At 60.5% G+C, this 56576-nt stretch carries 54 protein-coding genes (2 of these 54 running past the window's edge); 14 read left to right on the top strand and 40 right to left on the bottom strand.

Translation table 11 applies throughout. The annotated features are described in order from the left end of the window. The 3 genes from HF257_RS15290 to HF257_RS15280 form a co-directional block, all read right to left on the bottom strand. Window positions 1-226, bottom strand: partial view of a UDP-glucose dehydrogenase family protein gene (locus HF257_RS15290; protein ID WP_185706896.1) — the beginning only. 1112 nt of this gene lie to the left of the window's left edge; the window shows 226 of its 1338 coding nt (coding positions 1-226); the start codon lies at window positions 224-226; its stop codon lies beyond the left edge, outside the window. A 70-nt stretch (window positions 227-296) separates the two neighbouring features. After that, window positions 297-2519 carry a polysaccharide biosynthesis tyrosine autokinase gene (locus HF257_RS15285; protein ID WP_185712095.1) on the bottom strand — a complete coding sequence of 741 codons (2223 nt, stop codon included), beginning with the start codon at window positions 2517-2519 and terminating at the stop codon, window positions 297-299. A gap of 151 nt (window positions 2520-2670) precedes the next feature. After that, on the bottom strand, window positions 2671-3111 hold the full coding sequence (locus tag HF257_RS15280; protein ID WP_185706892.1) for a low molecular weight protein-tyrosine-phosphatase: 441 nt from the start codon (window positions 3109-3111) through the stop codon (window positions 2671-2673). Between the two features lie 214 nt (window positions 3112-3325). On the opposite strand from HF257_RS15280, the gene HF257_RS15275 reads away from it, so the two are divergent. After that, entirely contained in the window at window positions 3326-3634 is a 309-nt protein-coding gene (locus HF257_RS15275; RefSeq protein WP_233081344.1) for a phosphomannomutase, read from the top strand. Then, window positions 3631-3963, top strand: a complete 333-nt coding sequence (locus HF257_RS15270; protein WP_185706890.1) for a hypothetical protein — start codon at window positions 3631-3633, stop codon at window positions 3961-3963. Before HF257_RS15275 ends, HF257_RS15270 begins: the two co-directional genes overlap by 4 nt. Here HF257_RS15270 and HF257_RS15265 read toward each other — a convergent pair. From HF257_RS15265 to HF257_RS15250, 4 genes are all read right to left on the bottom strand, one after another. Continuing rightward, entirely contained in the window at window positions 3915-4535 is a 621-nt protein-coding gene (locus HF257_RS15265; protein WP_185706888.1) for a hypothetical protein, read from the bottom strand. The genes HF257_RS15270 and HF257_RS15265 overlap by 49 nt on opposite strands. Window positions 4536-4650: 115 nt before the next feature. Then, entirely contained in the window at window positions 4651-5439 is a 789-nt protein-coding gene (locus HF257_RS15260; RefSeq protein ID WP_185706886.1) for an ABC transporter ATP-binding protein, read from the bottom strand. After that, a complete protein-coding gene (locus tag HF257_RS15255; protein WP_185706884.1) occupies window positions 5433-6422 on the bottom strand; it encodes an ABC transporter permease in 990 nt (329 codons plus the stop codon). The genes HF257_RS15260 and HF257_RS15255 overlap by 7 nt, the downstream gene beginning before the upstream one ends. Then, window positions 6409-7467 carry an ABC transporter substrate-binding protein gene (locus tag HF257_RS15250; RefSeq protein ID WP_185706882.1) on the bottom strand — a complete coding sequence of 353 codons (1059 nt, stop codon included), beginning with the start codon at window positions 7465-7467 and terminating at the stop codon, window positions 6409-6411. The genes HF257_RS15255 and HF257_RS15250 overlap by 14 nt, the downstream gene beginning before the upstream one ends. Before the next feature lie 195 nt (window positions 7468-7662). On the opposite strand from HF257_RS15250, the gene HF257_RS15245 reads away from it, so the two are divergent. Next, complete coding sequence (locus tag HF257_RS15245) at window positions 7663-8607, top strand: aliphatic sulfonate ABC transporter substrate-binding protein (RefSeq protein ID WP_185706880.1); 945 nt, start codon at window positions 7663-7665, stop codon at window positions 8605-8607. A gap of 153 nt (window positions 8608-8760) precedes the next feature. Here HF257_RS15245 and HF257_RS15240 read toward each other — a convergent pair whose 3' ends face one another. From HF257_RS15240 to HF257_RS15200, 9 genes are all read right to left on the bottom strand, one after another. Then, window positions 8761-9945: a sugar transporter gene (locus tag HF257_RS15240; RefSeq protein ID WP_185706878.1), complete on the bottom strand. Its 1185-nt coding sequence runs from the start codon at window positions 9943-9945 to the stop codon at window positions 8761-8763. A gap of 123 nt (window positions 9946-10068) precedes the next feature. Next, a complete protein-coding gene (locus tag HF257_RS15235; protein WP_185706876.1) occupies window positions 10069-10422 on the bottom strand; it encodes a type 1 fimbrial protein in 354 nt (117 codons plus the stop codon). A gap of 73 nt (window positions 10423-10495) precedes the next feature. Continuing rightward, window positions 10496-10699: an ANTAR domain-containing protein gene (locus tag HF257_RS15230; protein WP_185706874.1), complete on the bottom strand. Its 204-nt coding sequence runs from the start codon at window positions 10697-10699 to the stop codon at window positions 10496-10498. After that, entirely contained in the window at window positions 10696-11907 is a 1212-nt protein-coding gene (locus HF257_RS15225; protein WP_185706872.1) for an EAL domain-containing response regulator, read from the bottom strand. The genes HF257_RS15230 and HF257_RS15225 overlap by 4 nt, the downstream gene beginning before the upstream one ends. An 89-nt stretch (window positions 11908-11996) precedes the next feature. Further along, on the bottom strand, window positions 11997-14942 hold the full coding sequence (locus tag HF257_RS15220) for an autotransporter outer membrane beta-barrel domain-containing protein (protein ID WP_185706870.1): 2946 nt from the start codon (window positions 14940-14942) through the stop codon (window positions 11997-11999). A gap of 271 nt (window positions 14943-15213) precedes the next feature. Further along, window positions 15214-18840 (bottom strand): transporter substrate-binding domain-containing protein, encoded by a 3627-nt coding sequence (locus HF257_RS15215; protein ID WP_185706868.1) that lies wholly within the window; start codon window positions 18838-18840, stop codon window positions 15214-15216. Then, complete coding sequence (locus HF257_RS15210) at window positions 18841-19467, bottom strand: response regulator transcription factor (RefSeq protein WP_185706866.1); 627 nt, start codon at window positions 19465-19467, stop codon at window positions 18841-18843. A 64-nt stretch (window positions 19468-19531) separates the two neighbouring features. Next, window positions 19532-20317, bottom strand: a complete 786-nt coding sequence (locus tag HF257_RS15205; protein ID WP_185706864.1) for an EAL domain-containing protein — start codon at window positions 20315-20317, stop codon at window positions 19532-19534. Between the two features lie 106 nt (window positions 20318-20423). Next, window positions 20424-21422 carry a bile acid:sodium symporter family protein gene (locus HF257_RS15200; protein WP_012724877.1) on the bottom strand — a complete coding sequence of 333 codons (999 nt, stop codon included), beginning with the start codon at window positions 21420-21422 and terminating at the stop codon, window positions 20424-20426. A gap of 85 nt (window positions 21423-21507) precedes the next feature. Here HF257_RS15200 and HF257_RS15195 point away from each other — a divergent pair, with 85 nt between their 5' ends. Then, window positions 21508-22296 (top strand): AraC family transcriptional regulator, encoded by a 789-nt coding sequence (locus HF257_RS15195; RefSeq protein ID WP_185706862.1) that lies wholly within the window; start codon window positions 21508-21510, stop codon window positions 22294-22296. Between the two features lie 133 nt (window positions 22297-22429). Here the strand turns inward: HF257_RS15195 and HF257_RS15190 are convergent, their stop codons facing one another. The 7 genes from HF257_RS15190 to HF257_RS15160 form a co-directional block, all read right to left on the bottom strand. Further along, a complete protein-coding gene (locus HF257_RS15190; protein WP_185706860.1) occupies window positions 22430-23665 on the bottom strand; it encodes a Zn-dependent hydrolase in 1236 nt (411 codons plus the stop codon). Continuing rightward, complete coding sequence (locus HF257_RS15185; RefSeq protein WP_185706858.1) at window positions 23658-24137, bottom strand: L-2-amino-thiazoline-4-carboxylic acid hydrolase; 480 nt, start codon at window positions 24135-24137, stop codon at window positions 23658-23660. Before HF257_RS15185 ends, HF257_RS15190 begins: the two co-directional genes overlap by 8 nt. 56 nt (window positions 24138-24193) lie before the next feature. Next, window positions 24194-25333 (bottom strand): branched-chain amino acid ABC transporter substrate-binding protein, encoded by a 1140-nt coding sequence (locus HF257_RS15180; RefSeq protein WP_185706856.1) that lies wholly within the window; start codon window positions 25331-25333, stop codon window positions 24194-24196. Between the two features lie 67 nt (window positions 25334-25400). Beyond that, complete coding sequence (locus HF257_RS15175) at window positions 25401-26117, bottom strand: ABC transporter ATP-binding protein (RefSeq protein ID WP_185706854.1); 717 nt, start codon at window positions 26115-26117, stop codon at window positions 25401-25403. Continuing rightward, window positions 26110-26883, bottom strand: coding sequence for an ABC transporter ATP-binding protein (locus HF257_RS15170; protein WP_185706852.1), 774 nt, complete (start codon window positions 26881-26883; stop codon window positions 26110-26112). Before HF257_RS15170 ends, HF257_RS15175 begins: the two co-directional genes overlap by 8 nt. Beyond that, complete coding sequence (locus HF257_RS15165; RefSeq protein WP_185706850.1) at window positions 26880-27965, bottom strand: ABC transporter permease subunit; 1086 nt, start codon at window positions 27963-27965, stop codon at window positions 26880-26882. Before HF257_RS15165 ends, HF257_RS15170 begins: the two co-directional genes overlap by 4 nt. Continuing rightward, window positions 27962-28909, bottom strand: coding sequence for a branched-chain amino acid ABC transporter permease (locus HF257_RS15160; protein ID WP_185706848.1), 948 nt, complete (start codon window positions 28907-28909; stop codon window positions 27962-27964). The genes HF257_RS15165 and HF257_RS15160 overlap by 4 nt, the downstream gene beginning before the upstream one ends. Window positions 28910-29081: 172 nt before the next feature. Here HF257_RS15160 and HF257_RS15155 point away from each other — a divergent pair, with 172 nt between their 5' ends. From HF257_RS15155 to HF257_RS15135, 6 genes are all read left to right on the top strand, one after another. Further along, window positions 29082-30050, top strand: a complete 969-nt coding sequence (locus tag HF257_RS15155; RefSeq protein ID WP_233081342.1) for a LysR substrate-binding domain-containing protein — start codon at window positions 29082-29084, stop codon at window positions 30048-30050. A 247-nt stretch (window positions 30051-30297) separates the two neighbouring features. Continuing rightward, a complete protein-coding gene (locus HF257_RS15150) occupies window positions 30298-30726 on the top strand; it encodes a hypothetical protein (RefSeq protein WP_185706846.1) in 429 nt (142 codons plus the stop codon). 506 nt (window positions 30727-31232) lie between these two features. Next, window positions 31233-31355 (top strand): hypothetical protein, encoded by a 123-nt coding sequence (locus tag HF257_RS33435; protein WP_269836830.1) that lies wholly within the window; start codon window positions 31233-31235, stop codon window positions 31353-31355. A gap of 49 nt (window positions 31356-31404) precedes the next feature. Then, window positions 31405-32646, top strand: a complete 1242-nt coding sequence (locus tag HF257_RS15145) for a YcaO-like family protein (protein ID WP_185706844.1) — start codon at window positions 31405-31407, stop codon at window positions 32644-32646. Next, entirely contained in the window at window positions 32643-33539 is an 897-nt protein-coding gene (locus HF257_RS15140; RefSeq protein WP_185706840.1) for a class I SAM-dependent methyltransferase, read from the top strand. Before HF257_RS15145 ends, HF257_RS15140 begins: the two co-directional genes overlap by 4 nt. Continuing rightward, window positions 33536-34402, top strand: a complete 867-nt coding sequence (locus HF257_RS15135; RefSeq protein ID WP_185706839.1) for an alpha/beta fold hydrolase — start codon at window positions 33536-33538, stop codon at window positions 34400-34402. The genes HF257_RS15140 and HF257_RS15135 overlap by 4 nt, the downstream gene beginning before the upstream one ends. Window positions 34403-34445: 43 nt before the next feature. On the opposite strand, the gene HF257_RS15130 is transcribed toward HF257_RS15135, so the two are convergent. Genes HF257_RS15130 through HF257_RS15105 form a run of 6 tightly spaced genes read right to left on the bottom strand, consistent with a single transcriptional unit; the run spans window position 34446 to window position 40371 of the window. After that, a complete protein-coding gene (locus HF257_RS15130; RefSeq protein WP_185706837.1) occupies window positions 34446-36188 on the bottom strand; it encodes an ABC transporter substrate-binding protein in 1743 nt (580 codons plus the stop codon). 33 nt (window positions 36189-36221) lie between these two features. Then, on the bottom strand, window positions 36222-36494 hold the full coding sequence (locus tag HF257_RS15125) for a DUF2160 domain-containing protein (protein WP_185706835.1): 273 nt from the start codon (window positions 36492-36494) through the stop codon (window positions 36222-36224). Window positions 36495-36505: 11 nt separating this feature from the next. Then, window positions 36506-37306 carry a carbohydrate ABC transporter permease gene (locus HF257_RS15120; RefSeq protein WP_003174634.1) on the bottom strand — a complete coding sequence of 267 codons (801 nt, stop codon included), beginning with the start codon at window positions 37304-37306 and terminating at the stop codon, window positions 36506-36508. 10 nt (window positions 37307-37316) lie between these two features. After that, window positions 37317-38183: a carbohydrate ABC transporter permease gene (locus HF257_RS15115; RefSeq protein WP_185706833.1), complete on the bottom strand. Its 867-nt coding sequence runs from the start codon at window positions 38181-38183 to the stop codon at window positions 37317-37319. Next, the gene (locus HF257_RS15110; protein WP_185706831.1) at window positions 38180-39277 is read right to left on the bottom strand and encodes an ABC transporter ATP-binding protein; all 1098 of its coding nucleotides are present in this window, start codon (window positions 39275-39277) and stop codon (window positions 38180-38182) included. Before HF257_RS15110 ends, HF257_RS15115 begins: the two co-directional genes overlap by 4 nt. Further along, window positions 39277-40371 carry an ABC transporter ATP-binding protein gene (locus tag HF257_RS15105; RefSeq protein ID WP_185706829.1) on the bottom strand — a complete coding sequence of 365 codons (1095 nt, stop codon included), beginning with the start codon at window positions 40369-40371 and terminating at the stop codon, window positions 39277-39279. The genes HF257_RS15110 and HF257_RS15105 overlap by 1 nt, the downstream gene beginning before the upstream one ends. 355 nt (window positions 40372-40726) lie before the next feature. On the opposite strand from HF257_RS15105, the gene HF257_RS15100 reads away from it, so the two are divergent. Then, complete coding sequence (locus tag HF257_RS15100; RefSeq protein WP_185706827.1) at window positions 40727-42538, top strand: sigma-54-dependent Fis family transcriptional regulator; 1812 nt, start codon at window positions 40727-40729, stop codon at window positions 42536-42538. Here HF257_RS15100 and HF257_RS15095 read toward each other — a convergent pair. The 3 genes from HF257_RS15095 to HF257_RS15085 all read right to left on the bottom strand — a co-directional run bounded on the left by HF257_RS15095 (window position 42535) and on the right by HF257_RS15085 (window position 46336). Beyond that, complete coding sequence (locus HF257_RS15095; RefSeq protein ID WP_185706825.1) at window positions 42535-43467, bottom strand: FecR family protein; 933 nt, start codon at window positions 43465-43467, stop codon at window positions 42535-42537. The genes HF257_RS15100 and HF257_RS15095 overlap by 4 nt on opposite strands. Continuing rightward, a complete protein-coding gene (locus HF257_RS15090; protein WP_185706823.1) occupies window positions 43464-44006 on the bottom strand; it encodes a sigma-70 family RNA polymerase sigma factor in 543 nt (180 codons plus the stop codon). The genes HF257_RS15095 and HF257_RS15090 overlap by 4 nt, the downstream gene beginning before the upstream one ends. 215 nt (window positions 44007-44221) lie before the next feature. Further along, the gene (locus tag HF257_RS15085) at window positions 44222-46336 is read right to left on the bottom strand and encodes a TonB-dependent receptor family protein (protein WP_185706821.1); all 2115 of its coding nucleotides are present in this window, start codon (window positions 46334-46336) and stop codon (window positions 44222-44224) included. A 223-nt stretch (window positions 46337-46559) separates the two neighbouring features. Between HF257_RS15085 and HF257_RS15080 the strand changes: the two genes are divergently transcribed. Together HF257_RS15080 and HF257_RS15075 are read left to right on the top strand one after the other, a co-directional pair. Then, complete coding sequence (locus tag HF257_RS15080) at window positions 46560-46718, top strand: hypothetical protein (protein ID WP_185706819.1); 159 nt, start codon at window positions 46560-46562, stop codon at window positions 46716-46718. A 5-nt stretch (window positions 46719-46723) separates the two neighbouring features. Next, window positions 46724-47350, top strand: coding sequence for a helix-turn-helix domain-containing protein (locus tag HF257_RS15075; RefSeq protein ID WP_185706818.1), 627 nt, complete (start codon window positions 46724-46726; stop codon window positions 47348-47350). A gap of 50 nt (window positions 47351-47400) precedes the next feature. On the opposite strand, the gene HF257_RS33315 is transcribed toward HF257_RS15075, so the two are convergent. From HF257_RS33315 to eutH, 5 genes are all read right to left on the bottom strand, one after another. Further along, window positions 47401-47910 carry a hypothetical protein gene (locus tag HF257_RS33315; protein ID WP_233081340.1) on the bottom strand — a complete coding sequence of 170 codons (510 nt, stop codon included), beginning with the start codon at window positions 47908-47910 and terminating at the stop codon, window positions 47401-47403. A gap of 280 nt (window positions 47911-48190) precedes the next feature. Continuing rightward, a complete protein-coding gene (locus HF257_RS15065; protein ID WP_185706816.1) occupies window positions 48191-48466 on the bottom strand; it encodes a hypothetical protein in 276 nt (91 codons plus the stop codon). A gap of 163 nt (window positions 48467-48629) precedes the next feature. Beyond that, window positions 48630-49343: a hypothetical protein gene (locus HF257_RS15060; protein WP_185706814.1), complete on the bottom strand. Its 714-nt coding sequence runs from the start codon at window positions 49341-49343 to the stop codon at window positions 48630-48632. A gap of 538 nt (window positions 49344-49881) precedes the next feature. Then, the gene (locus HF257_RS15055; protein ID WP_185706812.1) at window positions 49882-50238 is read right to left on the bottom strand and encodes a DUF1937 family protein; all 357 of its coding nucleotides are present in this window, start codon (window positions 50236-50238) and stop codon (window positions 49882-49884) included. Between the two features lie 57 nt (window positions 50239-50295). Next, window positions 50296-51543: an ethanolamine utilization protein EutH gene (gene eutH / locus HF257_RS15050; protein ID WP_185706810.1), complete on the bottom strand. Its 1248-nt coding sequence runs from the start codon at window positions 51541-51543 to the stop codon at window positions 50296-50298. A 313-nt stretch (window positions 51544-51856) separates the two neighbouring features. Between eutH and HF257_RS15045 the strand changes: the two genes are divergently transcribed. Beyond that, window positions 51857-52639, top strand: coding sequence for a DeoR/GlpR family DNA-binding transcription regulator (locus HF257_RS15045; RefSeq protein WP_185706808.1), 783 nt, complete (start codon window positions 51857-51859; stop codon window positions 52637-52639). Window positions 52640-52642: 3 nt separating this feature from the next. On the opposite strand, the gene HF257_RS15040 is transcribed toward HF257_RS15045, so the two are convergent. The 3 genes in view from HF257_RS15040 to HF257_RS15030 are tightly spaced (at most 26 nt apart) and all read right to left on the bottom strand, a layout consistent with a single transcriptional unit that may run on beyond the window. After that, a complete protein-coding gene (locus HF257_RS15040) occupies window positions 52643-54058 on the bottom strand; it encodes a glycerol kinase (protein ID WP_185706806.1) in 1416 nt (471 codons plus the stop codon). A gap of 26 nt (window positions 54059-54084) precedes the next feature. Further along, on the bottom strand, window positions 54085-55323 hold the full coding sequence (locus HF257_RS15035; protein ID WP_185706804.1) for an NAD(P)/FAD-dependent oxidoreductase: 1239 nt from the start codon (window positions 55321-55323) through the stop codon (window positions 54085-54087). Further along, window positions 55310-56576 carry the 3' portion of an NAD(P)/FAD-dependent oxidoreductase gene (locus HF257_RS15030; protein ID WP_185712094.1) on the bottom strand. 143 nt of this gene lie beyond the right edge of the window, so 1267 of the gene's 1410 nt are visible here — the last part of the coding sequence; the start codon falls outside the window, past its right edge; the stop codon is at window positions 55310-55312. Before HF257_RS15030 ends, HF257_RS15035 begins: the two co-directional genes overlap by 14 nt.

Genomic DNA, 56576 nt, shown 5'->3' with positions numbered 1-56576 from the left:
GCTTGACCCCGGCCACCGCGTCGGTGGTGAAGGCCAGCCGGCCGGCGGCGTGGTTTTCCCTGACCAGCGCCTCAAGCCCTGGCTCGTAAATCGGGATGAAGCCTTCGTTGAGACGCTCCACCTTGTGGGCATCGATATCGACGCAGAGCACGTCGTGGCCCACTTCAGCCAATACCGCGCCTTGGACCAGGCCGACATAACCAATGCCAAAAACTGTCACTTTCATAACGCTTCCCTTCGATCTTGCGGCCAGTAGTAAAGATGCTGCGGTGTCGTCGATTGCCGGCAGCGCTCGATCAAACGCGGTCTGACTTGTATTCGTAGTGGTAGTAGCTGTAGGCGCCGTAGCCGTATTTGGCCGAGGCGCGCTTTTCTACGCCGTTGAAAATCGCGCCTTTGAGTTCGATGCCGTTCTGCTGGTAGCGACGGATCGTCAACTCGACCTCACGAACAGAGTTGAGCTCGAAGCGAGTCACGATCAGGTTGGTGCCGGATTGGCGACCGACAATGGTGGCGTCCGTCACAGCAAGGAACGGCGGCGTATCGAGGATCACCAGGTCGTACAGCGCGCTGGCCTCTTCAAGAAACGCCGTGAAGTTGGCGTGCATCAACAATTCGGAGGGGTTGGGCGGTATCTGGCCACGCGTGATGACATGAAGGTTATCCACGCCCGTGTGTTTGATCGCGGCCGTCAATTCACAGCGCTTGCTCAACAGGTCTGAGAGGCCATTGTCTGAGGACACGCCGAACACTTTGTGCAGGTAACCTTTGCGCATATCCACGTCGACCAGCAACACGCGTTGACCGGCATTGGCCACCACTGCCGCCAGGTTCGCCGAGACGAACGTCTTGCCGACCTGAGGGCTCGGCCCTGAGATCATCAGGCGGTTATTCCCCGCCTCCAGCATCGCGAAATGCAGGCTGGTGCGCAGGCTGCGCAGCGCTTCAACGGCCAGGTCGGTCGGGTTGCTCACGGCCAGCAACTGGGTTGCGTCAGACTTGCGGTTGCGCTCGAATTGCAGGTCCCAGGCCTTTTGCAGGGTACTGAATGGAATCGCCGCATAGACGGGCAAACCGAGCTTTTCCAAGTCGTGCGGGTTGCTTACGCCTCGGTTGAGCGCCTTGCGAAACAGCACCAGTGCGACCGCAAAAAAACCGCCCAACAGCGTGGCTATCACAACGATCAGCGCCTTTTGCGGCTTGACCGGGTTGCGCAGGTCTACGTCGGCAGTGTCGATCAAGCGCACGTTGCCCACGGTACCGGCACGCATCACATCCAGCTCCTGGTACTTGTTCAGCAACTGGGTGTAGATCTCGGTACTGACTTTAAGGTCGCGGGTCAGGCTCAGCAGTTCTTGCTGGGTGGTCGGCAGGCTCTCGACCTTCTTGGCCAAGTCGTCCTGCCGCTGGGTCAGCTCGGCCAATTGCGTGAGCAGCGCACCGTACACCGGGTGCTGCGGCGTGAATTTGCGCTCAATTTCCGCCTGCTGCATTTTCAGCTCGGAGATGCTCGCATCCAGCGCCACGATCTGGTCGAGGATCGCCTTGGCTTCCAGGCTGATGTCGATGGTTTTATTGCGGATCTGAAACTTGTTCAGCGCCGCTTCCGCCGCCTCGACATCCTTGCGCACTTGAGGCAGTTGATCCTTCAGGAACGCCAGGCTTTGCGCGGCCTCCGCCGAAGTGCGATCAATGTTTTGGCGCACGTAGATCCGTGCCACCTCATTGAGCACCTGAATGGCGTCGGCAGGTCGCGTGCTTTCCAGCGCCAACCCGATAATCCCCGACTCCTTGCCACGCTCAGCCACATCAAGCAGCTTTTGATAACGCAAAATACTGCTCAGGCGTGACGAACGGACCACGCTGAATTGTGTGCCCGGGTTGGCCTGGAGCGCTTCGATCTGGAGCTTGATGCCACCGCTCTCGTAATACCGACCCACCTGCCCTTCGAGCAAGAGATTGGCGTCCTGGTCCAACAGGGTGAAGTGGTTGCCGGTGCCTGCAACCAACGTCAGCGCCTGGCCCATCAGCTCGGGGGGCAGGCGCAGGTGAGTGAACTTCAGCGCCTCGCCACCCCACCCATAACTGTCCATGCCCAGCCATGGGGCCGCCACCGCGTGAGGCTCGGCAGGCTTGAACCGGCGGGCGATAAAGTCACCCATCAACGGGAAGCGCTTTGGGCTGACCTCAAGGTCCAGGTTCAGGTTATCGACCGCCGTACCAATGGTGGTCCTGGAACGGATGAGTTCAATTTCCGTCACCGTTGGCGACTCTTTCCCGAGCAGGCTGCCGACGTCCGAAAAACCTAGCATGTCGTTTTTTTTCGGCTCGACCTGGATCAACGCAGTCGCCTGGTACACCGGCGCTGTCAGAACGACATACGCCACGCCCAAGGCCATGCAGACGATACTGATCCCGCCGATCAACCATTTATGGTCCAGCAACGTGCCTAACAACATCATCAAATCTAAATCGGCGTCATCAGAACTCTGTGACGTTACAGCGGGTACGGATTGCATAGGTCAGTTCTTTTTAACGAAGAGTCTAGAAATGGCACAGGGTGCGAGACGCCCGGCTCCATGCACATGTAACGGCTTCACTCACTGCATCAACCTTCACTAACGCCTGACACGGCAAACCATAGATAACATTCAGCCACACTCCCTGATCTCAGTTAGTTAAACGCCGGACCCATGTTTCTACGGCCTGCTCGATTAATACATAAGCCTGTAGAAACGCCGGTTTGCCCTGGCGATAGGGGTCGCTGATTTCGCGCTCGTCCTGCCACTTCCCCAACAGGAAAACCTTGCCCCGAGCTTCGGGCGCCAGGTTAAGCACAGCCTCGATATGCCGCTGCTCCATCACCAGCACCAGATCCGCCGAATTCACTGCCTCACGGCTGAGCTGGCGGGCCCTGTGCACGTGGGGGGTGTACCCGTGCTCCTCCAGGATCAGCCCAGCCGTAGGGTCCAACGGGTGGTCCGCCAGTGCAGCCAACCCCGCAGAGCTGACCTTGATATCGGTGTACTGCAATGCAGTATCCAGCAACTTTTCCGCTGTAGGACTGCGGCAGATATTACCGACACACACAACTAGAACATTACGAAACACCACCACCCCTTACTCACCGGAAATCATTAGCGCACACCGGAAAGCTCCACGACTGGAGCCAGGCGATTATGAACACGGCGGGTAACTTGCAACTACCTTTTGAGTCGGACAATAAATAACACTGCGTGCAATAACCGACTAAAAATAACATTCCAGTACTTTTCCACCCCTACATAATAAAGTGCCGCCTGACTGCAACCGCAAGGGCACGGCCATGAACACTTCAAAGTTATTGGTAGAACGTATTGGCCTATTTCCTTCTTCGGGAAATATTCATGTAGAGGTGAATAACTCGACCCGCGTCGTCGAACGCATGCAGGTGTTGTATGCCGACAACTCCCTGGACAGCAACGAGTCGTGCTCGGGGCTGTCGATGGTGTTTGCCGACTGGCGCTTCAAGTTGCAGGTAAGCGATGCGCTGTCGGTGTGCCTGTGTGTGGAGAGTCGAGGCGATAGCCAGTTCATGCAGGTCAAGACTGCCGAGTTGCTGGCAAACATTTCCGGCACCGAGGAGCGTTTATGAGCCTGCTGGAAGATGTGCGGCGCAGCTATGCGCTGAGGAAATTGACCCGGCTGTTCGAAGGTTTTGCCGAGCCTGCAGTGGGCGCGCAGTACCGTCGTAATACCCAGGCGATTGGCCGCTGGCTGGACCAACTGCACGGCAGTTCCCCGCAGCAAGTCACCCACACGCTGTTCAAACACATGAGGGAGTCGCGCAGCCGTGGCGATGAGCGTCGCTTCAATGCGCAGACGGTGTTGCTGGAGTTGATGGTAGAAAGCAACCGCGCGCTGGACCTGGTGACCTACTCGGCCTTGCTGTGCGTGACGTCCAGTCGCCAGGAAGGCTCTTGATGGGCCTGATCGGCACCGGACAGGCTGATGGCAACCCGGTTGAGCAACAACTCGGCGTTGTACTTGGGCACCAGCGCACATAACAGCAGCACCACCAGGCCGCCGCCGATGAACGAGGGCGACACCTTGACCTCGGCGGCCTCGATGCGCCAGAGGAACGCGAAGGCCGCCGTGGCGCCCAATACGGCACCGGCCAGGGCTTCATTCAGAGGATGGATATACGGCGCAACGCAGTAGGCACTGAACCCGAGACTGGCGACCAACCCCACCAGCGCCGCCGGCCAGCGTAGCGTCGGGTTGAACTGACGCGCGACCAGACTCGCCCCCACCGTGACCATCAGGCTGGTGTTCATGGCATGCCCACTCAATACGGCAATGTCCAAGTGCTCGAACGACAAGCCCCAGCCCTTGAACAGCAACTTGCTGAGGGCTACCAGCGAGTAAGTGGCAAAGACCGTGAGAACCCAGGCCCGAAGCGCCCGGGGATTGGAGTACCACAACCACACGGCAATGATAGCCGCAGCCGGGATCATGACGGTAATGCCGCCATATTGCGCTAGTTCTGCCCGCATCGTGCCCCAACCTGACAAGCCCATTTCGGCGCTCATCAGACCTCAGCGTCGGGGAAATTACAACGTTATATAGGGTCAGCCTTTCATGGTGAACCGGATTGTTGTAGCGAGCGGGCTACCAGTTCGCGCCCAGGCCCAACAATCCCAGTATCTGGCGGCGCAAATCCACCAGGTAAGGGTCATCACGGTGCCGAGGATACGGCCGGTCAATGGTCAGCTGTGCCTGGATCTTGGCGGGACGATCGCTGAACACAATCACGCGGTTGGCCAGCAGCAACGCCTCTTCCACATCGTGGGTCACCAACAATGCCGTATAGCCTTGGCGCTGCCACAGGTCGATCAACTCCTTTTGCATGGTGATGCGCGTCAGGGAGTCGAGCTTGCCCAAAGGCTCGTCCAGGATCAGCAGGCGCGGTTGGTTGACCAGTGCCCGCGCCAGCGCCACCCGCTGGGCCATGCCGCCGGACAGTTGCCGAGGGTAGGCACGGGCGAATTGGCTCAGGCCGACTTTGTCGAGGGCCTCATCGACCTTGGCCGAATGGGTCTTGAGCAACCCCTGGGCTTCCAGGCCCACAGCGACGTTGTCCCACACGCGGCGCCAGGGGTACAGCGTCGGGTCCTGGAACACCACCACGCGGCTCGGGTCTGGTCCGGTGATGGCTGCACCATCGGCCAGCAGACGACCGGAATCCGCCGGTTCCAACCCGGCAACCAGGCGCAGCAACGTGGATTTGCCGCACCCCGAAGGGCCCAGCAACGCGACGAATTCCCCCGGTGCCACCTCCAGCGATACCCTCTCCAACACTGGCAGGTGTTGGCCGTCCAAGGCAAAGCCATGGCTGAGGTTTTCGATGCGCAGCGCCAACCCCGTCGACGCCGGTACTGCGTGTGCCAGGGCTACCATTTCATTGCTCCTTTTTGCCAGGCCAGCAGGCGGTCACGCACCAGGAAAAGGCCGGTGATCAACCCCGAGCAGGCCAACGCCATGATCAGCAGTGCGGCATACATATTCGCGTAGGCGGCCCAACCCTGGGCCCATTGCAAGTACCAGCCGATGCCGGATTTGACCCCCATCATTTCCGCCACCACCAAGGTCGAGAACGAGGCGCCGAGGCCCATGAACAGGCCGACGAACACATGGGGCAAGGCCGCAGGAATCGCCACCTTGAAGATCAGGAAACCTTGCTTGGCACCGAGGGTGCGGGCCACGTCGTAATAGGCTTTGTCCACGCTGGCCACGCCGGACCAGGTCAGCACCGTCACCGGGAACCAGGTCGCCAAGGCAATCAGGAACACACTGGCGCTCCAACTGCTGGGGAACAGGAAAAAGCACAACGGCAACAACGCCGTCGACGGCACCGGCCCCAGGATACGCAGCACCGGGTGCAACCAGTAGCCGATGCGCGTGGACCAGCCGATGGCCACACCGGCGATAAACCCGGTGATCGCCCCCAGTGCAACGCCCGAGCCCAGCAGCAATGCTGAATGCAACAGGCTGTCGGCCAGGCGTGCGTAGTCCTCGACATACACCGCCAGCAGCGCCTGGGGCGGCGCAAAAAAAGGTACCGGCAACAACGCCAGCTTGGCCGTAAACAACTCCCAAATGCCCAGCAACACCGGCAAGGCAATCAGCCAGGGCCCGGCCGTGCGCAGGCGCGTGCCCAGCCTGGAAAGCCTGCGCCCCACCACGCTCAGCACCACAAACAACGCCGCCACGCCCACGCAGATATTGGCCAACCCCTGCGTCATCGGCCAATTGCGTATCGCGTTGGGCCAATAGCTGATCAACAGCGCGACGGCCAGCCAGGCCGCCACCACTGCAACGCCCTGCCCCCAAAGCCTGAGCGTCAGCGGCGGATTAAGGGTGGTGGCGTCAACTGAAGACATCGGCGGTGATCTCCTTGGCAAACTCCACCGGATCGGTGCCCTTGCTGATCACTTCAACGGTTTTCAGGTCGGTGACGTAGGTGGTGATTTCCTTCGTCAGCGCTGCACCCACCGCATGGTGGCCGTGGGTGTGGTCGTGAAGGATCGCCTGCACTTCCTCGACCGAGGTGTTCAACGCATGCGCCTGGAAGCCTTTGGCGACTTCTTCCGGGTGTTGCACGGAATAGTCATGGGCCTCCAGGATCGCCTGGGTCAGCGCTGCGACCACACGTTTGTCTTCGCGCACCAACTTGCCAGTAACACCGACCACGCAGCAACTGAGGTTGGCGTATTCCTCCACCAAGTTGGTAGACAGCTCCCGCGCCACGCCGGACTTGATCAGGCGGTACATGAATGGGTCACTGCCGCTCACGGCCTGCACTTCGCCGCGCTCCAGCGCCGTGCCGAGCAGGTCGGCCGGGTACAGGCGCCACTCCACATCACGTACCGGGTCCACGCCGTGTTTTTTCAGCAGGATCGAGAAGAAGTTGCGGTCGGGGCTGGCCATGTCGGTCACGCCGATGGCCTTGCCTTTGAGGTCTTCCAGCCTGGTGACCGAACCATTCACCGCACTGAGTAAACGCAGGCATCCGCCATGGGTACCGGCGGTGAGTTTCACATCAAAGCCCTGCTCCAGCGCCTTGAGCCAACGCAGTGCCATGCCCACGCCCGCGTCTGCCTTGCCGGTGGCGATGGCTTCCAGCAGCACTTCGGTGGAGTTGCCGAAGTTGACCAGTTCCACATCAAGGTTGTGCTTGGTAAAGAAACCCTGGCCATGGGCGATGACCACTGGGGCCAGGCAGACCGCGTTGAGGTTCACGGCCAGTTTCAGCTTGCGTGGCGCGTCGAGGCGGATGAAGTCACCCGTCCCCGACGGTTCCGGGGTGGTGTTGTGGCCAGCGTGTTCATCGGCGGCAAACCCCAGGCGAGGCAGCGACAGGCTGGCCAGCGTGATCCCGGAAATGCCCAGCAGGCGGCGGCGGGTGATACGGTTGAAATCATCCATGCACAACTATCCTCTTATAAAATCAAATCGATTATATAAATGACAAATGATTATGAAAGAAACATATAACTCTATGGTTATGCCCGATTCGTCGAAACGCGGGAAAAGCGCCCTAAGCTAAGATCGAAAGAGTATTTAACGAATAGTTTTTAGAACTTTATGCTCGGCGTTATTTCGTTGAAGATCGAGCTCGCCATGTCCATACGTCGTCCCCTCGCCGCGGTACTCGGGTTGCTGGCCTTTTCTGTCGCCGTGAGTGCAGAGGCTCAAGAAACCGTACGCATCGGTTACCAGAAGTCCTCCACCCTGATCACGTTGCTGAAAACCCAAGGCACCCTGGAAAAAGCCCTCAAGGCCGACAATATCGACGTGAGCTGGCACGAATTCCCCAGCGGCCTACCGCTGCTGGAGGCGCTGAACGTGGGCAACGTGGACATCAGCGCCGATGTCGCCGACACCGTGCCGATCTTCGCCCAGGCGGCCCAGGCCAAACTCACTTACTTTGCCCAGGAAGCGCCCTCACCGTCGGCCCAGGCCATCGTGGTGCGCAAGGATTCGCCGATCCAGCAACTGAGCGACTTGAAAGGCAAGAAAATCGCCGTGACCAAGGCGGCAGGCACCCACTATCTGTTGATCGCGGCGCTGGCCAAGGCAGGCCTTGAGTTCTCCGATATCGAACCGGCGTACCTGACCCCCGCCGATGGCCGCGCCGCCTTCGAGAACAACAAAGTAGACGCCTGGGTCACTTGGGAACCCTTCCTTACCAGCGTGCAGCGTCAACTGCCCACACGCACCCTGGCCGACGGTACTGGCCTGGCCAGCTACAAGCGTTACTACCTGACCGGCACGCCGTACGCCAAGGCGCACCCAGAAGTATTGAAGGTGGTGTATGAGCAGTTGGAGAAAGCGGGCAAGTGGGTGAAAACCCACCCGCAGGACGCGGCGAAAGTGCTCGGCCCGCTGTGGGGCAACCTGGACGTAGCCACGGTGGAAGCGGCGAATGCACACCGCAGCTATCTGGTGCAGCCGGTGACGTTGGATCAGTTGGGTGAACAGCAGAAGATTGCCGATGCGTTCTTCAAGGCCGGGCTGCTGCCCAAGTCAGTCGACGCACAGGACGTACAAACCTGGAAGCCTTGAGATCTAGCTGATAGTTGAAGATCCAAATGTGGGAGCGGGCTTGCTCGCGAAAGCGGTGTGTCAGTCAGCACATTTATTGGCTGATCCACCGCCTTCGCGAGCAAGCCCGCTCCCACATTTAAACCGAGCCCGACACATCACCTTGGTCGGCTATCAGTTACGGGCAACCCCCTGCCCAAATCGCTGGATCGCCAGGCAATACAAAATCAACGCCAGCGCCGCCATCAACCCGCCCGCCGCGCCGATCCAGGCGAAGCCAAAGTGGCTGCCGACCCAACTGCCCATCAGTGCGCCGCCGCCGATACCGATGTTGTAGATACCGGAAAACATCGCCATGGCCACGTCGGTGGCATCCGGTGCCAGCACCAGCACCTTGGACTGCATCGCCAGGCCAAAGCCCATGATCGCCATGCCCCAGAAAATGCTCAGCACCACCAGGTACGACTCGGCACCGCTCAATGGCAGCAGCAGCGCCAGGCACGCAGCCAGGATAAACACCGCGCCGACCACGAACAGGTGCGGGTTGAAGCGGTGTACCAGGCTGAACAGCAGCGAGCCGATAATGCCCGCACCACCAAACACCAGCAGGATCAGGGTCACGGCGCTGCCGCTCATGCCGGCCACGCCTTCGACGAAGGGTTCGATGTAGCTGTAGGCGGTGAATTGCGCAGTGACGGTCATCGCGGTCAGCACGTACAACGCCACCAGCGCCGGGCGCTTGAACAGCAACGGCAGGCTGCGCAGGGAACCGGAGTTCTGGCTCGGCAGCGGCGGCAAGGTGCGGGCCAGCCAGAACACCAGCGCAGCAGCGAAGGCACCGATCACCAGGAAGGTGGTGCGCCAGCCCATGGCTTCTCCCAGCAAACGGCCCAGCGGAATGCCCAATACCATCGCCAGCGACGTACCGGTGGCCAGCAGGCCGAGGGCTTGCACCTGCTTGCCCTCCGGCGCCAGGCGCACCGCGAGGGACGCCGTGATCGACCAGAACAGTGCGTGGGATAGCGCGATACCGATCCGACTGAGCATCAGGATGCCAAAGCTGGTGGCGATGCTGGAAAGCACATGGCTGGCGATAAACAGGCCGAACAGCACGATCAGCAATTTGCGCCGTTCGACGTTGCGGGTCAGCAGCATCACCGGCAACGAGGTGAGGGAGACGATCCACGCGTAGATGGTCAGCATCAACCCGACGCTGGACACCGGCATGTCGAAGCTGGCGCCAATGGCACTGAGCAGCCCGACGGGCACGAATTCGGTGGTGTTGAACACAAAGGCGGCCAGCGCGAGGGCGATGACCGGTTGCCAATTGGCTTGGGGGGTTGCGGCTGAAATGCTCATTGAAGGGCGCGGTACTCGGACGATGATCAAGCGGCCACCCAGGACAAGCGCCGCCGCCGAGTATTCTATAGGTTTCTCGGCGGTCTGTTGACGCTGAAACTGATCAAAAAGCCATCAGTTTCATCACGGCGCGGTCATGGTGACGATGTAGGCCCCCGACTGAATTGGCTTTCCACGGGAGTCCACGAGCTTGTACCGCTGGTCGTAATACCGTCCTTCACCACTGTCGCTCACCAACTTGACGTTGACCGGCGCATTGCCAACCGCCTGCACGCTGCGGATGGTTTGTACATCGAACTGATTGCCGCGAAAGGCCTGCGGGCACCCTCTCAGCTCTAAAGTTGAGCCGTTCGATGCACCGGCCTCGCAGCCCGGCGCCACAACACTGCCACGAAATTGAATCACGCCGCTGGCCAGGCAACTCCCCGCCCACATCGCGAGCAAGCCGGTAGCCAATGACAAACACTTGATGTTCATGTCGACGCTCCTTCTTGGGTAGTTAAGAAGGTCATCGACACATCAGGGGCGGACTTTAGGCCTTTTGGTCTCCTTAATCGCGCTGGGCGGCGAGGTCGGCGTTGATCACCACCAGGTCAAAGCGCAGGTCGCCGTACTCCAGCAAGGCCGACATCTCATCCAGGCTCGATACCGGGGCGATGGCGTAATAACCCTGGCGATTGAAGTCCCGTTCCAGCCTCAGGCGTTCAGGGTGCGCCGGGTCGACAATCATGATGCGCAGACGTTTGTTGATCATGGCTGGCTCCGGCGGCGCTGTTGCGCGCTGTCTTGCAGCCAGCGCAACAGGTCGGCCCCGCCCATGGGGCGTGCGTGCCAGTAGCCCTGGCCCTGGGTGCAGCCCAATTCCAGCAACTGCTGTTGCTGCTCGGCGGTTTCGATGCCCTCCACCACCACCGACATGTCCAGCGTCTTGCCGAGGGCCAGCGTACTGCCGATGACCGCACGGCAACGAGGCTCATGGGCCAGGCCACGCACGAACTCGCCGTCGAGCTTGATCTCGGTGAACGGTAGCTGGCACAGGCGCTGCAACGATGAGAACCCTGCGCCAAAATCGTCGATGGACAGCCGACAGCCCAGCATGCGCAAACGCACCAGGTTTTCCAGGGACACGGCGGGTACTTCCAGCAGGCCGCTTTCGGTGAGTTCAAAGGTGATACCGCTGCACGGGGCCTGGTAGGCGGCCAGCATGCCCTTGATGTGGGCGGTCAACCCGGCATCCGCCAATTGCGCCGCTTGCAGGTTGAACGCCAGGTCCAGCGTCAACCCCTGCCCTTTGGCCTGGCGTTGCAAGCCCAAGGCTTGGCGCATCAAGGCGAACAACAACTCGTCCATCAGGCCGCACTGCTCCATCGCCGGCAAAAACACCGCAGGCGACAGCATGCCCCTGAACGGATGATTCCAGCGCGCCAACACTTCCACCCCGAGTACGTCGCCGGTGTGCAAATCAAACTTGGGCTGGTAGTAGGCCTCAAGTTGCTGATCGAGGATGGCCTGGCGCACCTGCGGTTCATCGGCAATGTCCAACGGTGGCCGCGCCTCAAGCACCACCGGGCGTTTGCTCAACGCAAGTTCCAGCAGCGGTTGCAGGGTTTGCGCCTGTAACGGCTTGCTGATGTCGCCCAACATGTTCACCCCCAACAACGCGCCCATTTGCCGCACGGCGCGACGCACATCCCAAGGCAAACCACTGCAGACAATGATCGCCCCCACCTGCCCGGTGGCACTGATGCGCTGGATAAATTCCAGGCCATCCATCCCGTCCATTTGCAGGTCGCACACCACCACATCCACGTACCCCGCGCGTTGCAGCGCGGCCAGCGCGTCTTCACCGTTGGCCGCTTCCAGCACCTCGCCGCAGCCCAGTTGCTTCAATAGGCTGACGGCGACGGAGCGTTGGAACAGATGGTCTTCGAGCACCAGTACCCGAAGCGAGAGAAATGACATGGCAAGGCCTCAGTAGGAGTCGACAGGCAGAAAGTTCAAGAAACCCGCCCATGACCTTGCGTCAGAGGCGGATAGCCATAAAGCGCGGCTTACCAGGCGTAGCGATACCCCAAGGTCACGCCCCACGGCTGTTCAATCGAACTGCCCTTGGCGTATTCGGCGTCCAGCGAGACCTTGCTGTTCTGAGTGACCTTGGCGATGCCGCCAAAACCCAGCTCGACCCGATTGCCCTGCAGCTCGGCATCCAGGCGGCTGCCATTGACGTTGACCTTGCTGTTACCGGCATGCTCGGTGATCAGCGAGGCTTTCACATACGGCTGCACCTGCATGCCGTTATCCAGTTGAATGTCGCGGCCAAACAACGAGCCCACACGACTTTGCAAGGAGTCCAGGTCATCGGTCTTAACCTTCAAGCCATTACTCGCGGTGTAGCTCGCGCCTTGGGTGCGGGACACGCTCAGCGCCACTTGCGGCTCGACAAACCAGCCCTGGTCCAGCGCGATGTGCTTGCCGACTTCCACGCTGGCACCGAGGCCATTGGTGTCGTAGGACGCCTTGACCGAGTTGCCCAGGTTGGTCGGGGTTTTGATCTCATTGTTGAGACGGTTGTACTTGATCACGCTGTCGACGTAGACGCCGCTGTCGTCCAGGTAGGTGGCATAGGCGCCGACCATCTTGCTGTCGATCTCGCCGGAGGCGCCTTCACCGAAGTTCAGGTCAGACTTGGCCGTACCGACCATGCCACCGACGTAGACTTTGCCGCCATTAAGCTGGATCGCCTTGTCGGCACCGACTTCCACCCCGCTGATGTTCTGCTGGTAGGCGCGGCTGGATTTTTCACTCACATCAAATTGCTTGCCAATGGCGCGGGTCCATACGCCGCCTTCGTCCTTGCCCATGCGCAATTCGCCCAGGCGCTTGACCAGGGCATCCATTTGCGAGGTCCACATGGCCGCGCCCGCAGTGTGGGCCGCAATGGCGGCGTTGGCGCCCTTGGAAAGATCGCCGGGGCCTGGGTTGGCGCTGCCGGTGTTGCTCAGGAACCAGTCGTCACCGTCTTTGCCCAGGGTGTAGCGGAACGCGCCGGCGTCCACATGGCCGCCGTATAACCCGAATTTGGCGTCACCACCGTTGGTATCGACCACGCGCAACACATCGTCGGCGTTCTTTGGCGACAGGCCCGAATCCTCGATAAACAACGTGTGATTGCCCGTGGCGCCGCCGGCTGCGGTCACCACCAGCAAGTCACCTTCAAGGGTGGCCAGGTTGGTGTTCATCTGGAAGCCGCCTGTGCCTGCCAATTTGTCGGTGGTCAGGGTCTTGAACAGGCCGTCGGCGTGGTCAAAGTTGACGCGGCCGTCTTGCAGGTTCAAGGACTGGATCGACGAGTTGCCGGTCATCTGCCACACGCTCGCCCCACGGAGGTCAAGCTGGTTGATGCCTTGGCCGGCGCCAGTCCAGTGAGTGGCGTTCTGCAAGCTGAAATCGGCGACGAAATCCGGGTCGCTGGCAGCATTGATATCGCCCTTGAGCACCGAACCGTTGGCCACCAGGGTGCTGCTGCCGAGATTCGGCACGCCCGGGGTCATCGGGCTCAGGTCGAACAGTACGCCGCTTTGACCGTCAATCAACGAGTTGTTGATCACAAACTCATGGCTGCCATCGCCGCTTACGCTGATGGCCGAACCGGTCTTGTTGGTCAGTTGACTGCCACTCACTTCAAAACGGTTGTGGGTGCCTGTGGCCGCAGTCGAAACCATGGCGTGGCCTGAGGAGTCGATCTCGGAATTGGCGATCACGATGTCACCACCGTTATACGCGGCGACAGCATGGGCCTCAGCGCCACGGGTAGTGATCTTGCCGTTGGTGAACGTCACCTGGCTGCCGACGCCGAAGGCCAGCAGCCCGTAGGACTGGCCGCCGCTGGTATCAATGACAACGTGATCGGCAACCACGCTCGAACCGTTGCCATCGGCCACCAGTGCTCGGGAAAACGCGCCACTGGTGCTGACTGCCACATTGGACAAGTTAACCGCACCGCCAGCTTGCGCCTTGGCGCCTTCGGCAATCAGCCCGGCGGTGCTGATCGTACCGTTGCTGAAATTGACCAGGCTGCCGACGCCTTCCGAGGACACTCCGGCGGAGCGGTCGCCCGCCGTGGTGAGGTTGACACCCGTGGCATCAATCAAGCCGCCGAACACTGTCTGCAAGCCGATGGACTGGGCGCCGAGTGTCTGCACCTGGGTACCCGCCAGGTAAACCTTGCCGCCAGACCCGGCCCGCACGGCCTCGGCGTTGCCACCGCTGGTGGTGATCGAACCACCCTGCACGCCGACCACCGAGTCAGCACCGCCGACCACCACGCCCCGGCTGTAAGCACCGGCAGTGCTGACCGCTACATCGTTGAGCAGGATGCTCCCGCCACCGGCCATGGCCATCACCGCATCGCTGACGGTATTGGTGGTGGTGACGCTGCCGCCGTTCATTTCAATCGAACTGGCATCGATGGTCATGATGCCCACACTGCCCTGCCCGGTCGCCAGTACCGAGGTGTTGTTCAGAATGATCCCAGCCCCACCGGAGGCCGCCGCGCCCGCCGTGGTGTTGCCGTCTACGCCGCCATCTACCTGGATGCTGGAGTTGGATAATTCCACCAGGCTGCCGGTCTCGGCCTGAATGCCGCGCCCCAGGGTGCCGGTGGTGTGAATCGTCAGGTTATCGGCCTTGATATGCGCGCCATTGTGGGCCGACAGCGCATGGGAGGTGCGCCCGCTGGTGTTGATCGTGCCACCCTGGTAGGTCACCAGGCTGCCTGCGCCATCGGCCAGGACGCCCACCGAATGCAGGCCGGAGCTGATGAGGTCGACATTGGTCACGGTGAGGGTGTCACCGTTTTGGGCCGCGACGACAGGGGATTCGTCGCCGATAGTCTCGATGACCTGGTCACGGATATCGGAGTGGGCCGCGAATGCCGTGTTCTCAGCCAGGGCCATCACCGACAGCGCGATGCTAGCCGCCAATAGGGACTTCTTCATAGTTACCTCCAGGGTGATCATTGGGCGAGCGATCCTTGGCTCTTGTCTGGAGGACAATTTAGGGATGAGGGAGGAACTGGCGCGTAGGCGCCATCCTTGCGACTTGTAGGAAATTTCCCAGGCAACTTGATTTGAACGCGGTCCAAATGTGGGAGCGGGCTTGCTCGCGAATACGGTGGGTCAGATAAAGATTTGCTGACTGACACACCGTATTCGCGAGCAAGCCCGCTCCCACACAAGCCCGCCCCCCTATTTTGGATTGTGCCAGGCGTTAAACCAGGTAGGTTTCCAGGCGTTGTTCCATCTGCTCCATGGCCTGTTGCAAGCCATCCACGGCTTCGGTCAACAACGCGGTGTTGAGTCCTTCACAGGCGGTTTCCAGGGTTTCACACGCCTGAATCAAACGCTGCGCCTTGATGATCCGTGCGCCACCTTTGACCCGGTGCGCCAGGTCGGCCAGCCCGGTGACGTCGTGCTGAGTGAACAGTTGCATCAGGCGCGACATGTCTTGTTGGTTACTGGTGGCCAGATCTTGCAGCAGGCTTTTGATCGAGGCGGCGTCGCCACGGCTGAGTTGTTCCAGGCTGGTGAGGTCGATGTCGTCGGGCACGACGTGGGTGGGCAGCGGCGCGCTGTCGGGGGTCAAGGCGTCGAGGCGGGCGCTGAGGTCTTGCAGGCTGATGGGCTTGAACAGGCAGTCGTCCATGCCCGCAGCCAGGCAGCGGTCTTTTTCTTCGGGTTGGGCGTTGGCGGTCAGGCCGAGGATCAGCCCGGCAGGCAGGCTTCTGGCGCGCTCTTCGTCGCGAATCGCGCGGGTCAGGTCGTAGCCATTCATCAACGGCATGTTGCAGTCGGTGATCACCACGTCGAAGTGTTGCCCTCGCCAGGCGCGCAGGCCGTGGGCGCCGTCTTCGGCGTCGAGCACGCGGTGGCCGAGGTAGTGCAGTTGTTGGGTCAGCAACAGGCGGTTGGCCGGGTAGTCGTCGATCACCAGTATGTTCAGGGCCTGGGACGCGGGTTGCTGCACCGGTTCAACGACGGGCGGGGTTTGCAGGGCGACGAGCGTGGGCAAGCTAACGCGCATTTCCACTTGAGTACCCTGCCCCAGCACGCTATGCAGCACCAGGCTGCCGCCCATCATTTCGCACAGGGTGCGGCTGATCATCAGGCCCAAGCCCGAACCGCCACGCGCTGACTGGCCAGAGTTGTTGGCCTGGGCAAACGGGCTGAACAGGCGCTGCTGGTCGTCCTGGGAAATACCGCTGCCGGTGTCTTCCACCCGCAGGCAGATTGCCAGGCGTTCGTCACCCTGGCTCGGTTCGGCACTGACCCGCAGGCGCACTTGGCCGTGCTGGGTGAACTTGATGGCGTTGCTCAGCAGGTTGGACGCGATCTGCTTGAAGCGCAGCGGGTCCACCAACACCTCGCGGTTGATACGCGGGTCGAGGTCGAGGATCAGTTGCAGGTGTTTCTGCCGCGCCAGCCCTTCGAAGATTCGTGCTACCGACTCCACCAGTTCACGCAGGTTGGCGCGCTCCGGCGCTAGGGACAGGCGGCCGGATTCGATGCGGGCGATGTCGAGGATATCGCCGATCAAATCCAGCAAGCCACGGGCCGCACCCGAAGCGACTTCGATGGAGAATCGATCGGTGACGCCTTGGTCGGCCTTCTTCATCGCCAGTTCAAGCATGCCGATGATCGCGTTCATCGGCGTGCGGATTTCATGGCTCATGGTCGCCAGGAAGGTGGTCTTGGCACGGTTGGCCGCGTCGGCACCTTCCTTGGCTTCACGCAAGGCTTCGAGCAGGTGCTGGCGCTCGCTGATATCGATCCAGCCGCCGATCATGCCGCTGACCTCACCGTCGCTGCCGCGATACGGCAGCATCCAGTGGTAGATCGTCAGCACGCTGTCCGTGCCCATGGTCAGGCTGCGGTCCTGCACCCTGGGCACGCCTTCGGCCATCACTTGCAAATAGTCTGCATGGTAGGCGGCGGCCTCGTCGGCACTTTTCAGCACGCCTTCGACCACAGTCTTGCCAATCACCGCTTCGCGCTCCACGCCGAAGACTTGCAGGTAGCCGCTGTTGCAGATGCGCAACCGCCCCTCGCGGTCGCGCACATAGATGGGATGCGGCGTGCCGTCGATCAACACGCGCATGAATTCCATCTGGTCGTTCAAGGCGATTTGCGCCTGTTTGCGTTGGCGCATCAGCATGCGCAGGTAAGCGATCCAGCCCAGCGCCACCAGCAGCAACAGCCCCGCCCCGGCAAAGCCTTGCAGGATCAGGGTGCGGTTGCGCAGCCAGTAGCTGTCGTCCACCACAATTTCGCTGCGCCAGCGGTTGGTGACATCGTCCATCTCTTCGGGCGGAATACTCAGCAGGGCTTTTTCCAGGATCGAATACAGCTCCAGCGCACCACGGGAAGTTGCAAAGGCGACCCGCGCCGACTGGGTGCCCACGGTGCTGGTGATACGCAATTGGTCGCGGTACTGGCGCGAGATCATGTAGCGCGCAGTGATCAGCGAATTGACCGCTGCATCGGCCTGCCCGTTGGCCACCAGGGCCATGACCTGCTGGGCATTGTCGGCGTTGACCAGGGTGATCGTCGGGTACTCCTCCACCAGTTGCTCGCGCACCGGGTTGCCATTGATCACCGCCAGACGCTTGCCGGCCATGTCGTCCAGGGTCATGGGGCTGTCGGCGCCGACGCGGCTGACCAGCACGTAGGGCGTGCTGAGGTAAGGCCGGGTGAAACGCAGCTGGCTTTCGCGGGACTGGCTGGGTGTGAGGGTGATCAGCAGGTCGGCGTCTTCGCTGCGGATCTGCTCGATCATGCCCGCCACCGAGTGGGTGCGCTGTACGTCGAATTTCAAGCCAGTGCGCAACGCCACCTTGGCCAGCACATCGGCGCTGATGCCACGGAACTCGCCGTCTTCATTGAAAAACGAAAACGGCAGGAAGCTGTCGTCGATAGCCACCTTCAAGCGCGGGTGGGCGGCCATCCAGCGCTGCTCGCTGGCGCTGAAATTCAGCGCGGTACGCCCCGGCATACTGCCGCCCCCCGCGCTCCAGCGGCGCAGGATGCTCATGCGCTCGCCCTGGGGAATCGCCGCCAGTGCCGTATTGATGATGCGTAGCAGACGATTATTGGCGTTCGCCAGCGCAAAGGAAAAGTTGCTGACTTCCATCTGCGAGAAGTCCGACAGTTGCACGTTATTCAGGTAATTCTTGTTGATCAGGTACTGGGCGCTGATGGAGTCCCCCAGGTACACGTCGGCATTGCCAAAGGCCACGGCGCCAATCGCGCTGAGGGTCGAGGGATACAGCTGCAAGGTCGCCTTGGGGTAGAACGCCTGTACCGCCTGCGGTGGCAGGTAGTGATAAAGCATGGCGATCTTCTTGCCGGCCAGGTCCTGGGTCAGCGTTTGGCTGTTGGCGACCTGCGTGACCAAGGTCGGCTGGTCTTCAGCGTAGGACGTCGACAGCAGCAGGTCGTGATCGGCCTGCTCAAAGCCGTTGGCGGTGCCAAGTAAATCCACCTCGCCCTGCTTGAGTGCTTCGATCACCTCGGCGCGGGAGGCGAAGCGGCGCACTTCGACTTTGGTGCGCAACAGTTCACTGAGCAACTGCGCGTAGTCGGCAGTAAGGCCCTCATAGTCGCGGCCATTGATGGTCATGCCGAACGGCGAATAATCCGGCGCGGATGCGCCCAGCACCAGCACGCCTTTGCTGCGCAGCCATTGCCAGTCGGCTTCCGACAACGACACGCCGTACTCGGCAACGTGGGAGCGGCCCAGCACCTGATAGGTTTCTGAGGTTGCAGCCGCCAGCGCGACGCTATTCACGCTGGCGGCCAGTAGCACGCCCACCAGCCATCTGCGCAGGAAAGTATTCATTCAGACCAGGTTATTACGCTTGGCGAAATCGGCCAGGTACACCACCGACTTGACCTTGAGTTTCTCGATCAGGCGGGTCTTGTAGGTGCTGATGGTCTTGTTGCTCAGCAGCATGGCGTCGCCGATTTCCTTGTTGCTCAGGCCCTGGGACAGTTGTTGCAAAATGGTCAGCTCACGGTCGGACAGGGTCTGGATCAGCTCCAGGTCAGTGGTCTCGGCATCGCTGCGGCGCACAGAGCTGTGGGCCAGGTTAGGGAAAAAGGTGTAGCCGCCCATGACGGCCTTGATCGCCTTGACCAGTTCGTCCATATCGTTGGTCTTGGAGATGTACCCCGCCGCACCGGCTTTCATGCAACGCATGGAGTAAAACAGCGGCGACTGCGAGGTCAGCACCAGGATCTTGCACGAAAGGCCCAGGGCGCAGATGCGGGCGATCACTTCCAGGCCGTCGAGCTTGGGCATGGCGATATCCAGCACGATCAACTCGGGCTCATGCTCGCGAGCCAGCTGTATCGCGTCGGCGCCGTTATCGGCTTCGCCCACGACCTCGAAGCCTTCCTGCTTCAAGAGCATCTTCACCGAGGAGCGAATAAACGGATGATCATCCACGACTAACGCTTTAAACATAACAACCCCTGTGAGACACATCCGCCCCAAAATACACGAGCGCGATCTGAGTGTAGGAAATTTCTTAGAAGTTTGAGCGGCCGTTGGCATGCGCTTCCAGCCAGGGCAGCAGGCGGTAGCCCGCCATTGGCCGTGCCAGGAAATAGCCTTGGCCCAGTTCACAGCCCAGGGCCAGCGCACCGTCAAGGATCCGCGGACTGCCGACGCCTTCGATCACCAGGCTCATGCCGAGAAAATTGGCCAGGGCCAGGGTGCTGCTGACCAGGCTCGGGCAGTGGCGCACAAATTCGCCGTCCAGCTTGAGCTGGTTGAAGGGCAGCTGGCAGAGCAGCTTGAGGGACGAGAAGCCGTTGCCGAAGTCGTCAATGGACAAACCACAGCCCAGCATGCGCAGGCGCAGCAGGTTTTCCTGCACGGCGGGCGAGGCATTTAGCAGGCCGTTTTCGGCGAACTCGAACATCAGGGACGAGCCTGGAAAACCATGCTGACCGAGGGCCCATTGGATATGCGCGACCAAACCACCGTCGAGCAATTGCGACGCGTGCAGGTTGAACGCCAGTTCCAGCGGCAGCGCTTGCCGACGCAGCACAACCATAAGGCTAAGGCCCTGCTCCAGCAGTTGCTTGAACATGTCGTCGATCAGGTCGTAGGCCAGCACGGCGGCAAGGAAGTCTTCGGGCAACAGCACGCCCCGCGCCGGATGCTCCCAGCGCACCAGGGCTTCTACACCGGCCAGTTGGCCGGTGCGCAGGGCGAATTTGGGTTGGAACCAGGCGCGAAACTCACCCAGGGCCAGGCCACGCTGGATCTCCAGCTCACTGGGCAAGGGTTTGACGGAAGAAGAGGCCATGCTTACCAACCACTTTGCAGGTGCGAAAGCGGTGATAGTGGCCGGGAATAATCCGAATCTGTAAGGGAAGCTTCCTGCTGTTATGTAGGAAATTTCCCAGAGATTATTAAGGGTCGACTTGCCCCATCAATTCCGGAATCGATTCCGGCCGCTTGGCGTAGCGTTGGGCCAGTGCCGCGCAGACCATCAACTGGATCTGGTGGAACAGCATCAGCGGCAGGATCAACACGCCCATGGTCGCCCCGGCGAACAACACCTGGGCCATTGGCACACCGGTCGCCAGGCTTTTCTTCGAACCGCAGAACAGGATAGTGATGCGGTCTTCCTGGTTAAAACCAAAGGCCTTGCCCAATACGGTCGAGGCCACCAGCACCAACGCCAGTAATACGCAGCACGCCACCACCAGGCCGCCCAGTTCCCACAGCGGGATCTGGTGCCAGATGCCTTCGTTGACCGCTTCGCTGAACGCGCCGTACACCACCAGCAGGATCGAGCCCTGATCGACGAATTTGAGCCAGGATTTATTGCGCCCGACCCACTCGCCGATCCAGCGGCGGGCGATCTGCCCGGCGATAAACGGCAGCAACAGTTGCACGCTGATTTTGAGGATGGCATCGACGGTAGAACCGCCCTCCCCGTGCACGTTGAGCAACAGGGTCACCAGCAACGGCGTGAGAAAGATGCCGAACAGGCTCGACGCCGCCGCGCTGCAAATCGCCGCCGGGATATTGCCCCGCGCCAGGGAGGTGAAGGCAATTGCCGACTGCACCGTGGCCGGCAAGGCGCAGAGATAGAGCATGCCCATGTACAGGTCTTTGCCGATCAGCGGTGACAGCACCGGCTTGAGCGCCAGGCCCAGCAGCGGAAACAGCACGAAGGTCAGGCTGAACACCAGCAAGTGCAGGCGCCAATGCCCGGCACCGGCCACGATGGCCTGGCGCGAGAGCTTGGCGCCGTGCAGGAAAAACAGCAGCGCAATCGCCAGGTTGGTCACCCAGCCAAAGGCCACGGCGGTCTGGCCGCTGGCGGGCAGCAGGGAGGCGAGGATCACCGTGGCGATCAGGGTGAGGGTGAAGTTGTCGGGCAGAAAACGCGGGCGGGTCATAAGCAAATCTTCCAGGGGTTGCCAAGAGCATCGTCGCGACTCTAACGTAACGCCTTGTTACCGACTAACGCCAATGAGCCAACAAATGCCGCCTAAAGGACATGACAAGACCGTCCGCCGCAGTGTGCCCGGGCTTTCCAGCCTGCCACGCCCGGTGTATGGGCGCACCGAATCCTTGCCTAATCGTGCACTGACCCGGCGGCACAGCCACCCGTGGGTGCAATTGTCCTACGCAATTTCCGGGGTGCTGGAGATCCAGACAGGCGTCGGCCGCTTCGTCGCCCCGCCCCAGCGTGCGGTATGGATTCCCGCAGGCGTGCCGCACCGGGTGTTCAGCTCGCCCCACACCGAAATGCGCAGCCTGTACCTCGATTGCAGCGTCACCGCCTGGGCCAGCGAGCGTTGCCATGTGCTGGAGGTGAGCAGCTTGCTGCGCGAATTGATCCGCAGCTTCAGCGAACTGCCGGTGGAATATGCCGAGGACGGGCCGGATGGGCGCCTGGCCCAGGTGGTGCTGGACCAGTTGGCGGCGGCGCCGCAAGTGGACTTGATGCTGCCATTGCCGCTGGACCCGCGCTTGCGCCAGATCTACCGCAGCTTGAACGCACACCCGGAGCAGCAGACCACGCTGGGGCAGTGGAGCCAGAAGCTGGGGGTGAGTGAGAAGACCTTGAGCCGGCTGTTCTTGAGTGACACCGGGCTGACGTTTCGTGCGTGGCGCCAGCGGTTGCGGTTGTTGACTGCCCTGCCGGCTTTGGAGCAAGGCGAGCGCGTGACGGACGTGGCGTTGGGGTGTGGGTATGAGTCGACGTCGGCGTTTATCAATGCGTTTCGGCAGCAGTTTGAGGCCACGCCTGGGGAGTTTTTTCGCTGATGTATCAGATGTAGGCGATCCAAATGTGGGAGCGGGCTTGCTCGCGAATGCGCTGGGTCAGGTGATAAATCTCTGACCGATACACCGCTTTCGCGAGCAAGCCCGCTCCCACATTTTGATTTGTGCAGGCCTGTTAGATAGGGGACTTGGCCAGAATGGCCTGGAGCAGCACATCCGCCCCCGCCGTCGACCATTCCTGGGAAATCTCTTCCGCCTCGTTATGGCTAAGCCCATCCACACACGGCACAAAAATCATCGCTGTCGGCGCCACCTTGTTCAGGTAGCAGGCATCATGCCCGGCACCGGAAATCATCGGTCGATGGCTATAGCCCAGCGCCTCGGCCGAGGCCCGCACCACCTCGACACAGTCAGCGTCAAACGCAATCGGCGCGTATTGGAAGATCTGCTTCACGCTGTGCTGCAAACCAATCCCTTCGGCGATCTGCGCCACGGCGTCGCGTAGCTGCTGATCCTGACGCGCCAACACCGCTTCATCCGGGTGACGGAACTCCACGCTGAAAAACACCCGCCCCGGTACCACGTTGCGCGAGTTGGGGAAGATATTCGCCATGCCGACGGTCGCGCGCCCTTCGGCGCCCTGCTCCAGGCCCAGGCCGTTGACCGCCTCGACCACGCGAGCAAAGCCGAGCAAGGCATCCAGGCGATGGTCCATGGGTGTGGTCCCTGCGTGGGCACTGCGGCCGGTCAGTTCCACTTCGTACCAGCGTTGACCTTGGGCACCGGTAACGACGCCGATGGTGATGTTCTGCGCCTCAAGGATCGGGCCTTGCTCGATATGCAGTTCAAACGCGGCATGTATCGCTTGGCCGCCAACCGGATGGGGCCCGGCGTAGCCAATTTCTTGCAGCGCCTGGCCAATGGTCACGCCCGACTTGTCCTCGCGTGACAAACCGTACTCCAGGTCAAACACACCGGCGTAGACGCCCGACGAAATCATCGCCGGAGCAAACCGCGAGCCTTCTTCGTTGGTCCAGTTGACCACTTCGATGGGCCGGTCGGTTTCGATGCCCAGGTCATTCAGGCTGCGCAGCACTTCCACCCCGGCGAGCACGCCATAGATGCCGTCGTACTTGCCGCCAAAGGGTTGGGAGTCGCCGTGGGAGCCGGTGATCACCGGGGCCAGATGGTCATGCCGACCGGCACGCCGGGCGAAGATATTGCCCATGGCGTCCACGCGGATGCTGCAGCCAGCGGCCTCGCACCAGTGCACAAACAGGTCGCGGCCTCGACGGTCTTCATCGGTCAGGGCCAGGCGCGATACGCCGCCCTTTTCGGTGGCGCCGATTTGCGCCATTTCCATCAGAGAGCCCCACAGGCGCTCGCCATTCACCCGCGCCAGGTTATTCATGAGGTTTGGCCCGATAACGGAAATCACAGTGGTGCGCGCCGCCCATGATGGTCTGGGTGCGGGTCAGTTCAATGTCCGGGTTATAGCCGACGATAAACAGCTCGTCGCGATTGCACGACAGCAAGTGGCCGATCTCGCCCAGGCCCATCTCGTTGTACATCTCGGCGTAGCGGCAGCGCTTGACGTCGTAGTCGTAGTGCTCGGCATCGCTGGCGATGATCTCGACTTTCAGCGCGTCGTCCTTCTCCCACAGCACTTGCAGCTCGACGAAGCTCTTGAGGTCGGGGTTTTCTTCCAGCGCGGCAAAATGCTTGCCCGCCTGGATCGCCGCGTTGCCCACCGCCTCGCCGATCACCGCTGCGGCAAACGCCTGGCCCTGCTCGCGCTTGAGAATCTCGTAGATCGGCTTGATGATTTCGGCCTCGATGCGCCGCCGGGCCAGGATGCCCAGTTCACCTTCCAGTTTGCTCATTGTGTGCCTCCATCAGCTCCACAGCATCGGGCGCCCCAAGGCGCCCGACAAAACGATTACTTGCCGCCTGCCACGCTGACCGGCTGCCATTGGTTGGCCTTGACCTGGTAAACAGTGAACGACGGTTTCTTCAAGTTGCCTTCGGCATCGAACGCAATGGTGCCGGTCACGCCCGGGTAGCTGATGGCACGCAAGACCGGCAGGTATTTCTGCGGGTCAACCGAGTCGGCCTTCTCGATGGCCGCGACCAGCACGCCCACGCCGTCATAGGCGAACGGGGCATGCAGTTCGATACCGTGCTTGTAGCGTTCTTTGTACGCCTGCTCAAACGCCTTGCCGCCGGGCATCTGCGAGATCGCCAAGCCCGGCTCCAGGGCAATCACGCCCTCGCCTTCGTTCTGCGCCAGCTCCAGGAAGGTCTGGCTGACAAAACCACCGGCGCCCATCAATGGCGCCTTGATGCCCAGCTGCTTGATGCGACGGGCCAGCGGTGCGGCCTGGGAGTCAACGCCGCCGAAGAAGATCAGGTCCGGGTTCTGGCTGCGGATATTGGTCAGCACGGCGCTGAAGTCGATGGTTTTGTCGTCCACGTACTCACGGCCCACCACCTTGGCGCCACCGGCCTCGATGGATTTGACGAACTGGTCCGCCAGGCCCTGGCCGAACGCGGTACGGTCGTCGATTACAGCGATGCGCTTGGCCTTGAGTGTGTTCAACGCATAGTCGCCGGCGACCTGACCGCCATCGTCGTCATGGCCCATGATGCGAAAGCTCGTATCAAAGCCCTGCTGGGTGTACGCATGACCTGTAGCCACCGGAGCGACCTGGGCGATCCCGGCATCGTGGTACACCCGCGCTGCCGGGATGCTGGTGCCGGTGTTCCAATGACCAACCACGCCGACCACACCTTCATCCACCAGACGCTGGGCCACGGTGACGGCGGTGCGCGGGTCGGACTGGTCGTCCTCGGAAACCAGCTTGAAGGTTACGGCTTCACCGTTGATCTTCGGGTGCTTGGCGTTGGCCTGGTCGATGGCCAACTTGGCGCCGTTTTCCAGGTCCTTGCCGATCCGTGCCGAGGGGCCAGTGAGCGGACCAGCCAGGCCGATCAGTACGGTCTGGTCGGCTTGGGCGACGGCGCTGGCCAGGCTGCTCAGGGCCAGGCCGATCAGTGCGGTTTTCTTCAACGTATTCATCTGTAGTTCCTGCTTCTTTTCGGGCGGGTCGGAACACGCCGGGCGTCCGGTAGCGTCATTGGGTTGTTCATTCACCGAGGTACGCGCTGCGTACTTCGGGGTGTTCCAGCAAATCCTGCGAGGGGCCGGTGAGACTGATACGCCCGGTGTCCATCACGTAGGCGCGGTCGGTGACTTGCAGCGCCAACCGTGCGTTCTGTTCCACCAGCAACAGGGTCATGCCCTGGCGGCAGACGTCGTCGATTACCTGGAAAATCTTCTCCACCATGATCGGCGCCAGGCCCATGGACGGTTCATCGAGGATCAACAAACGCGGGCGCGACAGCAACGCGCGGGCCAGGGCGAGCATTTGTTGCTCGCCGCCCGAGAGCAGGCCGGCGGACTGGTGCAGGCGTTCTTCCAGGCGCGGGAAGTGTTCGTACAGTTGGCGCATTTCGCGCTGCACTTGCTCATTGTCGCGGCGCAAAAATGCGCCGGCCTGCAGGTTTTCCAACACGCTCATGCGCGCGAAAATCCCACGGCCTTCAGGGACCATGGCGATGCCTTGGCGCAGTAGTTTTTCCGGTGCCTGGCCGAGAATCGATTGGCCGGCAAAACGGATCTCGCCCCTGGCCGCCGGCAGCAAGCCGGTCAGGGCCTTGAGACTGGAGGTCTTGCCCGCGCCATTGGCGCCGATCAGCGTGACGCGTTCGCCTTCGTTGATATGCAGGTCGAGGGATTTGACGGCTTCGATGGCGCCGTAGCGCACCTGCAAGCCGTCGACTTTCAAAAGTGCTTCAGACATGCGCACTGGCTCCCAGATAGGCCTGGATCACCGCCGGGTGTTGGCGCACCTCAGCCGGCGGGCCCACGGCGATGACTTGGCCGTAATCCAATACGCTGATGCGGTCGCACACGCCCATCACCAGTTTTACGTCGTGTTCGATCAGCAAGAGCGTGTGGCCATCGTCGCGGATCTTTTCCAGCAGGCCGCGCAGTTGCACCTTCTCGCTGGCGTTCATGCCCGCTGCCGGTTCATCCAGCGCCAACAAACGCGGTTCGGTGGCCAAGGCACGGGCGATTTCCAGGCGGCGTTGGTGGCCGTAGCTCAGGCTGTCGGCGCGGTAATTGGCATAGCCAGCCAGGCCCACATAAGCGAGTAGACGATGGGCGTGGGCGCGGGTCTGCGCCTCTTCTTCCCGCGCGCGGCGGTGCTGGCTCAAGGCAGCCCACAGACCATTGCGGGTGCGCACGTGGCGCCCGACCATGACGTTTTCCAGGGCGCTCATGCTGTTGAACAAACGGATGTTCTGGAAGGTACGCGCGATGCCCGCCTCGGCCACCTGGTGCACGCTGGTGGGCTGGTAGTCGCGACCATCGAGCTGGAAGCGCCCGGAATCCGGGGTGTAGAGCCCAGTCATCACGTTGAAGAACGTGGTCTTGCCGGCGCCATTGGGGCCGATCAACCCGTAGATCTCGCCGGGCTGGATGCTCAGGCTCACGTCGGTCAGCGCCGCGACGCCGCCGAAGTGCTTGTTGACCTTGTCGATCTGCAACAACGGTGCGTTCATCGTGCCACTCCTTTGGGCCACAAACCGGCGGGTCGATAGAGCATCGCCAGGATCAGCGCCAAGCCGTAGAACAGTTGGCGGATGATTTCCGGGTCCACCAGCACCTGGCCGAACAGCGCCTGCTGCAAGGGGCCCATGCTGGCGCGCAAGGCTTCAGGCAAGGCCGCCAGCAACACGCAACCGAGGATCACCCCGGGGATATGCCCCATACCGCCCAGCACCACCATCGCCAACACCGCGATGGACTCGTTGAGGGTGAAGGATTCCGGCGAAACAAAGCCCTGGAACGAGGCGAACAACGCCCCGCTCACGCCGCCGAACGCCGCGCCAATCGCAAACGCCAGCAGCTTCAGGCGCACGGTATTGATACCCATGGCCTGGGCCGCGTCTTCGTCTTCACGGATCGCCACCCAGGCGCGGCCAATGCGCGAACGCTCCAGGCGAATGCAGGCGAACAGGATCAGCACCACCAGCGCGGCAAACAGGTAGTAATAGAGGTACACCGAGGGCAGGCGCAGGCCGAACAGCTCTTGGGTGCGACCGAGGTTCACGCCCAACAGGCTGACCGGGTCGACCTGGGAAATACCTTTGGGGCCATTGGTGATGTTCACCGGGCGATCGAGGTTGCGCAGCAGGATGCGAATGATCTCGCCAAAGCCCAGGGTGACGATGGCCAGGTAGTCACCCCGCAGGCGCAACGTCGGTGCGCCCAGCACCACACCGCAACCGGCGGCGAGCAACGCACCCAACGGCAGGATCAACCAGATCGAGGTGTGCATGCCCGCCGGCAGCAACGCCGCCAACGCGGGAAACTGTTGCAGCAAATGCGGCGACGAAAGCAACGCCGCGAGGTAGGCACCCACCGCGTAGAACGCGATAAAGCCCATGTCCAGCAGCCCCGCGTAGCCGACCACGATGTTCAGCCCGAGGGCGAGCATGATGTACAGCAGGGCAAAATCCAGGGTGCGTACCCAAGTGTTGCCGCCCGCATGGCCGACGATCCAGGGCGCCAGCACCAGTGCAACGGCGAACAGCAACAAGCCCAGGCTGGCGCGCTTATTGGGTGAGAGAGACTTGATCATGCGCGGGTCGCCAAACGTTCGCCCAACAACCCGGAAGGCCGGAACACCAGCACCGCGATCAACACGATGAAAGCGAACACATCCTGATAATTACTGCCGAACACGCCGTTGGTGGCCGCGCCCAGGTAACCGGTGCCCAACGCCTCGATCAAACCCAGCAGCAAGCCGCCGAGCATGGCGCCCTTGAGGTTGCCGATACCGCCCAACACCGCTGCGGTGAAGGCCTTGATGCCGGGCAAAAAACCCATGTAGAAATGCGCGCTGCCGTAGTTGCTGGCCATCATGATGCCGGCCAGTGCCGCCAACGCGCCGCCAATGGCGAAGGTGATGACAATGATGCGGTTGGGGCTGATACCCATCAGGCTGGCGACCTGGGGGTTTTCAGCCACGGCGCGCATGGCCCGGCCGAAGCGCGTGCGCTCGACCAGCACCAGCAACGCGACCATCACCGACAAGGCGATGGCGATGGTGGTCAGTGCCGTGACGTTGGTAATCGCTGGGTGTGCCGATGCGCCCGCCAGTACCTCAATGGGTTCCAGTGGCAGCAGTTGCGGGAACATCTGCGGGTTGCGGGTCCACACCAACATGGCGATGGTTTGCAGCAGCAGCGACACGCCAATACCGCTGATCAATGGCGCCAAACGCGGGGCATGGCGCAGCCGGCGATAAGCGACGCGTTCGATCACCACCGCGAGCACCGCGCAAAAGGCCATGGCGACCACCGTGGCACAGAGCAACACCAGCACTGGCGGCAAGGCCGGCCAGGTCGCCTGCAACAGGCGAATCACCGACAGGCCCACCAGCGCGCCGATCATCAACACATCGCCGTGGGCGAAGTTGATAATTCGCAAGATGCCATAAACCATGGTGTAACCCAGGGCCACCAGCGCGTAGAGACTGCCCGTCATCAAACCGTTGAGCAGTTGTTGGATAAACGCATCCATGAAAACCATCGACCTCAGTGCGTACAAGGGCGGCACACTAAGCATCTATTCTGTTTTTATCAAATATCAGAAAGTAATATGGTTATATCAAAGCTGAAACACGCTATTTATGCCGAAAATACGGCACTTATGACTCTTTATTCGTAGCGAGAGTTGGTATTTAATTCAATACATGAATAAATCAGAACAGTTAGCCAATGACCCTCCCCTGCGTGCCGTGCGCACTTTCGAAGCCTTTGCACGCCATGGTGGGGTGAATGCCGCTGCCCGCGAGCTGGACGTGTCCGCCTCGGCCATCAGCCATCAACTGCATTTGCTGGAAGATTTTTTGCAGCAGCCGCTGACCTTGCGCCAGGGCCGCAACCTGGTGCTGACCGACGAAGGCCGCGAGTACTACCGCGCGATTCGCTCCGCGTTTGCGGTGCTGCGCAGCGCCACTGAGCACGTGCGTGAAAAAAGCGCCACGCGCCAGGTAACCATCAGCCTGATCCCGCTGTTTGGCATCAACCTGTTTATCCCGCGGCTGGCGAGTTTTTTGAAAGACCACCCGGCGCTGGACATCAACGTGACCTACGCCAACCACCGCAGCTACCCCAGCGATGCGGCCGACCTGTCGATCCGCTTTGGTACCGGGCACTGGCCGGGGTATCACAGTGAGCCGCTGATCTCGGGCGCGGTGACGCCGTATTGCAGCCGCGCCTTCCAGGCGCAACACGGGCCTATCGACACACCCCAAGCGTTGAGTGAGTTGCCGCTGCTGCACGACGAAGAGCGAGGCACCTGGGGCCAATGGTTCGAGGCCGCCGAGGTGGATGCCACGGCGTTGAATGGGCTACTGCTGGAGGACGGGCAATTGGCGCTGACGGCCACCCTTACTGGCCTTGGGTGCGCGTTACTGCGCGAGCCGTTGGTGGCGCCATTGGTTGCTAGCGGAGAGTTGGTGAAGCTGTTTGATCTACAGGTCGACGATGGGCGTCAGTACTACCTGTGTCGGCGGGCCAATAGCGAGTTGTCGAGCGAGGGCAATGACTTGTATGACTGGATCAAGCGGAGCCTGGTTGCCGCGCAGCCTTGCGCAGGCCCTGATCCCGATGAGCATTTGGTCTCTACACATCTGTCAAAGACACAAGAGCACCCGTAGTGAGCGGGCTTGCCAACTGGAAAACCGCTATCGGGTACTGGAACGGCAGACTGCAGAAGTGCGCGTTGATCTGCGAACCGCCGGCAATCAACGCTGCGGTGGCGTCAGGGTGAGCGAGGGTAGTCAGGATTTTTAAGACAGCAAAAGAATATCGGAGTCTATTATTATGCAAATTACCCACAAATAGACGCCCGGCTGCTATTGTGCCGCGCTTTGAAAAACCGCTGAACCTGCGAGGAAATGCACGTTGAACACTGACGAAAAAATGACCGGAGACCTGTTCGAGGTGGATAAGCGCCTGTCACTCAAACCCGTGGTGGATTTCAACAGCTACCTGCGCAGCGCGTTCGGCGACGGCCCATGCACCTGCATGCGTTGCACCGCCAGCAAGGGTGATGAAACCGACTACGCGTTCCAACACACCTTCACCTTCGACGGCAGACCTACCCACCGCCGCTTCGCCACCACGGCGGGCAGCGATGTGTTGCAGGTGTTGAAGAAGGCATGGCTGTCGTACACCAAGGTCGAGCTGCCACTGAGCGGCGTGCTGACACTGGATACGGTGAAGGATTTTGTGGACCCGCAACTGCACAAGCGGTTAGCGCCGTTGTTTTTGGCCAGTGGGTTGGTCAAGGATGTAGAGGGAGAGTTGCAGGTACAACCGCAGGCAGCATGACGTTTTAAAGCATCGCAGGATCCCGAGTAGGCGCTGGCTTGCCTGCGATGAAGGGCTGGCCGCCAGGACATTTTTTGGCCGCCTCACCGCTATCGAAGGCCGTCGACAACGTGTCTACGCTTATTTTTTGCAAGTAACCTCGATAGCTCTTGTAGTACACCAAAGCGCAATTGACCCCAGGGGGGGGGCATCCCCCCCAAAACGTCGGGAGAAGCCTCCCACCCTCACGAGAATTACCCACCGCGACTCAAGACAAGGTCCTATAAGTGCCTTGTCCCGGAGCAAGAGAGCACCCCGGCGCAGCCCCGACTTCAGCGCCTGGCTCAGCTCCGATAGCAGTCAACAAATAATGTGAGTGGATTAGTTTCCACCGACCCGCGCCCTCGCTTTCGCAACAATTGCTCATATTTGCGCCAGCCATCCACTTTTTATAGGTTCTAGCCGTGCTCATCGAGAGCACGTCACGACTACCTTCAAACAAAAAAGAGGTTTCAATCATGGGATACATGGCTAGCGCAAACGCAAACAAAATCGCCGAAATGGAAGAGCTGGAACAGGACCAGGCCGATGGGTTCATCGAGACCCTGCAACTGACTGAAACGGAACAAGCAGAGCTGGAAGCCGAGTAAGCAAGTCGAGGAGAGGCAGTGCCTCTCCTCCTTTCCAGGAGTCACTCTGATGAACACTAGTCCAACCATCGCACATGAGCGCTGCCAGCCGCTGGAACATGCCTACCAACAAATTCTCACGCAATTGAGTGCACTCAAATTGCACCCCCAATTGCGAACCGTAGGTGAGGGCGAGCTATGCGTACAGGTTTGTTTGCACAATGCGCAATCCATAGAGGTCGCGCGCGGCGCGGGCAAAGGCCTCCTGGCAGCGGCACGCGTCGGCGCCTTGTATGAAGCACTGGAACACTATTTGAGCGATGACCTGCACGCGTCGCCTCTTCATCGTCAGGTCTGCGGTTACTTTACCGGTCACCCAAGCTTCTTCGACGACAGCGTGTTGGCATTGTTGGTCGCACAACGAGAGGACGCCATCGTCTGCCGCACCTACCACAGCCTGGTGGATGACACGCCATTTTCCTATCCCTTGGCGCTGACCTGTCCGCGCTACTGCGAGCAGCCGCTGCACGACGACCTTACTGACCTGCGCGCCCTGCGCCGCTACTCGAGCAATAGCGGAACTGCGATCGGCGCCACTCGCGACGAGGCAGTGCTCCATGCCCTGAATGAAAGTATTGAGCGTGATGCCCTATCACTGTTTCTGTTGGAACATTTCTACTACCGATACCCACTCGGTTTGCACCGGGTCGACCCGGAAAGCCTTGACCCTGACGCCGCAGGCGTGTTGCAGGCACTGAGCCGGCAGTTCAACGCCGAAGTGGTATTGCTCGACATCAGTCGCGAGTTTTGCGCGACCACCTGCCTGGCCTTCATCAATACACCAACGTCGCTGCCGGCCGTGTATGGCACAGGCACTTCTCTGACCCCCACTCATGCGGCTTGGCGTGCGCTGACCGAGCTTGCACAGTTGCAAATGCTCGCGACCGAGCCTCCCTTGCGCCGCCATTTGCTCAATGCGCAGCGGCACCTGGCCCGATTTCCTCGCCTGCAACGCTGCTTGCAATTCGCCCCAGTGCACCTGATGGCACAACCCATAAAATGGGTGCAGCTACACCGACGAAAAGCCTGCGCTGATCTTGTCGAACAGATCACATGCCTGGTGGACGATTTGGCCAGGCACGGCCTGAGACCCGGTGTATGCAGCCTGTTTCAAAGCCCCCTTGGCACGACGTTGGTCAATGTGGTGGTTCCGGGGTTGGAGCGTTTTTTCCTGGTATCCACCGGCAATGTAGTCGTGCCGCAGCAGCGCGGCAGGCGCCTGTGCAGTCAAACGCAGGTCACCATCGCATGAACGAACTGGCACACACTTGCGGCAGCTGGCAGCGCCATCTGGAGCCGCTGGGGTTCGGACTCACTCAGTTATTCATATTGAATACCGGTAGCCGCCACTGGGCTGGCCGAATTAAGCCGTTGCCCGATGAACAGGGGCAACGCCGCCTTAGCAGCATCTTGCACCCATCCATGTTGCTGGGCCCTCTCGCCGCCCATCACTGGAGTAATGAAGGTGTTGCTCTTTTTTATCAGGCCGCAACACCGGATGCCAAGCACCTGGCGTTTGTCGAAGCACAGCAGCATGCCCAAGGAGAAGTGTATTTCCCCTACCCGTCATTGAGACCCTCCCGAGAAGAATTTGTCTGCCCGCCCAGCTTCTGGGAATGCAATGACGAACGTGCGACGCAATTGAACAGGGATGAAGCGCACTTTCGCGAACACTGTGTCGCTGTACTTCGCGAGCGTCTCAAGCCCGGGGCCCTGATCCATGACCCGGCGTGTTCCACCGGCGAACTGATCGCCCACCTGGCCAAGGCGCTGCCGAACTGCTTGTGCCTGGGTTCGGACCTTTCGGCGTCGATGATCGCTCACGCATCGAAGCGCTTTGCCGACTCGCCCGTGCGTTTCAGGCACGCGGATGCCGCACATGAAAGCCCTGCCTGTGACGCATTGATCCTGCGCTTTCTGAACGCCGAGGTGGTTACCCGCCGCGATGCCGATACTTTGCTGCGTACATTGCTCAGCAGTCTTAAGCCAGGTGGTATAGCGTTGATATTTGGTCATACGCCGGTCTTGCCAGCAGTTCCTTGGGCCGCACAACAGCTGGGGATCACGTTGGAATCCAGCATCGCCGCTCGGCCGGGAAAGCTTGAGTTGTTCCAGTTCTACCTACTCGCCCGCCCCAACACATGAACGCCGTTTATCGCAGTGGGTACTTACCAGTATCCGGTGGTCATCAGGTGTATTGGGAACGCCATGGCCGGCAAGGTGCAGAACAGGTGTTCTTCCTACACGGTGGGCCGGGTGGCTGTTCAGGCCGCGATCACCTGGCTTTTTTTGATCTTGAGCACTTCGATGTCGTGCTGTTCGACCAGCGCGGTGGCGGACGTTCAACACCCCACGGCGAGCGGCAGCACAATGAAACGGCACGGATCGTCGAAGATATTGAAGCCCTGCGGCAGCACTTTGAGTTTGCGCAGATCAGCTTGCTGGGGATTTCCTGGGGAAGTTGGCTAGCACTGCAATATGCCCGGCGAGCACCATCACGGGTTCGTCGAATGGTACTGGCCTCACTGTTCGTGCCTTGTTTCGAACATGTGGCGACCTACCACCAAGCGCTAACACACTGTTTGCAAACGCAAGAATCTACCTCGTTCGAACAACTGTGCCAGGACTTGGAACGGCCCTGCCAAACCTCGGCTCACAGGGCGGCGATGGCATGGGTGCGCGCCGGCCTGCGAGTAAATCGCCAGCATCTGGGCGCAATAGCCCTGGAGCGTTTTGTCGACGCCGTCGCCTTGCGCGCGATTCGCCTGGAGCTGCACTTTCATCAGGCCGGTTATTTTTTTACGGAACAGGATCAGGCGCTCGCAATGAGCACTCCGTGCCAAGTGATACAGGGCATTGACGACACCATCGGCTTAGCGAGCCTGCGCTGGTTGCGTCAGCGCATCCCGTTGCGCTGCCGGCTGTTCAGGGCCGGGCATGATACGTTCAACCCCGTGCTGCTGCGGGCGATCCGCCAAAGCGTCTTATCGGTCCATAGCGCGCAGTAAAACGGCACGCTAAGCGTGCCGTTTCGTGCTGCCAGTAACGTTGCTATTTACGCGCTGCCTCCCACGACTTGAGCAGGTCGCTGTAAGCCACGGTCTCCCCCTTGGGCTTCTCGTTCGCCAGTTTCGGCTTCGGTGCACCCGGTTGGTCGAACCAGTATTGGGCATCACGCTCTTCGTTCATTTTCGGGCCGCACACCGGTTGCACCTTGGAGCGCTCCAGGCGCGTCATGATCGCGTCTTGCTCCTTGGCCAGGTTGTCCAGCGCCTGTTGCGGGGTTTTCTCGCCGCTGGCGGCGGCGGCGATGTTGCTCCACCACAATTGCGCCAGGCGTGGGTAGTCCGGCACGTTGGTGCCGGTCGGCGACCATTCGGTGCGCGCCGGGCTACGATAGAACTCCACCAACCCACCGAGTTTCGGCGCCATGTCGGTCATGGCCTGGGAGTTGATGTCGGACTCACGAATCGGCGTCAGGCCGACGATGGTTTTCTTCAGAGAGACGGTTTTCGAGGTCACGAACTGCGCATAGAGCCAGGCCGCGAGTTTCTGTTTCTCCGGTGTGGACTTGAGGAAGGTCCATGAGCCTACGTCCTGATAGCCCTTCTTCATGCCCTTTTCCCAGTAAGGCCCTACAGGCGACGGCGCCATGCGCCATTTCGGCGTGCCGTCGGCATTCACTACCGGCAGGCCTGGCTTGACCATGTCGGCGGTAAACGCGGTGTACCAGAAGATCTGCTGGGCGATATTGCCTTGGGACGGCACCGGGCCGGATTCGGAGAAGGTCATGCCCGCCGCTTCCGGTGGTGCATAGGCTTTCATCCAGTCCACGTATTTTTGCGTGGCAAATACAGCGGCCGGGCCGTTGGTGTCGCCGCCACGGGTGACGCTGGAACCCACCGGGTGGCAGTCCTCCACGCGAATGCCCCACTCGTCCACCGGCAAGCCGTTGGGCAGGCCTTTGTCGCCGCCACCGGCCATGGAGAACCAGGCATCGGTGAAGCGCCAGCCCAGGGACGGGTCTTTCTTGCCGTAGTCCATGTGCCCGTAGATGCGTTTGCCGTCGATTTCCTTGACGTCTTCGCTAAAGAACTTGGCGATGTCTTCATAGGCCGACCAGTTCACCGGCACACCGAGTTCATAGCCGTACTTTTCCTTGAACTTGGCTTTGAGCTCTGGGCGCTCGAACCAGTCGGCGCGGAACCAGTAGAGGTTGGCAAACTGCTGGTCGGGCAATTGGTAGATCTTGCCGTCCGGCGCGGTGGTGAAGGAGATGCCGATAAAGTCCTTGATATCCAGGGTTGGCGAAGTGAAATTCTTGCCTTCATTGGCCATCAGATCAGTGATGGATTCGGTCTTGCCGTAGCGAAAGTGCGTACCGATCAAATCGGAATCGTTAACCCAGCCGTCGTAGATGTTCTTGTCGGACTGCATCTGGGTTTGCAGCTTCTCCACCACGTCGCCTTCTTGCAGCAGGTCGTGGGTCAGCTTGATCCCGGTGATTTCAGTGAACGCCTTGGCCAGTACCTTGGATTCATACTCGTGGGTGGTGAGGGTTTCCGACACCACGTTGATCTTCATCCCACGGAACGGTTCCGAGGCCTTGATAAACCACTTGAGTTCCTCAAGCTGCTGTTCGGCCGTGAGGGTAGACGGTTTGAATTCGCTGCCGATCCATTTTTTCGCGGCATCTTCATACGCATCGGCCCAGGCCGTGGCGCTCAAACCGCTGAGGGCCAATACGGCGGCCAATGAAATGCTATGTCGCAGCTTATTGTTTTTATCGAACATAGAGACCTCCTGGTTGTTTATTCAAGCGGAGCACTAGCCCCAACGCATCACACACAACAGCCACACCAGGGACAGCGCAGTCGCTACCCAGATGCTCCAGCCGGTTACGCCAATCACCAATAAGTGCAGGTAGGCGCTGCCGAGAAGACCGATAAACAAGCGATCACCACGGGTGGTGCTGATCGGTAAAAAACCACGCCGAGGAATGCTCGGCGAGCGCAGTTCCCACGTGGTCATGCCCACCAGCAGCACGCCAATGACCGCGAAGAACAACGCAGTGGGGGTGGTCCAGGCCATCCATTCCATCATCGACTCCTTTAGACCCGGCCCAGGGCAAAGCCCTTGGCCACGTGGTTGCGAACAAACCAGATCACCAGCATGCCCGGCAGGATGGTCAACACCCCAGCCGCTGCCAGTACCCCCCAATCGATACCCGAGGCCGAGACCGTGCGGGTCATCACCGCCGCGATGGGCTTGGCGTTGACCGAGGTCAGGGTGCGCGCCAGCAGCAATTCGACCCACGAAAACATGAAGCAGAAAAACGCCGTCACGCCGATGCCGGAGCCGATCAACGGGATAAATATCTTCACGAAAAACTTCGGAAAGCTGTAGCCGTCGATGTAGGCGGTTTCGTCGATTTCCTTGGGCACGCCGGACATGAAGCCCTCAAGAATCCACACCGCCAGCGGTACGTTGAACAAGCAGTGGGCCAGTGCCACGGCAATGTGCGTGTCGAACAGGCCAATCGACGAATACAACTGGAAAAACGGCAGCAAAAACACCGCTGGCGGCGCCATGCGGTTGGTCAGCAGCCAGAAGAACAGGTGCTTGTCGCCGAGGAAGCGGTAGCGCGAAAACGCATAGGCCGCCGGCAACGCCACGCTGAGGGAGATCACCGTGTTCAGGCTCACGTAGTACAGCGAGTTGAGGTAGCCGGTGTACCAGCTCGGGTCCGTGAAGATCACTTTGTAGTTGGCCAGGGTGAAATCCTGCGGAAACAGCGTTAGCCCGCCGAGGATTTCGGTGTTGCTCTTGAAGGACATGTTCAGCAGCCAGTAGATCGGCACCAGCAGGAACAGGATGTAGATCAGCAGCGGAATAACCTTGCGCTTGCTCATGTTGGCGGCCTCAGCGGTTGGCGTCGGAGTGGGTCATGGCGGTGTAGAACAGCCAGGACACCAACAGGATGATCAGGAAATACACCAGGGAAAACGCCGCCGCCGGGCCCAGGTCGAATTGGCCGACGGCCATCTGGGTCAGTGTCTGACTGAGGAACGTGGTGGCATTCCCCGGCCCGCCGCCGGTGAGCACGAAGGGCTCGGTGTAGATCATGAAACTGTCCATAAAACGCAGCATCACCGCGATCAACAGCACGCTCTTCATTTTCGGAAGTTGGATATGTCGGAACACCGCCCAAGACGATGCACGATCAATCCGCGCAGCCTGGTAGTACACGTCCGGGATGGCCCGCAGCCCCGAGTAGCAGAGCAGCGCGACCAGTGAAGTCCAGTGCCACACGTCCATGACCAACACAGTGACCCAAGCGTCTGCGGTATTGGCCGCGTAGTTGTAGCTGATGCCCAAGGCGTTAAGGCTGGAACCGAGCAGGCCAATGTCGGCGCGGCCGAAGATCTGCCAAATGGTGCCGACCACGTTCCACGGGATCAGCAGCGGTATGGCGAGGATGATCAGCACCAGTGACGACCAGCGGCCCTTGGTCGGCATGGTCAGTGCAATCGCAATACCCAGTGGGATTTCGATCAGCAGCACGCAGGCCGAGTAGATGAACTGGCGCAGCAAGGAGTCGTGCAGGCGTGGGTCGAGCAGCACTTGTTTGTACCAGTCCGCGCCGACGAAGTAGCGGCTGGACTGGTCGAAGATGTCCTGCACCGAGTAGTTGACCACGGTCATCATCGGGATTACCGCGCTGAACGCCACCAGCAGGAACACTGGCAACACCAGCCACCAGGCCTTGTTGTTCTGCACCTTGTTCATGGCTGCACCTCCAGCAGGTAGTCGTCGGCATAAACCATCAGCCATTGCGCAGGAAAACTGATGGAGGCGCTGCCCTCTGGCACCGGTTTGTCTTCGGCCAGGCGCACCTTCAACGCTGCGCCGTCGAGGCTCAAGGTCATGATCTTGTAGGTGCCGAGGTCTTCGACATGTGCGACAGCCGCTTGCAGCGCGTCAGGGTTGTACTCGTCCCACACGTGGATAAATTCCGGGCGAATGCCTACCTGCAACTTCTTGTAATCCTTATCGGTGATGCGTTGCTGCAACGCTTCTGACAGCGGTAGATGGGTGCCAGCAAAGCGTACCCCGCCCGCCTCGGCCTGCACCTCGATCAGATTCATCCCAGGGCTGCCGATGAAATAGCCGACAAAGGTGTGGCTCGGCCGTTCGAACAACTCGCGCGGCGTGCCGAACTGCACGATCTGCCCGCCGTACATCACCGCGATCTTGTCGGCAAACGTCGAGGCTTCCAGTTGGTCGTGGGTGACGTAGACCATGGTGATGTTGAACTGCTCGTGGATCTGCTTGAGCTTGCGCCGCAGTTTCCACTTCAGGTGCGGGTCGATCACCGTCAGCGGCTCATCGAACAGGATCGCCGACACGTCGTCACGTACCAGGCCACGGCCCATGGAGACTTTCTGTTTTTCGTCAGCGGTGAGGTTGCGGGCTTTCTTGGTCAGCAGGTTTTGCAGGTCGAGGACTTCGGCGATTTCCTGCACCTTGCTGTGGATTTTCGCCTCGGCCATACCCTGGTTTCTTAGAGGGAACGCCAGGTTGTCGAACACCGTCATGGTGTCGTACACCACCGGGAACTGGAACACTTGGGCAATGTTGCGTTTTTCCGGGGTGAGGTCATTGACGACCTTAGTGTCGAACAGCACCTGCCCTTCGGACGGGCTGAGCAGACCGGAGATGATGTTGAGCAAGGTTGACTTGCCGCAGCCCGAAGGGCCCAGCAACGCGTAAGCCCCGCCCTGCTCCCACACATGGTTCATTGCCCGAATGGCGTAATCCTCTGGACCGCTGGGCGTAGCGCTATAGCTGTGGGCCAGGTTCTGCAAATGGATCTCGGCCATCAGGCAACCCTCGCAACGCGGCGTCCGGGGGCCTGGACCAAACGGCCCTGGCCATCGAACACAAAGAGTTTATGGGTGGGGATGTACACGCGGATCGGCGCGTCGACGTCGTACTCATGCACGCCCGGCAGGTGCAGTACCAACAGGAAGTGTTCGCTGCGCACATGCAGGAAGGTTTCCGAGCCGCTGATCTCGGCAACCTCCACGGTTACCGCCAGTTCCAGGTCATCGTCGTTGCTGGGAACCAGGCTGATATGACTGGGGCGCACGCCAAAACGGAATTCGCCTTCGCCGATCGGACGCAAATCGACGTTGAGCGGGAAGTGCACGAAGTTGGCGAAACTCACTTCATTGCCACTGATACGCCCCGGCATCAGGTTGATCGGCGGTTCGGAAAACAACTCGGCGGCCAATACGGTTTGCGGCTGGTGATAGACCTCGGCGGCCTTGCCGCTCTGGATCACCCGCCCTTCGTGGAGGATGGTGGTGGTGCCGCCCAGGGCCAGGGCCTCGTTGGGTTCGGTGGTGGCATAAATGGCAATGGTATGACGCGCCTTGAACAGCTCGCGCATTTCCTGGCGCAGTTCTTCGCGCAGTTTGTAGTCCAGGTTGACCAAGGGCTCATCGAACAGGATCAGCTCGGCATCCTTCACCAGCGCGCGGGCCATGGCCGTGCGTTGCTGCTGGCCGCCGGACAACTCCAACGGATGACGCTGCAAGAACTTTTCGATGCGCAGCATCTTGGCGGTTTCCAGCACCTTGCTCTGGATAAGCTCGTTGGACACACCGGCCTGGCGCAACGGCGAGGCGATGTTTTCGAACACGGTCATGGTGGGGTAGTTGATGAACTGCTGATACACCATCGACACGTTGCGCAGGCGCACCGGCTTTTGCGTGACGTCGACGCCGTTCATCAGGATGCGGCCGCTATCGGGCTTGTCGAGACCGGCCATCAGGCGCATCAGGCTGGTCTTGCCGGACAGGGTGCGGCCGAGCAACACGTTGAAGGAACCGGCTTCGAAACGCAGGGTGGCGTCGTCGATCCAGGTTTGGCCTTCTACGACGCGGGAGACATGTTCCAGGGTCAATGACATGACACGACCTTTTTTATTATTGGAATGAATCTGGCTATTCGTCAGAGCGAGTTTCGTGCCAAAACGGCAAGGGCTTGATGTGTAAGGAAATGGGAAAACCCGATGTTCGTGTTTGAACACTCCAGGTGAACAACTGAACAGTCACGGGGTTGACAATGAACAGTTCTGAACAACACTCTCACCACCAACACAGGACAAATGTGGGAGCGGGCTTGCTCGCGAATGCGGTAAATCAGTCAACATTTCCAGGGACTGACACACCGCATTCGCGAGCAAGCCCGCTCCCACATTTTGATCCGGTTTTAATCGTTGGATTGTGCAAGGCCCCCATAACAATAAAAATGCAGGTCACCCCATGGCCGAACCCTTGGCCCACGACACCCTTATCCAGGAATCCTGGCGCCGTTGCCGCGCCTTCGGCCTGGACCACCAAAGCACGCCCAGCTTCGACCAGCTCCCCGCCGAGGGCATCAGCCAGTTGCTGGAACGCCAGCATTCCCTGGTGCAGACCACCCATCAGGAAGTGTTGCCCTACTACGAAAATATCCTCAGCAATTCCAACTGCCTGATCATGCTGGCCGACAACCAGGGCCAGGTGCTGACCTCGTGGGGCACCCAGCGGTTTATCGAGCCCAAGCTGGCCCGTGGTTTCAACCCTGGCGCGAGCTGGCGGGAACGTTCCAGCGGCACCAACGCCATTGGCACCGCCCTGGCCTGTGCCCAGGCGGTGCATATCGAGCACGACGAACACTTTCTCAAGGCCAACCGCTTCATGACCGGCTCGGCCGCGCCGATCTTCGATGCCCAGCGCGAAATCATTGCCGTGCTGGATGTGTCCAGCGACAGCTACCTGCCGCCCTCCCACACCTTGGGCATGGTCAAGATGATGAGCCAGACCGTGGAGAATCGGCTGATCCTCAACCTGTTTCGCGACGAGCATTTCCAGCTGACCTTCAACACCGGCCTGAGCAACCTCGACAGCCAATGGGCGGGCTTGCTGATCTTTGATGACACTGGCCAAGTGTTGTCGGCCAATCGCCGTGCCGACAATTTGTTGGGCATCAGCCTGTCGCGGGTGATGATCGACAGCTTGTTCAAGGTGTCGCTGCTGGAGCTGCTCAACCAGCCGGAGGGCTTGCCGTTTTCGCTGCAGGCGGCCGGACGCAATCGTTTTCAATGCGTGTTGAAGCGACCGAAGAAAATGCCGGTACAGGCGCGGGTCTTCACTGAACCTGCGCCGGTAAAACCGGCTGCCACCGCGCTCAAGGCGTTGCACTTTGGCGATGTACGTGTGGAAAAGGCGGTGCGCCAGGCGGAGCGTTTGCTGGAGAAAGACATTCCACTGCTGATCCACGGTGAAACCGGCGTGGGCAAAGAGGTGTTCGTCAAGGCCCTGCACCAGGCCAGTTCCCGCAGCCAGCAGGCGCTTATCGCGGTGAACTGCGCGGCGATTCCGGCAGAGTTGGTGGAATCGGAATTGTTCGGCTACGAAAAAGGCGCGTTCACCGGGGCTAATCAGAAAGGCAGCATCGGGCTGATCCGCAAAGCCGACAAGGGCACGCTGTTTCTCGACGAAATTGGCGATATGCCGCTGCCGACCCAGGCGCGGCTGTTAAGGGTACTCCAGGAACGTTGCGTGCAACCGGTGGGCAGCAGCGAGTTGTTCCCGGTGGATTTGCGCATCATCTCGGCCACCAACCGCGCACTTCGGGAGTTGGTGCAGGCGGGGCGCTTTCGCGAGGATTTGTACTATCGCATCGGCGGCCTGACCCTGGAATTGCCGCCGTTGCGCGAGCGTACCGACAAGCGAGCATTGTTCCAGCAGCTTTGGCAGCAACACCGCGAGCCCACCCAATGGGCCGGGCTGAGCGCCGAGGTGTTGGCACTGTTCGAGCAGCACCCGTGGCCAGGCAACTTGCGCCAGGTGAGCAGCGTGTTGCAGGTGGCGCTGGCGATGGCCGAGGAGCAGCCGATCCGCCCGGAGCATTTGCCGGATGATTTCTTTGTGGACTTGAACCTGGCGGCGCCGCTGCCACCCAGTGAGGGGCTGGATGAGAGCATCGATCTGAACCAGCGCTTGAAGGCCGCCGGCGGCAATATTTCCCACCTGGCGCGAGAACTGGGGGTGAGCCGCAATACGCTGTACAAGCGCTTGCGCCAACCTTAACGCGGTTTGACCACCACCAGCAGGTCGGTGAAGTACTCCACCTGGATCGGCAGGTTATCCGCCAGCGTCGCGAGTGCAGCCGTGGTGTCGTCGAGCTTGAACACGCCGGACACTCGCAGGTTTTTCAGGGCCTGGGGATCGAAACGTACCAGGCCGTGGCGGTAACTGGCCAGGCTTTGCAGCACCTCGTCCAGGGGTTGGTCGTTGACCTTGAGCAGGCCACGGGTCCAGGCATCCGGGTCGCTGTTGCCGATGGCTTGCGGCGCTTGAGCCTGACCGTGATCGAGGATCGAGCGCTGGCCGGCTGCGACCTTGACCCCTTCGCTGGTATCACCTTTCACCGCCACGGTGGACTCGATTACCGTCACCAGCGTGGTCCCGTTTTCAGCGCGCTTGACCAGATAACGCGTGCCCAATGCAGTTGCCGTGCCCTGGTCGGTGCGCACCACGAACGGCCGTTGCGCATCCTTGGCCACGTCCACCCACAACTCGCCTTGTAGCAGTTCGATCACGCGTTGGTGGCCGTCGAATTTCACGTCCACTGCCGAGTTGCTGTTGAGCTGTAACCGGCTGCCATCTTCAAGGACAACCTGGCGGCGCTCGCCGACGCCGGTACGTTGATCGGCCATCCATACCGGCAAATGCTGCAGGCCCAGCCAGGCGCACAGCACCACACCCAGCACGCCCGTCACCTGAACGCCGCGTGAGCGCTGCGGGGTAAATGCGCGGTTCAACGCCATACGAGCGGGCTTTGCGGGCAAGGTGTCGAGGCTGCCCCACAGGCCGCGCATGCGTTCGATGGCAACGGCGTGGCGCGGGTCGGCCTGACACCAGGCGTCGAAGGCGTGGCGGTCGGCCTCTGTGACGTCTTCGTCGTGCAAGCGCGTGAGCCAATTCGCGGCCTGCTGAATGATTTGTTCGGAGGTCATGCCAGCGGATCCGCCCCGTGCAGGCTGTGGTAACAGTGCACCAGGGCGCTGGAGATGTAGTTTTTGACGGTGCTGGAGGACACGTTCAGGCGCGTGGCGATCTCGCTGTAGGTCAGCCCGTCGAGGCGGCTCAGCAGGAAGGCGTCACGTGCTTTGGCGGGTAGGCCGGCAAGCATTTCGGCGATGCGTTCCAAGGCTTGCAGCGCCACGTGGATCGCAGCCGGGTCGGGCATGCCGGCGTCTTCGCACTGGATGACCAGGGCTTCCATGTAGGCTTTTTCGATGCGTCGACGGCGTGCGCCATCGATCAGCAAGCGGCCTGCCGTGGTTGCCAGGAAAGCACGCGGCTCCTTGATGGTGTGCGGTTCGGCCAGCATCAGTACGCGGATGAACGCGTCGTGCGCCAGGTCGGCGGCATGCTGGGAGCATCCGAGTTTTTTGCGCAGCCAGCCGTGCAACCAGCCATGGTGCTCGCTGTACATCGCCGTAAGGGTCTGCTGGCGGACTGAATCGCCCAGCGCGGCCGGAATGTCATGCATGCGCAAAAGCATCTCAAATGGGAAATATTACCAATTGCGCGAACAATGCCAGTAAAACGATGTAGGAGCAAGGGCCTCCCCGTCTCTGAAAATACCCCAACCTACTGTGTGAGCCCGGGTTTGTAGTGAGCGGGCTTGCCCCGCGCGGCGGTGTATCAGGAAAAAACAAGCTGCCTGGCACACCGCCGCGCGGGGCAAGCCCGCTCACTACAGGATCAGCGCCAGGCCCAGGAGACGCCGGTGTAGATGCCACGACCATCGCCGGGAGTGGAGCGCGCCGCGTCGAGGCCTTTGTCGTCATAACCCGGCGTGACGGTGTTGGCGTAGCGCTTGTTGGTCAGGTTGCGCAGGTCAACCCAGGCCTGCCAGTCCTGCTTCGGCGCGTCGTAGCCGAAGGTCGCGCCCAGCAGGGTGTAGGACGCGGCATAGAACGAGTTGGCGTAATCCACCGCCACCCTGGAGGAATGTTCGGTATTGAGGCTGGTGTAGAAACCCGTCGGATGGCTGTAGCGCACTTGCGCCTGGTAATAGTGCTTGGGAATGCCCGGCAAGGTGTTGCCGCCAAAGCGGTCGTCGTCGCGGTAGTGGAAGTCGCTGTAGGTATAGGCCTGGCGCAAGGCGAGCCGGCCGTTGCGACCGCCCTCCCACAACGGGCTGAGCAGGCCCAGTTCCAGGCCTTGGTGCACGGTGGGGCTGGCGTTGTTTTCGGCGGTGACTGCGTTGGTGGTCGAGGTCTGGGCCTGGGTTTCCACGGTGAGCAGTTCGTGGCGCACTTCGGAGCGGTATAGCGCCAGGTCCCATTGGCCGAACCATTGCTCGCCACGGCCACCGATTTCCAGGGTGGTGGCGGTCTGGTTTTTCAGGCTGACGCCTTCACGCGCATAGCCGCTGGCCGGGCCACTGGTGAAGTACTTGTTGGAACCCCAAATCATCGACCACGCGTGCGGCGGCTCTACCGAGCGGCTCAGGTTGCCGTACACCTGCAGTTGCGGGGTGAAGTCATAGCGCAGGCCAACACGTGGTGCGTAGTCCCAGTCATGCTGGCTCACTTTTGCATGGGTCTCTGGGTAGCTCACCTCGGTTTCGCGACGGGTATAGATCGCCGCCAGGCCGGTGGTCAGCCACAGGTCGGGGACCAATTCCAGGTCGTTGCCGATATGCAGCACGGTATCCGAACCCAGGTAGCTGTAGTCGCGGGTCTTGGTGCCCGGCGCGTAATATTTTGTGGGATCTGTTGAAGGAATACGTACATATTCCGCCCCGCCGTTGTTGGGCATCGCCTGGGTAGTGCGCAGGCCGATGGTGGTCTTGCTGTCGTGACCGAACAGCATGTCCTGACGGATGTAGTTGAGGGTGCTGCTGATGTCGGTGTAGGCGACTTTCAGGCGGATAGTGCCTTCGCGCAGGTCCATCGGGTAGTCGTGGTACGCCAGGCCGAACTCCAGGCGGGAGTTGTCGTCCAGCTGCAAGGTGGTCTTGTTGGCGATCCAGGTGGAGCCCGGCTCCAGGCGCTTGGAGTCGCGGGCGGCGTTAAGGCTATTGGCGGCGCGCGGGTCGTGGTTGATCTGGTCGCGTGTGAGTTTGCCAGGTGTGTCGTTGGTGGTTTCGCGGTAGCGGATATAGAAGCGGGTTTCCAGTTCAGGGCTGAAGCGGTAGCCGAAGTTGGCCGCGAAGCCCTTGCCGGTGGCGGCGCTCTGGCGCTGGTAGCCGTCGGATTCGGAATCGGTGAGGCTGATGTAGTAGTCGGCGTCACCCAGCACCTGGCCCGAGCTGATTTCGCGCTGCCTATAGCCTTTGCTGCCCGCCTCATAGCGCAGTTGCAGCTTGGGCGCATCATAGCCGGTGTGGGTCACGTAATTGACCGCGCCGCCCAAGGCCAGCGCGCCCTGATCGAAACCATTGGCGCCGCGCAGCACTTCGACGCGGCTTTGCCACAGGGGCACCTTCAACTCGTAGGGCGTGCCGCCGGGGCCGGTCAGCGGCAGGCCGTCGAACATTTCATACAACCCGGAACCGTGAGCGCCAGGGCTGCGGTTCAGGCCGGAGCCACGGATGGAGAGCTTGATGCCTTCGTTATTCGCCGCCTTCGCGTACACCCCGGGCTGGTACTTGAACACGTCTTCGTTGGTGCTGACCCGGCCCTGCGCCACGCTGCTCATGTCGATGTAGTTGGTGCCGCCGGGCACGCTTTTAAGCTGGGCCTGGGCCACTTCGCCGGCACTGGCTTCGCCGCTGGTGACTTCCACTGGAGCCAGTTGCAGGTCTTCGGCGTGTACCAGTGAGCTTAAAGTCAGGGCAGCAAACAGGAGCGGAGGTTGGCGCAGCAGCATCGGGAAGGTCCTTGGGGAGTTCGGGGGCAGTGATGGGATGGCAGGCGCGCACGCCAGGTCACGCCTAAATAACGGACCAGACCTTTCCCACAACAGCATCGGACCAAGATTATTTGCTAAGTCCAAAATCGAATTACCACATGCAAACTCAGTATTTAAAGAAATAACCGTCAGCGATTACTGTGGAGCCACTGAGTCAACCACGTCCCACGAGAACGCCCCCATGCAAACAACTGCCAACGTCATCGACTTCACGCTCCACCGTAAACGCCGCCAGGCGCGCGCAGCGGCCGAGCTGATGTGGGCGATGTACGCAGCGCGTGCCGGGCTTGCGGTGTTGACCGTACAGGCCGCCCTGTCCAGCGATACCCGCCGGGCGTAAGGCCGATGAATTTCCTGCACGTGCTCCCCGAACCGCCTGACCCCTTGCCCAAACCGAACACCGACGACGATGTGATCAGCCTGTGCGTCGCCCACAACCTGCAACGCCTGCGCAGCAAGCGCCATTTGTCACTCGACGGTTTGGCGCGCGCCTGCGGCGTGAGCCGGGCGATGCTGGCGCAGATCGAATCCGGGCGCAGCGTGCCGTCGATCAAGGTACTGTGCAAGATTGCGAAGGGTTTGAAAGTGTCGGTGGCGGCATTTCTGGAAGATCGCGCCTTTGAGGGTGTCGAGGTGTTGCCGGCACAGCAGAGCAAACGCCTGGTGAGTGCGGATGGCGCGTTCATCAGCCGCGCGTTGTTCCCCTACGACACCGCGCGGCAATCCGAATTCTATGAGATCCGCCTGCGCGCCCTGGGTGAAGAAGTTTCCGAAGGCCACGGCCCTGGCATCCAGGAAAACCTGGTAGTCGCCCAAGGCGTGCTGGAAGTGAGCGTCAATGACGAGCGCTACCTGCTTTCCACCGGTGATTCGATTCTGTTCTACGCCGACCAACCCCACCGCTACCGCAACCCGGCGGACAGCGAGGCGGTGGCGTTTCTGGTGATCACCTACCCCGAACGGCTGGACTGAAATGCAAAACGCCCCGACAGGTCGGGGCGTTTTTTATAGCGCGCGACCTATCAGCAGGTGCAGCACATCATCGGCATGCCGTTGCAGCTCATCATCATCGGCATGGCGCAGTCGTTCATCATTTTGTTCATGAGCATGCAGCAGTTTTCCATCATGGCCATGCTCATGCCTGGCATCGGCATCATTTTGCACATCATGCTGTCGCCCATCATGGTGCATTCCATCACGCACTTCATCATCGGCATCTGCATGCCCATGGCCATCATCGGCATCATCGACATGTTCATGGAGGTCATCATGTTCATGGCGTCGGCCGACATGCACATCATCGACATATTGGCGCACTGCATCATCATCGGCATGCCGCAGTTCATCATCATCGCCATCATTTCGGCGTTGGTCTTGAACTGAGCCATGTCCATGCCAGCAGCCGGCTTCATGGTGCACATCATGCCGTCGCCGGCCATGTGGCAGGTCATCGTGGCCATCATCATCGGCATGCCCATCATTGGCATCATGGGCATGGTGGTGTTCATCGGCATCTGCATTGCGTTCATCATGTTCGAAACTCCGTAATCGACAGGAAATGGCTAAGTTCTGGCGCCGATTCTAAGGACGCCGGACGGAGGCGCAAGACGGCGACAGAGCAGCAGGATTGGATGCTCGGAGGGAAGCTTAGACGAACAAGACAGCGGGACTTGATGCGATAACAATCACTTCGTCGCTATAACGTCATATTTGTGCGCTTTACGCGTTAAATCGTCGTTATGGATATTCGAAATGGATATGCCTACCAATCATAAGGAAATAATCGATCTAACCATCCCGAAAAAAAATGCATCAACGCGGATCGACCGGTTTTTCCAGCATTTGCATGAACTCTTCTGTTTCAGATCCCGGACTGAACCTAAAACCGAACATCTCTTCTGTGTCGAGGATTTCGCTCAGGACGTTGCGTAGTTGCACGTCGGTGGGCGAATCATGCAGTAGTTTGTGTGCTGCCAGTAGCAACTCGGCAGGCACACCCTGGACGCTGGCCGCGTCGATCACGGCGAAGAGAATAAAGCGCAGGCGTATTTCGCGATCAGTAGGCCAATCCGTTTTTCGCTTACCCATGGTGGAGGCCTCGTTTCTTCGGAAAAATCCGAGGCTATTGCTCACTGGACGGTGTTTCAAGCGTCACAAGGCAAGATAGGCGGCTTCCTACGCAGGAAAGGGAAACACCGTACCGATACTGTGTGAGAGCACTCACTGGACGTACCAAAGCCTGTCGCGCTGATCACTGCACCGGCAAGAAATTCATCAACAACAGGCTCTGCGCATAGTTAAGGCCAATGCGCCGGTAGCGCTCGTCAAGCATCTGGGTCAACAGGTCCAGGCGCGCAACGATCTTGCCGAACTCGACCGCAAAGCTGAGGTTACTGCCCTCCTCCGAAATTTCGTTGGAGAACAACAGCAGCACCCCATTGGCATCCTGGCGTTTGCCCAGCAACCAAGTGGCCTTTTCGATATTGCGCGCGGCATTGCTGACGAACTGCGGGTTGATGGAGTCGGTCATGTAGAACTCGGTGCGCCCACCATGGGCCGTTACCAACATGCTGCCAATCGCATAGATAAACGCCCCGACCCGGTCGCCCTTGAACTCCGGGCTCAAGGAGTAACTCAGGGCCGCCAGGTCGCGACGATCGCCAAGGGCGGGTAAAGCGCGACGCTGCTCGATGGCTTGGCGAATCTCACGCGCAGCCGTTACCGCATCTGGGTAACCCGACTGACGCCACTGGTTGGGGTTGCGCAGGTAGAGTTTGTTCATCAGCAAGTACAGGCTTTGCAGGTTGTCGCGCATGCCCAGGGTCGCCATGCGATCGACACTGGTCTGAAAGAACTCATCGGGTTTGCCATTACTGAACTGCTTGGCGATATCCCGCCCCTGTTGCTGCGTGCAACCAACGGCACACAGCATCAGCATCGCTGCCAGCAGCATTGGCCGGCGCATCCACAGAGCATTTGAAAAAGGAAACGTGCGATCCATCGGCACCCGATCTGGTTCTGCTGCCCGCGCGGAGGGTTCGGCGGGCTGGGACAAAGATAGAGCGGAGAAATGAAAAAAAGTGCAATGAAGCAGGGCAGATAGTCGTAAACCGAGCCTGCGGCGCCGCGAAAAGGCGCGATCGTGAAAATTTCGTTGCAGTACCTATACTCATATGAACAGTCGCGTGTGTTGCTGGCAGCAGACTGGGCGAGTCAGGGATTGGCGGGTTGGTTATAACGCCTTCGGCATTATTTAGCGGCGACTGTACTGAAGGGTGACGGCGATGAAACATCCAATTCGAGCGCAAATGATTGTTCAAGTGATTTGCCTGTTATCGGTGGCTCAGCTGTTCTGCTGATAGACCAGTAACAGCCCACAATCATCGGCCATCCGCGCCCCGGCAATCGGGGCGCGGCGCGTCATTGGCACACAACCTGTTGCTGGACGTGCTCACCCTTTACTTCTGTGTGGCACGCCCTATGGGAAGAGCTGCTGCGGCCGGTTACTGGAACTCGGTTTCCACCTCTGACCACAGGCTCACTCGGCGACCGCGGCTCTTGAAGAACTCGATCTCTCGCTTGATGCCTGAGCTGAGATCCCAGCCTGGCAGATCAAGGATGATCAGTTCGTCCAGCGCGTCCATGAAAAACGCGTCCACCGGTGCCCAGAGCTTGCCAATGGCCGCACTGTCCTTGCCTTCAAAGGCCAGGTTGATGGGGTGAGACATCGAGACCTGGCTGAACACCGCATGACCAGCCTCGATAATGGCAGCGGCCACCTTGTTGCAGGCGATGAAACGGTCGTGGGTGACTGATGCATCGGCGTGACTGTAGGGGCAGGCCAGAAAAATCTTTCGCATGTTTACCTCTTGAAAATGGAAGGGTCCTAGCCCTTCTCGATGATGAAGCAAGTGGTTTCAAACCGGTTGGGGCACTGCAGTTGCTGCCTCGTCGGACGCGTTTTCCTCGGCCTTTTCCGCCGCCTCATACCGCTGGGCGGCTGGCACCGAGATCTTGATAGCGATACCCACGGCGAGCAGACCGCCAAACAGCTTGGCCAGCAAGATCGGCATGATCAGCGTCGGCTGGAAGTTGGCGGTGAACGCCAGGTGATCGCCGATGGTGGCCTGGGCGCAGACCCCGAGGGCGACGCACAGTACTTTGTCCCGTGCGTTCATCTTCTTGAACAGGTGGTACACGGCAATGATGTTGGCAAACACCATCACAAACGCGGCGGCGCCATCAGGTGACAGGCCAAGATGGCGCCCCATGACTTGCATCGGCTTTTTGCAGTAGCGGTTGAACAGGTAGCAGATCGGAAACGTGCCCGCGAGCATGATCCCGATGTACCCGGCAATTTCGATGGCACGGAACAGCTCTTTCTGGTCGGCAAACATCGGGTCGAAGCCCCACACACCGAAGTTCTTCATGAAGAAACCGGTGAAGTGCTCAACGATTGCCAGCGCCAGGATGATCTTGATGAAGGCGTCCATCACCTTGCCGAACACCAGGAAGCCACCCACCATCAAGGTCGCCTTGTAACGCAGTCCCGCGGCCAGCAGGAAGCAAAACACAAACAGCGGCGCGAGCAGTTTCACGCAGCCGACAAAGTCGAGGGTGAGGTAGTGCAGCGCCGGGGAGGTGGTCGAGACGATGTCGCGCACCGGCACGTTGAACCCGGTAATCATCATCAGTGAAGCCAGCACCGCGAACGGAATACTGATCAGCCCGGCCATCGCGCCCAGGGCCAGGTATTTATGGTCTTTGCGCTCGAGCATCATCAGGCCCACCGGGATCAGGTAGACGATGGTGGCGCCCGACGTGTAGCCGACAATCATCGCAGTGATCCACATGTCCCGGTTGGCAGCCAGCGCATCGGCCAACTGGTAACCGCCCATATCCACCGCGATGATCGACAACGCGGCGATAGACACATCGGAGCCCATCGCACCGAAGTACGGCCCCAGGGCCACTTCGATAAAGCGCGACAGATAAGGAATCGCCACCATGATCCCCGCCTGGGCCAGAAACACCGGCCCGATGGAGTGGATACCGTTCACGAACTCCTTGCCCAAGCCACTGTCCGGCTTGATCACCGATGCAAATGCCCCTACCACGGCACCGATCATGATCAGATAAATTACGTAGTTTCCGAATTCCGCCATTGCGTCCACCTTTCTATGTTCTGAGTCGACTGCTGTTTTGCTGTATTACTAAACACTTCACATGCCATTCGTGGTTTTGATGTGGTTTTGAACACTAAACACACTGGATTCGGTCAACTCCTAAAGGTAATGTGCTCTGGCGCCTTACCGTACAACGCCTGCGGGTTGAGGCCGAACTGGCCGATTCCCAAACACCTTGGGCGCCAGCGTCCGACCCGGCTGCGTAAACCGTGTTACCGGTGCCCCATTTGTGGGCCTGGGTAACAAAACCGGGCCTTCAACGAGCACTTCGCGTAGCACCAGAGGAAAGCCCATGCGCCCTACCGAACGACGCCAACACATCCTTGAGCTGCTGCGCCAACGCGAGCGCATTTCTGTGGATGAACTGGCGCGCACGCTCAGCACCTCACAAGAAACCATTCGCCGGGACCTAACGGCCCTGGCCGAAGACGGCCAGGTCACCAAGTTTCATGGCGGGGCTTCGTTGCCACCGAGCGGCGAGCATGAAAACGCGTTCCAGACCCGAATGAATGAACACTCCGCGGAAAAACGCGCGGTCGCCCGCTATGCCGCAGGGCTCTATGCGCCAGGCGACAGCGTGCTGATCGACACCGGCACCACGACGCTGTTTTTTGCCCGCGAACTGGCCAGGCTCAGCCGCATCACCGTGATCACCAACTCGCTGCTGATCGCAGGCAGTATCGGTGCCAGCGGCAACCGGGTGTTCATGATCGGGGGTGAGTATCGCCCTGAGTCGGAGCAGAATATCGGCGCACTGGCCATGGAACAGATCGCCCGCTTCAACGCCGAACACGCGGTGGTGACCATCGGCGCCTTAAGCGCAGACGGGGCCTTCGACTTTTCCATCGAGGAAGCCGAAATCACCCGCGCGATGATCGCCCGCACCCGTTACCTCACGGTAATTGCAGACTCCTCAAAGCTGGGCAAACGGGCATTGTTCCAGGTATTTCCCTTGGAGCGCATCGACCGGCTGATCATTGACCGCAAGCCCATGGGCGAGCTTGCCAAAGCCTTGGCGGACGCTCACGTAGAAGTGCATGAAGCGCCGCCCATCAGCCGTTCGGAATGGCAATGACGCCTAGCGCCAGTCGCGGGTGCGCTTGACCGCATCAGAGAAGGTTGCGCGCCACTGGAGAGCTTGTTCGGCACTGACTTTGGGCCGGAACTTGGTACTGGTGTTGCGCGGCGGCTTCAGCTCGATACCCAGGCCCTTTGCCGCCAATGCCGCACAGCCAAACGAGGTCAGCTCATCAAAACGCTGGGTCACGATGCAGCGTTGCAGCGCATCCGCCAGGAACTGGGCAAAGTAAGGGCTGCGCGCCAACCCGCCGTCGATGGACAAGCGATCGGTCACTTTGAGAAAACCATCCATCGCGGTAATCACCTCGACGCTGCGTAGCGCCACCCCTTCAAGCAGGGCTTGGCACATATCCTGGCGGGTCGTGCCGCCGTTCATGCCGACCCAGAGTGCCGCGGCACTTCGATCCCAATGCGGGCAGCCGAGGCCGGACAGTGCCGGTACAAACGCCAACTGGCGCGAGATCGCCGGCGGCTCATCAAACGCGGCCAACTCCGAAAAATCCGAAAACAGCCCCAGTCGCCCTGCCCACTCGACGGCGGCGCTTGCGTCGTAGACACCACCGTCCATGGCGTAGGTCGGCTTGCCGGCAACCTGCCAGGCAATCGTGGCCAACAGGCCCTTGTCCGGTGCGCGGATGATCTGGTCGCCGGTCAAGGTCAGGGCAAACGCCCCGGTGCCGAAGGTGATTTTCGCGTCCCCTTCACTGCGGCAGCCATGCCCGTAAAGCGACGCCTGCTGGTCGACAATCGACGCCGTGACCGGGGTGATGCCGATCTCGCCGAAATGGCCCACGGTGTCACGGATCTCCGGCAGCGACTCGATCGGCACGCCGAAGAGCTCGCATAACTGTGCATCCCACTGCCCCGTGGACAAATTCATCAACGAGGTTCGCGATGCGGTGGTCACGTCGGTGGCGAAGACACCGGTGAGTCGGTCAAGGAAGTAGGCGTCAGTCGTCCCCAGGCGCAGCCGTCCTGCGCTTGCGGCACTTTTTGCCGCCGGCAGATTCTGGACAATCCAGGCCAATTTGCTCGCAGAGAAATACGGGTCCAACGGCAAACCGGCGCGCTCAAGTGTGATCGCTTCAAGACCCTCGCCGCGCAACATCGCAATCTGCGCGGCAGTGCGGTTGTCTTGCCAGACGATTACCGGCGACAGTGGCTCTCCGGTCACGGCATCCCATGCCAGGCAACTCTCGCCCTGGTTGGCAATGCCAATGGCATCCACTCGCCCGGTGGCCTCCAGGCAGCGCTGAATATTATTGAGCAACTCCAGTGGGTCGTGCTCCACCCAACCTGGATGCGGGTGATGCTGCTGGTGGCGCAGCGCAAGCTGGATATCGGCAGAGCCATTCTGGTCCACGACCATGACGCGAGTACTGGTGGTGCCTTGATCGATTGCGGCAATACGCATCCTTGGGTCTCCTCGGCTGTTGTTTCTTATTCGGCGACAAAGTCGACTTCAAGTCTCTGGGCGCCCTGGGGCACATTGAGGCTGGCGATGGGCACCAGGATGCGTCGCTCCGGCAGTGACGAAAGCCCGCGCGACCACAGGTCGCGACCATCGGCTCGCACCACCAGACGCCCCCGCGCAGCCTTGCTCACGCGCAATTGCAGGTGCTGCAGCCCTTGCACGGGTGAAAGATTCAGCCGTTGGGGCACGCATAATTTCAGCGGCCCCTTGCACACTACCTCGACGGCTTTGCCTGCCGCCGGCAGCTGCCCCTGCAAATCTTGTGCGATCAAACCGGCGATCCGGCGTCCCTCGCGAAACGACCAGCCCGCCGTTTCGATCGGGCGCAACACATTGCCGGCGGCAAAGTAAGCCGGGTCTGAGCAACGCCCATACTGGTCAATCATCGGTCCACCGCTCAGGGGGTCCACTGCGAGGTCGCCAAGGCGCACCAGGCTGGACTCGGGGGTAAACCGACCGGTCAGCAGCACGCCATCGCAGTCAAATTCCTTTACGCTGCCATCGGCCAAGCGCACGCTCGCGCCTTCGACGCGACCGGTGCCATGCACTTCAACCAACTGCGCACCGTAGTGCATCGGCACCCCGCACAACCGTGGGAAAAGCGACAGCGGCCAGCGTGCCGTGGCCCGGTCATTGGCTTCAATCATGGCCACGGGCTGAATACCTGCCCGCTTGCAACTCAGGATTGAGGACAGGCTGACCAGCTCAGTGCCGACGATCAGCGGCCGCTCAAAGGGCTTGAGGTGCTCCAGGTAAAGGTAGGACTGCAAGGCGCCGGTGTTGATCACCCCCACTGGCCGATCCCCGCCCACCAAGCGTGCCGAGCGTGGCGTTTCACGCGCACCGGTGGCAATCAGCACCCGTTGCGCCTGGACGGTCTTGACCCCTTCCGGGTTCACCATTTCCAGGCGCCCGTTGGCACCGAGGCGAGTCACCGAATGCCTCAGGCGTATCTCGACCCCGGCCTTGAGTGCCTCACTGACATTACGCTTGGCGTAGCCCGGCCCGCTGTAGAGACGGCCATATTCCCACACCCCGAACGGCGGATGCGCACAGTGACGGGGAATCCCCCCGGCCTCAGGTTCGCGTTCAATCACCAATACCTTGTTGACGCCCAGTTTGCGCAGCGCCACCGCAGCAGAAAGACCGGACGGGCCCGCACCAATAATGGCAACGTCGACGTATTCGATTTCAGTGCGATTCATGGCAAACACCTGTAGCAAGCGGAATGGCAAGACGGTCAGCGCTCAATTGCGCCACTCGCGCCCCGCAGTAAAAACCCTGGCAACGTCCCATGCAGGCGCGGGTACGCCGCTTGAGCCCGCCCAAATCACCGGGCGGCAGTGCACTGGCAAGTGCTGCGTTGATTTCTCTTAGCGTGACCATTTCACAGTGGCAAATGATCTCGCCATAACCGGGCTGCTGGTAATCGCGTGTCAGGTGCTCGGCCAGGTTGGGCAGCGTTGGCCATTGCAGGTCGTGGGCAGCCACGGGGGCATGGCGCCCCTCGTAGAGACCGAATACGTGTTTGGCGATGCCCAGCGCGGCCGTCAGGCCAGTGGACCGGATGCCACCCACCGTGATCCAGTTTTTACCGTCGACCTTGCGTATGCGGTATTCCTTTTTTTCCGTGGCCGGCCGCAACGCGGCGTAGGTGGCCGTCACGGGCATACCCTCAAGGACCGGAATGCGTTCGACCGCTGCGTCCACCAGTTGCTGTAGCACTGCACTGTCGAGCCCTGCATGGACACGGTCGTCCTGTTCTTCGGCAGTCGGCCCCACCAGCAGGTTGCCGTAGACCGTTTTGGTTAACACGATGCCTTTGGTGCGCTCGTTCGGCACCGGCAAAATGATGTTGCCCAGATAGCGCGAGGCCGCCTTGTCAAACACTACGAACTGACCTTTGCGCGGGTGAATGGAAAAGCTCGCCTCTCCCAGCAGATCACGCTCAAGGTAATCGCCAAACAGCCCCGCACAATTGATCACGGTACGCGCCTTGACCTCACCGACGGTGGTGGCAAGCGACCATGCCTGCCCATTGAATTGGCCACCCGTGACTTGCGCGTTGAAACGCACCTGGGCACCGTGCAGCATGGCTTGCAGCAAATAACCCAGGGGCGCCGACCACGGATCGATCAGAAACTCACCCGGCACCAGCGCCGCGCCGAGCGCCTCTGACGCAAGGTGCGGCTCGCGCGCCCTGATACCCGTGCGATCAATGAACCTGACGTCTGCGACACCGTTGTCGTGGGCCTGCTGGATGATGCCCTGCAACTTGTTCAGATCTTCCTCATTCCACGCCACCACCATCGCCCCCGTTTCCAGCAAGGGCAACGACATGTTCCGATGGATCTCCAGGTACTCACGATACCCCGCCTGCATGCACTCCAGCTCAACGCTGCCACGGGGAGCGTCAAAGCCGGTATGCAAAATCGCACTGTTGCCCTTGCTCGCGCCG

The sequence above is a fragment of the Pseudomonas cremoris genome (assembly GCF_014230465.1).
The sequence above is the reverse complement of the archived record's forward strand: the minus strand, read 5'-3'. Positions and strand labels throughout refer to the sequence as shown.

Bases quoted from the DNA above. Each gene is read 5' to 3' on its own strand.
- HF257_RS15175 (WP_185706854.1), bottom strand. From the start codon at position 26,117: ATGTCTGAAGCACTTTTGAAAGTCGACGGCTTGCAGGTGCGCTACGGC.
- HF257_RS15055 (WP_185706812.1), bottom strand. From the start codon at position 50,238: ATGCGAAAGATTTTTCTGGCCTGCCCCTACAGTCACGCCGATGCATCA.
- HF257_RS15270 (WP_185706890.1), top strand. From the start codon at position 3,631: ATGAGCCTGCTGGAAGATGTGCGGCGCAGCTATGCGCTGAGGAAATTG.
- HF257_RS15285 (WP_185712095.1), bottom strand. From the start codon at position 2,519: ATGCAATCCGTACCCGCTGTAACGTCACAGAGTTCTGATGACGCCGAT.
- HF257_RS15200 (WP_012724877.1), bottom strand. From the start codon at position 21,422: ATGACCCGCCCGCGTTTTCTGCCCGACAACTTCACCCTCACCCTGATC.
- HF257_RS15090 (WP_185706823.1), bottom strand. From the start codon at position 44,006: ATGCATGACATTCCGGCCGCGCTGGGCGATTCAGTCCGCCAGCAGACC.
- HF257_RS15205 (WP_185706864.1), bottom strand. From the start codon at position 20,317: ATGGCCTCTTCTTCCGTCAAACCCTTGCCCAGTGAGCTGGAGATCCAG.
- HF257_RS15210 (WP_185706866.1), bottom strand. From the start codon at position 19,467: ATGTTTAAAGCGTTAGTCGTGGATGATCATCCGTTTATTCGCTCCTCG.
- HF257_RS15275 (WP_233081344.1), top strand. From the start codon at position 3,326: ATGAACACTTCAAAGTTATTGGTAGAACGTATTGGCCTATTTCCTTCT.
- HF257_RS15190 (WP_185706860.1), bottom strand. From the start codon at position 23,665: ATGAATAACCTGGCGCGGGTGAATGGCGAGCGCCTGTGGGGCTCTCTG.
- HF257_RS15170 (WP_185706852.1), bottom strand. From the start codon at position 26,883: ATGAACGCACCGTTGTTGCAGATCGACAAGGTCAACAAGCACTTCGGC.
- HF257_RS15035 (WP_185706804.1), bottom strand. From the start codon at position 55,323: ATGAATCGCACTGAAATCGAATACGTCGACGTTGCCATTATTGGTGCG.
- HF257_RS15250 (WP_185706882.1), bottom strand. From the start codon at position 7,467: ATGGATGATTTCAACCGTATCACCCGCCGCCGCCTGCTGGGCATTTCC.
- HF257_RS15100 (WP_185706827.1), top strand. From the start codon at position 40,727: ATGGCCGAACCCTTGGCCCACGACACCCTTATCCAGGAATCCTGGCGC.
- HF257_RS15075 (WP_185706818.1), top strand. From the start codon at position 46,724: ATGAATTTCCTGCACGTGCTCCCCGAACCGCCTGACCCCTTGCCCAAA.
- HF257_RS15095 (WP_185706825.1), bottom strand. From the start codon at position 43,467: ATGACCTCCGAACAAATCATTCAGCAGGCCGCGAATTGGCTCACGCGC.
- HF257_RS15220 (WP_185706870.1), bottom strand. From the start codon at position 14,942: ATGAAGAAGTCCCTATTGGCGGCTAGCATCGCGCTGTCGGTGATGGCC.
- HF257_RS15165 (WP_185706850.1), bottom strand. From the start codon at position 27,965: ATGATCAAGTCTCTCTCACCCAATAAGCGCGCCAGCCTGGGCTTGTTG.
- HF257_RS15065 (WP_185706816.1), bottom strand. From the start codon at position 48,466: ATGGGTAAGCGAAAAACGGATTGGCCTACTGATCGCGAAATACGCCTG.
- HF257_RS15155 (WP_233081342.1), top strand. From the start codon at position 29,082: ATGAATAAATCAGAACAGTTAGCCAATGACCCTCCCCTGCGTGCCGTG.
- HF257_RS15215 (WP_185706868.1), bottom strand. From the start codon at position 18,840: ATGAATACTTTCCTGCGCAGATGGCTGGTGGGCGTGCTACTGGCCGCC.
- HF257_RS15135 (WP_185706839.1), top strand. From the start codon at position 33,536: ATGAACGCCGTTTATCGCAGTGGGTACTTACCAGTATCCGGTGGTCAT.
- HF257_RS15120 (WP_003174634.1), bottom strand. From the start codon at position 37,306: ATGAGCAAGCGCAAGGTTATTCCGCTGCTGATCTACATCCTGTTCCTG.
- HF257_RS15185 (WP_185706858.1), bottom strand. From the start codon at position 24,137: ATGAGCAAACTGGAAGGTGAACTGGGCATCCTGGCCCGGCGGCGCATC.
- HF257_RS15045 (WP_185706808.1), top strand. From the start codon at position 51,857: ATGCGCCCTACCGAACGACGCCAACACATCCTTGAGCTGCTGCGCCAA.
- HF257_RS15265 (WP_185706888.1), bottom strand. From the start codon at position 4,535: ATGCGGGCAGAACTAGCGCAATATGGCGGCATTACCGTCATGATCCCG.
- HF257_RS15110 (WP_185706831.1), bottom strand. From the start codon at position 39,277: ATGGCCGAGATCCATTTGCAGAACCTGGCCCACAGCTATAGCGCTACG.
- HF257_RS15060 (WP_185706814.1), bottom strand. From the start codon at position 49,343: ATGCGCCGGCCAATGCTGCTGGCAGCGATGCTGATGCTGTGTGCCGTT.
- HF257_RS15245 (WP_185706880.1), top strand. From the start codon at position 7,663: ATGTCCATACGTCGTCCCCTCGCCGCGGTACTCGGGTTGCTGGCCTTT.
- HF257_RS15125 (WP_185706835.1), bottom strand. From the start codon at position 36,494: ATGGAATGGATGGCCTGGACCACCCCCACTGCGTTGTTCTTCGCGGTC.
- HF257_RS15105 (WP_185706829.1), bottom strand. From the start codon at position 40,371: ATGTCATTGACCCTGGAACATGTCTCCCGCGTCGTAGAAGGCCAAACC.
- HF257_RS15130 (WP_185706837.1), bottom strand. From the start codon at position 36,188: ATGTTCGATAAAAACAATAAGCTGCGACATAGCATTTCATTGGCCGCC.
- HF257_RS15040 (WP_185706806.1), bottom strand. From the start codon at position 54,058: ATGCGTATTGCCGCAATCGATCAAGGCACCACCAGTACTCGCGTCATG.
- HF257_RS15085 (WP_185706821.1), bottom strand. From the start codon at position 46,336: ATGCTGCTGCGCCAACCTCCGCTCCTGTTTGCTGCCCTGACTTTAAGC.
- HF257_RS15145 (WP_185706844.1), top strand. From the start codon at position 31,405: ATGAACACTAGTCCAACCATCGCACATGAGCGCTGCCAGCCGCTGGAA.
- HF257_RS15115 (WP_185706833.1), bottom strand. From the start codon at position 38,183: ATGAACAAGGTGCAGAACAACAAGGCCTGGTGGCTGGTGTTGCCAGTG.
- HF257_RS33315 (WP_233081340.1), bottom strand. From the start codon at position 47,910: ATGATGAACGCAATGCAGATGCCGATGAACACCACCATGCCCATGATG.
- HF257_RS15225 (WP_185706872.1), bottom strand. From the start codon at position 11,907: ATGTCATTTCTCTCGCTTCGGGTACTGGTGCTCGAAGACCATCTGTTC.
- HF257_RS15260 (WP_185706886.1), bottom strand. From the start codon at position 5,439: ATGGTAGCCCTGGCACACGCAGTACCGGCGTCGACGGGGTTGGCGCTG.
- HF257_RS15080 (WP_185706819.1), top strand. From the start codon at position 46,560: ATGCAAACAACTGCCAACGTCATCGACTTCACGCTCCACCGTAAACGC.
- HF257_RS15230 (WP_185706874.1), bottom strand. From the start codon at position 10,699: ATGATCAACAAACGTCTGCGCATCATGATTGTCGACCCGGCGCACCCT.
- HF257_RS15140 (WP_185706840.1), top strand. From the start codon at position 32,643: ATGAACGAACTGGCACACACTTGCGGCAGCTGGCAGCGCCATCTGGAG.
- HF257_RS15235 (WP_185706876.1), bottom strand. From the start codon at position 10,422: ATGAACATCAAGTGTTTGTCATTGGCTACCGGCTTGCTCGCGATGTGG.
- eutH (WP_185706810.1), bottom strand. From the start codon at position 51,543: ATGGCGGAATTCGGAAACTACGTAATTTATCTGATCATGATCGGTGCC.
- HF257_RS15180 (WP_185706856.1), bottom strand. From the start codon at position 25,333: ATGAATACGTTGAAGAAAACCGCACTGATCGGCCTGGCCCTGAGCAGC.
- HF257_RS15195 (WP_185706862.1), top strand. From the start codon at position 21,508: ATGCCGCCTAAAGGACATGACAAGACCGTCCGCCGCAGTGTGCCCGGG.
- HF257_RS15240 (WP_185706878.1), bottom strand. From the start codon at position 9,945: ATGAGCATTTCAGCCGCAACCCCCCAAGCCAATTGGCAACCGGTCATC.
- HF257_RS33435 (WP_269836830.1), top strand. From the start codon at position 31,233: ATGGCTAGCGCAAACGCAAACAAAATCGCCGAAATGGAAGAGCTGGAA.
- HF257_RS15160 (WP_185706848.1), bottom strand. From the start codon at position 28,909: ATGGATGCGTTTATCCAACAACTGCTCAACGGTTTGATGACGGGCAGT.
- HF257_RS15255 (WP_185706884.1), bottom strand. From the start codon at position 6,422: ATGTCTTCAGTTGACGCCACCACCCTTAATCCGCCGCTGACGCTCAGG.